63 protein-coding genes, 1 tRNA gene, 1 pseudogene and 1 riboswitch (2 of these 66 only partly in view) are annotated in these 57362 nt (G+C 40.8%); of the genes and pseudogenes, 13 read left to right on the top strand and 52 right to left on the bottom strand.

Going from position 1 to position 57362, the window contains the following annotated elements; genetic code table 11:
- Positions 1-298, bottom strand: the 5' portion of a protein-coding gene (locus ACOJQI_RS08895; RefSeq protein WP_421384869.1) for a chloramphenicol phosphotransferase CPT family protein. 269 nt of this gene lie to the left of the window's left edge; the window shows 298 of its 567 coding nt (coding positions 1-298); it begins with the start codon at positions 296-298; its stop codon lies off the left edge, out of view.
- Between the two features lie 134 nt (positions 299-432).
- Positions 433-747, bottom strand: a complete 315-nt coding sequence (locus ACOJQI_RS08890; RefSeq protein WP_421384868.1) for a hypothetical protein — start codon at positions 745-747, stop codon at positions 433-435.
- 124 nt (positions 748-871) lie between these two features.
- Here ACOJQI_RS08890 and ACOJQI_RS08885 point away from each other — a divergent pair, with 124 nt between their 5' ends.
- Positions 872-1099, top strand: a complete 228-nt coding sequence (locus ACOJQI_RS08885) for a hypothetical protein (protein WP_421384867.1) — start codon at positions 872-874, stop codon at positions 1097-1099.
- Between the two features lie 126 nt (positions 1100-1225).
- Here ACOJQI_RS08885 and ACOJQI_RS08880 read toward each other — a convergent pair whose 3' ends face one another.
- From ACOJQI_RS08880 to ACOJQI_RS08845, 8 genes are all read right to left on the bottom strand, one after another.
- On the bottom strand, positions 1226-2908 hold the full coding sequence (locus ACOJQI_RS08880; RefSeq protein WP_421384866.1) for a M3 family oligoendopeptidase: 1683 nt from the start codon (positions 2906-2908) through the stop codon (positions 1226-1228).
- 124 nt (positions 2909-3032) lie between these two features.
- A complete protein-coding gene (locus ACOJQI_RS08875) occupies positions 3033-5042 on the bottom strand; it encodes a putative bifunctional diguanylate cyclase/phosphodiesterase (RefSeq protein ID WP_421384865.1) in 2010 nt (669 codons plus the stop codon).
- A 47-nt stretch (positions 5043-5089) separates the two neighbouring features.
- Positions 5090-5851, bottom strand: coding sequence for a class I SAM-dependent methyltransferase (locus tag ACOJQI_RS08870; RefSeq protein WP_421384864.1), 762 nt, complete (start codon positions 5849-5851; stop codon positions 5090-5092).
- Between the two features lie 152 nt (positions 5852-6003).
- Positions 6004-7170: a DL-endopeptidase inhibitor IseA family protein gene (locus tag ACOJQI_RS08865; protein ID WP_421384863.1), complete on the bottom strand. Its 1167-nt coding sequence runs from the start codon at positions 7168-7170 to the stop codon at positions 6004-6006.
- Positions 7151-7687, bottom strand: a complete 537-nt coding sequence (locus ACOJQI_RS08860; protein WP_421384862.1) for an RNA polymerase sigma factor — start codon at positions 7685-7687, stop codon at positions 7151-7153. Before ACOJQI_RS08860 ends, ACOJQI_RS08865 begins: the two co-directional genes overlap by 20 nt.
- A 155-nt stretch (positions 7688-7842) precedes the next feature.
- Entirely contained in the window at positions 7843-8250 is a 408-nt protein-coding gene (locus ACOJQI_RS08855; protein ID WP_421384861.1) for an NUDIX hydrolase, read from the bottom strand.
- A gap of 101 nt (positions 8251-8351) precedes the next feature.
- The gene (locus ACOJQI_RS08850; RefSeq protein ID WP_421384860.1) at positions 8352-8654 is read right to left on the bottom strand and encodes an EthD family reductase; all 303 of its coding nucleotides are present in this window, start codon (positions 8652-8654) and stop codon (positions 8352-8354) included.
- Between the two features lie 74 nt (positions 8655-8728).
- On the bottom strand, positions 8729-9457 hold the full coding sequence (locus ACOJQI_RS08845) for a TIGR02206 family membrane protein (protein ID WP_421384859.1): 729 nt from the start codon (positions 9455-9457) through the stop codon (positions 8729-8731).
- A 378-nt stretch (positions 9458-9835) separates the two neighbouring features.
- Positions 9836-9936: riboswitch (purine riboswitch) on the top strand.
- Between the two features lie 98 nt (positions 9937-10034).
- Between ACOJQI_RS08845 and ACOJQI_RS08840 the strand changes: the two genes are divergently transcribed.
- On the top strand, positions 10035-11327 hold the full coding sequence (locus ACOJQI_RS08840) for an NCS2 family permease (protein WP_421384858.1): 1293 nt from the start codon (positions 10035-10037) through the stop codon (positions 11325-11327).
- A gap of 538 nt (positions 11328-11865) precedes the next feature.
- Here ACOJQI_RS08840 and ACOJQI_RS08835 read toward each other — a convergent pair.
- A complete protein-coding gene (locus ACOJQI_RS08835) occupies positions 11866-13347 on the bottom strand; it encodes a Na+/H+ antiporter NhaC family protein (RefSeq protein ID WP_421384857.1) in 1482 nt (493 codons plus the stop codon).
- 228 nt (positions 13348-13575) lie between these two features.
- Here ACOJQI_RS08835 and ACOJQI_RS08830 point away from each other — a divergent pair, with 228 nt between their 5' ends.
- A complete protein-coding gene (locus ACOJQI_RS08830; RefSeq protein WP_421384856.1) occupies positions 13576-14073 on the top strand; it encodes a L,D-transpeptidase family protein in 498 nt (165 codons plus the stop codon).
- Between the two features lie 70 nt (positions 14074-14143).
- Here ACOJQI_RS08830 and ACOJQI_RS08825 read toward each other — a convergent pair whose 3' ends face one another.
- The 11 genes and pseudogenes from ACOJQI_RS08825 to ACOJQI_RS08775 form a co-directional block, all read right to left on the bottom strand.
- A complete protein-coding gene (locus tag ACOJQI_RS08825) occupies positions 14144-14401 on the bottom strand; it encodes a GNAT family N-acetyltransferase (RefSeq protein ID WP_421384855.1) in 258 nt (85 codons plus the stop codon).
- A gap of 76 nt (positions 14402-14477) precedes the next feature.
- On the bottom strand, positions 14478-15311 hold the full coding sequence (locus tag ACOJQI_RS08820) for a DUF2785 domain-containing protein (protein ID WP_421384854.1): 834 nt from the start codon (positions 15309-15311) through the stop codon (positions 14478-14480).
- 16 nt (positions 15312-15327) lie between these two features.
- Positions 15328-15870 (bottom strand): GNAT family N-acetyltransferase, encoded by a 543-nt coding sequence (locus ACOJQI_RS08815; protein ID WP_421384853.1) that lies wholly within the window; start codon positions 15868-15870, stop codon positions 15328-15330.
- Between the two features lie 423 nt (positions 15871-16293).
- On the bottom strand, positions 16294-17199 hold the full coding sequence (locus tag ACOJQI_RS08810; protein ID WP_421384852.1) for an EamA family transporter: 906 nt from the start codon (positions 17197-17199) through the stop codon (positions 16294-16296).
- 12 nt (positions 17200-17211) lie between these two features.
- Positions 17212-17778: a GNAT family N-acetyltransferase gene (locus ACOJQI_RS08805; RefSeq protein WP_421385433.1), complete on the bottom strand. Its 567-nt coding sequence runs from the start codon at positions 17776-17778 to the stop codon at positions 17212-17214.
- A gap of 51 nt (positions 17779-17829) precedes the next feature.
- Positions 17830-18249, bottom strand: a pseudogene (locus ACOJQI_RS08800) (DinB family protein); the annotation flags it as partial.
- Positions 18250-18342: 93 nt separating this feature from the next.
- Positions 18343-18615: a YiaA/YiaB family inner membrane protein gene (locus tag ACOJQI_RS08795; protein WP_421384851.1), complete on the bottom strand. Its 273-nt coding sequence runs from the start codon at positions 18613-18615 to the stop codon at positions 18343-18345.
- Between the two features lie 168 nt (positions 18616-18783).
- Complete coding sequence (gene clpP / locus ACOJQI_RS08790; protein ID WP_421384850.1) at positions 18784-19356, bottom strand: ATP-dependent Clp endopeptidase proteolytic subunit ClpP; 573 nt, start codon at positions 19354-19356, stop codon at positions 18784-18786.
- 21 nt (positions 19357-19377) lie between these two features.
- The gene (locus ACOJQI_RS08785) at positions 19378-20055 is read right to left on the bottom strand and encodes a sigma-70 family RNA polymerase sigma factor (RefSeq protein ID WP_421384849.1); all 678 of its coding nucleotides are present in this window, start codon (positions 20053-20055) and stop codon (positions 19378-19380) included.
- Between the two features lie 397 nt (positions 20056-20452).
- Positions 20453-21064, bottom strand: a complete 612-nt coding sequence (locus tag ACOJQI_RS08780) for an alpha/beta hydrolase (RefSeq protein WP_421384848.1) — start codon at positions 21062-21064, stop codon at positions 20453-20455.
- 17 nt (positions 21065-21081) lie between these two features.
- The gene (locus ACOJQI_RS08775; protein WP_421384847.1) at positions 21082-22065 is read right to left on the bottom strand and encodes a ring-cleaving dioxygenase; all 984 of its coding nucleotides are present in this window, start codon (positions 22063-22065) and stop codon (positions 21082-21084) included.
- 250 nt (positions 22066-22315) lie between these two features.
- Between ACOJQI_RS08775 and ACOJQI_RS08770 the strand changes: the two genes are divergently transcribed.
- From ACOJQI_RS08770 to ACOJQI_RS08760, 3 genes are all read left to right on the top strand, one after another.
- Positions 22316-23140 carry a hypothetical protein gene (locus ACOJQI_RS08770; RefSeq protein WP_421384846.1) on the top strand — a complete coding sequence of 275 codons (825 nt, stop codon included), beginning with the start codon at positions 22316-22318 and terminating at the stop codon, positions 23138-23140.
- 19 nt (positions 23141-23159) lie between these two features.
- The gene (locus ACOJQI_RS08765; protein WP_421384845.1) at positions 23160-24068 is read left to right on the top strand and encodes a VanW family protein; all 909 of its coding nucleotides are present in this window, start codon (positions 23160-23162) and stop codon (positions 24066-24068) included.
- A gap of 115 nt (positions 24069-24183) precedes the next feature.
- Positions 24184-24693, top strand: coding sequence for a hypothetical protein (locus ACOJQI_RS08760; RefSeq protein ID WP_421384844.1), 510 nt, complete (start codon positions 24184-24186; stop codon positions 24691-24693).
- Between the two features lie 32 nt (positions 24694-24725).
- On the opposite strand, the gene ACOJQI_RS08755 is transcribed toward ACOJQI_RS08760, so the two are convergent.
- From ACOJQI_RS08755 to ACOJQI_RS08725, 7 genes are all read right to left on the bottom strand, one after another.
- Positions 24726-25250, bottom strand: coding sequence for a GNAT family N-acetyltransferase (locus ACOJQI_RS08755; protein WP_421384843.1), 525 nt, complete (start codon positions 25248-25250; stop codon positions 24726-24728).
- Positions 25251-25322: 72 nt separating this feature from the next.
- Positions 25323-25949: a YdcF family protein gene (locus ACOJQI_RS08750; protein WP_421384842.1), complete on the bottom strand. Its 627-nt coding sequence runs from the start codon at positions 25947-25949 to the stop codon at positions 25323-25325.
- Positions 25946-26275, bottom strand: a complete 330-nt coding sequence (locus ACOJQI_RS08745; RefSeq protein ID WP_421384841.1) for a hypothetical protein — start codon at positions 26273-26275, stop codon at positions 25946-25948. The genes ACOJQI_RS08750 and ACOJQI_RS08745 overlap by 4 nt, the downstream gene beginning before the upstream one ends.
- 161 nt (positions 26276-26436) lie before the next feature.
- Entirely contained in the window at positions 26437-27573 is a 1137-nt protein-coding gene (locus ACOJQI_RS08740; RefSeq protein ID WP_421384840.1) for a bifunctional cystathionine gamma-lyase/homocysteine desulfhydrase, read from the bottom strand.
- 4 nt (positions 27574-27577) lie between these two features.
- On the bottom strand, positions 27578-28495 hold the full coding sequence (locus tag ACOJQI_RS08735) for a PLP-dependent cysteine synthase family protein (protein ID WP_421384839.1): 918 nt from the start codon (positions 28493-28495) through the stop codon (positions 27578-27580).
- Positions 28496-28510: 15 nt separating this feature from the next.
- Positions 28511-28978, bottom strand: coding sequence for an S-ribosylhomocysteine lyase (locus ACOJQI_RS08730; RefSeq protein WP_421385432.1), 468 nt, complete (start codon positions 28976-28978; stop codon positions 28511-28513).
- Between the two features lie 74 nt (positions 28979-29052).
- Positions 29053-29697, bottom strand: a complete 645-nt coding sequence (locus ACOJQI_RS08725) for a class I SAM-dependent DNA methyltransferase (RefSeq protein WP_421384838.1) — start codon at positions 29695-29697, stop codon at positions 29053-29055.
- A gap of 223 nt (positions 29698-29920) precedes the next feature.
- Between ACOJQI_RS08725 and ACOJQI_RS08720 the strand changes: the two genes are divergently transcribed.
- Positions 29921-30766 carry a hypothetical protein gene (locus ACOJQI_RS08720; protein WP_421384837.1) on the top strand — a complete coding sequence of 282 codons (846 nt, stop codon included), beginning with the start codon at positions 29921-29923 and terminating at the stop codon, positions 30764-30766.
- A gap of 27 nt (positions 30767-30793) precedes the next feature.
- Here ACOJQI_RS08720 and ACOJQI_RS08715 read toward each other — a convergent pair whose 3' ends face one another.
- From ACOJQI_RS08715 to ACOJQI_RS08680, 8 genes are all read right to left on the bottom strand, one after another.
- Positions 30794-32092 carry a Glu/Leu/Phe/Val family dehydrogenase gene (locus ACOJQI_RS08715; protein WP_421385431.1) on the bottom strand — a complete coding sequence of 433 codons (1299 nt, stop codon included), beginning with the start codon at positions 32090-32092 and terminating at the stop codon, positions 30794-30796.
- A 271-nt stretch (positions 32093-32363) separates the two neighbouring features.
- Positions 32364-34070 carry a gamma-glutamyltransferase gene (ggt, locus tag ACOJQI_RS08710; RefSeq protein ID WP_421384836.1) on the bottom strand — a complete coding sequence of 569 codons (1707 nt, stop codon included), beginning with the start codon at positions 34068-34070 and terminating at the stop codon, positions 32364-32366.
- Positions 34071-34345: 275 nt separating this feature from the next.
- Positions 34346-34762 (bottom strand): glucose starvation-inducible protein GsiB, encoded by a 417-nt coding sequence (gene gsiB / locus ACOJQI_RS08705; protein WP_421384835.1) that lies wholly within the window; start codon positions 34760-34762, stop codon positions 34346-34348.
- Between the two features lie 388 nt (positions 34763-35150).
- Positions 35151-35333, bottom strand: a complete 183-nt coding sequence (locus tag ACOJQI_RS08700; RefSeq protein ID WP_421384834.1) for a small, acid-soluble spore protein, H family — start codon at positions 35331-35333, stop codon at positions 35151-35153.
- 87 nt (positions 35334-35420) lie between these two features.
- On the bottom strand, positions 35421-35555 hold the full coding sequence (locus ACOJQI_RS08695; protein WP_421384833.1) for a hypothetical protein: 135 nt from the start codon (positions 35553-35555) through the stop codon (positions 35421-35423).
- Positions 35556-35644: 89 nt separating this feature from the next.
- A complete protein-coding gene (locus ACOJQI_RS08690) occupies positions 35645-36232 on the bottom strand; it encodes a GNAT family N-acetyltransferase (RefSeq protein WP_421384832.1) in 588 nt (195 codons plus the stop codon).
- Between the two features lie 185 nt (positions 36233-36417).
- Positions 36418-36642, bottom strand: a complete 225-nt coding sequence (locus ACOJQI_RS08685) for a hypothetical protein (protein ID WP_421384831.1) — start codon at positions 36640-36642, stop codon at positions 36418-36420.
- 81 nt (positions 36643-36723) lie between these two features.
- Positions 36724-37275, bottom strand: a complete 552-nt coding sequence (locus ACOJQI_RS08680) for a VanZ family protein (RefSeq protein ID WP_421384830.1) — start codon at positions 37273-37275, stop codon at positions 36724-36726.
- Positions 37276-37490: 215 nt separating this feature from the next.
- Here ACOJQI_RS08680 and ACOJQI_RS08675 point away from each other — a divergent pair, with 215 nt between their 5' ends.
- Entirely contained in the window at positions 37491-37766 is a 276-nt protein-coding gene (locus ACOJQI_RS08675) for a YpbS family protein (RefSeq protein ID WP_421384829.1), read from the top strand.
- A 23-nt stretch (positions 37767-37789) separates the two neighbouring features.
- On the opposite strand, the gene ACOJQI_RS08670 is transcribed toward ACOJQI_RS08675, so the two are convergent.
- Entirely contained in the window at positions 37790-38227 is a 438-nt protein-coding gene (locus ACOJQI_RS08670; protein ID WP_421384828.1) for a Dps family protein, read from the bottom strand.
- A gap of 187 nt (positions 38228-38414) precedes the next feature.
- Here ACOJQI_RS08670 and ACOJQI_RS08665 point away from each other — a divergent pair, with 187 nt between their 5' ends.
- The gene (locus tag ACOJQI_RS08665; RefSeq protein ID WP_421384827.1) at positions 38415-39191 is read left to right on the top strand and encodes a SurA N-terminal domain-containing protein; all 777 of its coding nucleotides are present in this window, start codon (positions 38415-38417) and stop codon (positions 39189-39191) included.
- A gap of 55 nt (positions 39192-39246) precedes the next feature.
- Here ACOJQI_RS08665 and ACOJQI_RS08660 read toward each other — a convergent pair whose 3' ends face one another.
- From ACOJQI_RS08660 to ACOJQI_RS08650, 3 genes are all read right to left on the bottom strand, one after another.
- The gene (locus ACOJQI_RS08660; RefSeq protein WP_421384826.1) at positions 39247-39726 is read right to left on the bottom strand and encodes an NUDIX domain-containing protein; all 480 of its coding nucleotides are present in this window, start codon (positions 39724-39726) and stop codon (positions 39247-39249) included.
- Between the two features lie 64 nt (positions 39727-39790).
- Positions 39791-41683 (bottom strand): selenocysteine-specific translation elongation factor, encoded by a 1893-nt coding sequence (gene selB, locus ACOJQI_RS08655; RefSeq protein WP_421384825.1) that lies wholly within the window; start codon positions 41681-41683, stop codon positions 39791-39793.
- Positions 41684-41872: 189 nt separating this feature from the next.
- Positions 41873-42409: a GNAT family N-acetyltransferase gene (locus tag ACOJQI_RS08650; protein ID WP_421384824.1), complete on the bottom strand. Its 537-nt coding sequence runs from the start codon at positions 42407-42409 to the stop codon at positions 41873-41875.
- 270 nt (positions 42410-42679) lie between these two features.
- Here ACOJQI_RS08650 and ACOJQI_RS08645 point away from each other — a divergent pair, with 270 nt between their 5' ends.
- On the top strand, positions 42680-43501 hold the full coding sequence (locus ACOJQI_RS08645; protein ID WP_421384823.1) for a DUF2935 domain-containing protein: 822 nt from the start codon (positions 42680-42682) through the stop codon (positions 43499-43501).
- A gap of 308 nt (positions 43502-43809) precedes the next feature.
- On the opposite strand, the gene ACOJQI_RS08640 is transcribed toward ACOJQI_RS08645, so the two are convergent.
- From ACOJQI_RS08640 to ACOJQI_RS08615, 6 genes are all read right to left on the bottom strand, one after another.
- Complete coding sequence (locus ACOJQI_RS08640) at positions 43810-44406, bottom strand: SCO family protein (protein ID WP_421384822.1); 597 nt, start codon at positions 44404-44406, stop codon at positions 43810-43812.
- Between the two features lie 120 nt (positions 44407-44526).
- Positions 44527-45327: a type II pantothenate kinase gene (locus ACOJQI_RS08635; RefSeq protein WP_421384821.1), complete on the bottom strand. Its 801-nt coding sequence runs from the start codon at positions 45325-45327 to the stop codon at positions 44527-44529.
- Entirely contained in the window at positions 45324-45617 is a 294-nt protein-coding gene (locus tag ACOJQI_RS08630; protein WP_421384820.1) for a hypothetical protein, read from the bottom strand. Before ACOJQI_RS08630 ends, ACOJQI_RS08635 begins: the two co-directional genes overlap by 4 nt.
- A 111-nt stretch (positions 45618-45728) precedes the next feature.
- Positions 45729-48863, bottom strand: a complete 3135-nt coding sequence (locus ACOJQI_RS08625; RefSeq protein WP_421384819.1) for an AAA family ATPase — start codon at positions 48861-48863, stop codon at positions 45729-45731.
- The gene (locus tag ACOJQI_RS08620) at positions 48860-50005 is read right to left on the bottom strand and encodes an exonuclease SbcCD subunit D (protein ID WP_421384818.1); all 1146 of its coding nucleotides are present in this window, start codon (positions 50003-50005) and stop codon (positions 48860-48862) included. The genes ACOJQI_RS08625 and ACOJQI_RS08620 overlap by 4 nt, the downstream gene beginning before the upstream one ends.
- Before the next feature lie 196 nt (positions 50006-50201).
- Positions 50202-50732, bottom strand: coding sequence for a hypothetical protein (locus ACOJQI_RS08615; RefSeq protein WP_421384817.1), 531 nt, complete (start codon positions 50730-50732; stop codon positions 50202-50204).
- Between the two features lie 260 nt (positions 50733-50992).
- On the opposite strand from ACOJQI_RS08615, the gene ACOJQI_RS08610 reads away from it, so the two are divergent.
- Positions 50993-51089, top strand: a tRNA-Sec gene (locus ACOJQI_RS08610).
- Positions 51090-51420: 331 nt separating this feature from the next.
- Complete coding sequence (locus ACOJQI_RS08605) at positions 51421-51900, top strand: CBO0543 family protein (RefSeq protein ID WP_421384816.1); 480 nt, start codon at positions 51421-51423, stop codon at positions 51898-51900.
- Between the two features lie 40 nt (positions 51901-51940).
- On the opposite strand, the gene ACOJQI_RS08600 is transcribed toward ACOJQI_RS08605, so the two are convergent.
- Positions 51941-52507, bottom strand: coding sequence for a YtxH domain-containing protein (locus ACOJQI_RS08600; protein ID WP_421384815.1), 567 nt, complete (start codon positions 52505-52507; stop codon positions 51941-51943).
- Between the two features lie 551 nt (positions 52508-53058).
- Positions 53059-54387, bottom strand: coding sequence for an ATP-binding protein (locus ACOJQI_RS08595; protein WP_421384814.1), 1329 nt, complete (start codon positions 54385-54387; stop codon positions 53059-53061).
- A 280-nt stretch (positions 54388-54667) separates the two neighbouring features.
- Here ACOJQI_RS08595 and ACOJQI_RS08590 point away from each other — a divergent pair, with 280 nt between their 5' ends.
- The gene (locus ACOJQI_RS08590; protein WP_421384813.1) at positions 54668-55096 is read left to right on the top strand and encodes a DUF2621 domain-containing protein; all 429 of its coding nucleotides are present in this window, start codon (positions 54668-54670) and stop codon (positions 55094-55096) included.
- A 178-nt stretch (positions 55097-55274) separates the two neighbouring features.
- On the opposite strand, the gene bacA is transcribed toward ACOJQI_RS08590, so the two are convergent.
- The 3 genes from bacA to ACOJQI_RS08575 all read right to left on the bottom strand — a co-directional run.
- On the bottom strand, positions 55275-56057 hold the full coding sequence (gene bacA / locus ACOJQI_RS08585; RefSeq protein WP_421384812.1) for an undecaprenyl-diphosphate phosphatase: 783 nt from the start codon (positions 56055-56057) through the stop codon (positions 55275-55277).
- Between the two features lie 330 nt (positions 56058-56387).
- A complete protein-coding gene (locus ACOJQI_RS08580) occupies positions 56388-56867 on the bottom strand; it encodes a CcdC family protein (RefSeq protein ID WP_421385430.1) in 480 nt (159 codons plus the stop codon).
- A gap of 320 nt (positions 56868-57187) precedes the next feature.
- Positions 57188-57362, bottom strand: the end of a protein-coding gene (locus tag ACOJQI_RS08575) for a response regulator (RefSeq protein ID WP_421384811.1). 185 nt of this gene lie beyond the right edge of the window; the window shows 175 of its 360 coding nt (coding positions 186-360); its start codon lies off the right edge, out of view; the stop codon is at positions 57188-57190.

Raw genomic sequence — 57362 nt, 5'->3', positions numbered from 1 at the left:
GGTAGTCCTTTAATGTCTTATAACAATCCATGAGGGTATCTTCATCGTGCAAAATTTGGTCGACAACAAGATTAACTCCCTTATCCGAAAACATCGCAATGCTTCTGTGGAAGAAGTATTCTGTCGGTACAGGGATTAAATGTCCTTTGTCCCTGTCTTCCATCTTCTCTATAATTACGTCAAAATCATCCACGCTGAGGTGGAAATATTCAGGCATTTTCTCCACTAATTCTCTCGATAAAGTACTCTTCCCTGAGCTGGAAACACCATTCAATAAAATGATTTTACCTTTTGCCATCCCGTTCTCCCCGTTCTTCGACTATATAATATTAAAAAGCTATGTTTGTATTCATTATTAGAGGCGTTTTCCCCTTTAAAAAAGAGACACATAATTTAACCATTAAAAAACCGGCTAAACAGCATTTACCCGGTTCAATGGCCGCCTTCACTTAAGTTTCCTTCCCCGTGAACAAAAATTTGCGTAATATATGGAACTTTTTCGCCGTACCATTCGTATTGAATATCATAGGATGTATCCAGGTCCATGATATTCCAAAGACTCTCATCTTTCACCTGCAGCTTTTGATCGTTGACTTTAATGTAGTATTTGCCCTCGGTCTCTTCTTTGTGCTCGATTTGAACCGACATTACCTGATCCTTGTGAATCATTGTGTAGTTGCCAATATAATATATTACCCCTGATAACACTAAAATGGTGATGAGGCCTCTGCCCAGTATTTTCATCAAGATTCATTTCCTCCCTACGGTTCTGAAAGCTCGGTCCCCAGACCGAGACAATTATCTTTCAAGTTCGATAAAATATACTTATTAAACAAAACATACGAAAAAAATTTTAAAAAGGAGCGGTATCATGCTGATAGCCATTGTTACAGTTGTCATGATTTTCTCTATCCCGATTATAGCCATATTAACGGATCATTTCCAGAAAAGTGCTAAGTACAAGCAGTCCCTTCTGAAAGAGCAGCTGGAATTGGAAAAACTCAAACAAGAAAACTTTGTCATGGAAACAGAAAAGTTGAGATTAGAACTTGAACGCATGAAATTAGAGCGTCCAAAAGAGAAAACTGAAATCTTTTAAGCCCGGAGGAAAAAGCCCCTTTATTAACTGTAAGGAAAGAACATGACCAAAGGCTGCCAGATCTAAATTAGGCAGGCTTTGGTCAAAGTATTAAGGGAAACGAGAAGGCTCCCCTTTTTTAACATATTAGTATCTGCTTAGAGCTTCTTCCATCCATCCTCTTACTCTGATTAAGACTTCAGATAAAGAATCTTCCTCAAATGGAGACTTCAATCCAGCTGCCTCAATGTGCTCTTTTAATGACCGGCTTCCCCCCGCTTTGCACATTTCCAGATAGGTTTTCCAAGCTGATTCATGATCTCGAAGTGATTTTTCCCATAGCTGGACAGCGAGGATATGAGCTATATCGTAATCAATGAAATAGAACGGGCTAAAGTAAAGATGGGCTATTCCATGAAAGCCTCCTCCTGCTTCTAAATACTTATTTCCGTCATAATCAAGTTCAGGTTGATAGATTCCTTCAAGCTCTCTCCACTTTTGTTTCCTTTCGTTAATGCCGGCATCAGGGTTTTCATACAGAAAATGTTCAAATTCATCAATGGCACTTGCAAAGGGCATATACATGAAAGCTTCTATAAGATGTGTGAACTTATATTTGTTGGCATCTTCACCAAAAAATTCTTTCATCCAGGGCCATGCGAAACGTTCCATTGCAAAAGAGAAAATTTCAGCAGAATCAACCGGGATCATATATTCCGGACAATTCATTTCGCTGCTCATGAAAAATTGAAAAGCATGCCCTGCTTCGTGTGTGAACAGGCGTACATCATTGGACACTCCGGAAATGTTGGCAAAAATGAATGGCTCCTTCCCTTCTCCCAAATAAGTAGCATAACCTCCACCCCTTTTACCTGTACGCGGCAAAAGATCATGGTTTCCTTTCTTAATGAGACTGTCGTAAAACATTTCTGTTTCAGTGGATAGTCCAGCGAACAGGACTTTCATTTTATCCAAGAAGTCTCCTCGGTTAATCCGCAAAGGCGGAGGGCCATCAAGGAAAGTCATTTTATCGTCAAAATATTTTAAAGTATTAACACGCAAATTATCTTTTTGAATTTTTCTCAGTGACGATACAAACGGAACACCATCTCTCTTTACTTGTATCCGGTAGCTCTCCATATCACGAGGAGAGATATCTGTACGATTCATTCTCTCATAGCCGAGTTCAATGAAATTGCTTCGTCCGAGCTTACAGGCTATTCGTGTTCTGACTTTAATCAACTCATCCAGAATTTCATCAAATCTTTCTTCATTTTCAGCAAAATACCGTGCCCTTGCTTCATATGCTGCCTTCCGAATTTCCCTGTCTGCACTCATCATATACTGAGCCAAAAAGGACAACCCCATTTCCTCTCCCTGAAATACCACCTTTCCTGTACCGAGAAGCTTCCCATACTCCCCCATCAGCCGGTTTTCCAGTTTGATTTCCTCAAGGATTTCATCACTATAGGATTGGACTTTCAACTCAGCAATCCTAAACAACTGCCTTCCCCATCGCTTTTCCAGCTCCTTTTTATGTGGTGACAAAAGCAGGAGCTCATAATAGCGTTTAACCAGATGCTGGTATTTGGCTTCTTGAGAAATTAAACTATTGTACTCTTTTTCCGCTTCACTATCATGATAATTTTGCACATGCCGCAGCGTTAAACGATTTTTCTCCGCTTCAAAGGCAAAACGGAGACTGTTTATTTCGTTTAATAATTCATTTTGAAAATCCAGATTTTCTGTCAGGTGGAATCTTTCCAGCAATGCTTCAAAGTTCTTCCTAAAATAGTCGAAGTCAAATTTATTTTTAGTCTGTATTTCCATTATCATCCCTCCTTTTATCATTATACAGTAAAATAAATTACTTTTTAAAGAAATTTTTAAAAACAAAAATAGTCCGATTCAATCGGACTAAATAAGGTCTCAGGCGCAGTCTGTTAACCCTTCTTTAAATAGGAACAGGGTCAACAGGAGATGCTCCGCTGTTTTTCTCTAAATATTCAAGCAAGTCCCTGCTGTTCAAAGGTTTGCTGTAATGATATCCTTGTGCGTAATTGCAGTGCTGACTTAGCAGAAAATGTTCCTGCTGGGGCAGTTCGACTCCCTCTGCAACGACTTCCAGGCCAAGGTTGCCGGCGATGGAAAGGATTGCTTTGACAATAGCGTCATCTTTCCCGCTGTCAGTCACACTTTTAATGAATGAACGGTCAATCTTAATACTATGGATGGAAAAGTCTTTTAGATAACTGAGAGAGCTGTAACCCGTCCCAAAGTCATCAATGGAAATCCCGAATCCGCTTGCCTTGAATTTCTTCAAAACAGCAAGAGTATGATCTGTATTGGTCATGGCCATTGATTCCGTTATTTCAATCGTAACAAGGGAAGAGGGAAGCCCTGTTTCTTTTACAATCCCAGTCAGCACTTCGTATATGTCTTTTCTCGCAAATTGTTTAAGGGACAGATTGATGGAAATCGAATATACCTTGTTCAGCTGCTGATTCCACTCGTGAATCTGCCTGCATGCTTCATGGACGACCCACTCGCCTATAGGTACAATCAACCCTGTTTCTTCAGCAATATGAATGAATTCTCCAGGGTTGACCATTCCTCTCTCAGGATGATTCCACCTTAATAACGCTTCAAAGCCTATCACTTTTTTCTCTTTGAGGCTGACCATTGGCTGATAAAACACTTCAAACTCCCTATTCAGCAATGCTCTGCTCAAGTCTGCTTGAAGTGCGGTTTCCTGCCTGAATTGTTTCTCAAGATCATCATTGAAAATAGTAAAAGAATTTCGTCCGTCACCCTTGGTTTTATACATACTGATATCAGCCTTTACCAGTAATTCACCGGGTGTATGTGCGTTGTCAGGAAAGGCTGAAACCCCGATTGAAGCAGTAATCGTGACTTGTCGGCCATCAATGATGATGGGGCTGGAAAAATAATCAAGTATGGAAGAGCAGAACTTTTCTACCTCATCGTCACTTTGCTGCTCGTCAAAAAGGATTACAAACTCATCGCCGCCCAGCCTCCCTGCTAAGGCATTTCTCCCGAGCATGGTTTTAATAGATACAGCCACTTGCTTAAGGACTTCGTCTCCAAAAAAGTGGCCATGGGTATCGTTGATATGTTTGAAGTAGTCCAGGTCAAGAAGCAAAAGGCGGAACGGTTGAGTGCCGGAAGTCTTCTCTGCAAGGATATCCTGTATATATGAACGATTATATAAACCCGTAAGAGAATCATGGTACGCCATGTAATTGAGCTTTCCTCTTTCGTCAAGATACTGCCGCTCCCCTTTAGCCACAGTCATGACAAAAAGCAGAATGGCGCTGATATATTCGATATTGAATAAATCGCGATTCACTGTTAAATTGAATGCAGCTGTAACCGTCAGCAAGGCGCCTAATAGTGAATGCCCGCAAATCAGAGACACTGCAGCAAGGGAAACATTCCTGACTTTTTCAGGGGCATGGAGCTGATCGAAACGGACCTGCTGCAGTAACCTGGTCAGCAAAAATAATGTCAGAATCGTATGAAGCACTGCAAAAAGCAGTGTGTTGTTCAAGATATATGTATCGAAACCTGTTAGCTCCAAATAAAAGTTGCATTGGATAGCTACGAGGAAAACCCCCGAAATAATGCTGCAGATAAAATAACCCATCGAATTTCTTTCCTGCTCGATCGTTTTCAAGTTATAGAACACAAGACTGAAAGCCAGAATTGTAAAGACAAACAGGTTTAAAATTACATACCACGTCTCTAGCAGCAAGGAATAATCAAATAACCCAAGTTGAACCGTCAAAGAAATGATGATAAACCAAATGACTGCTGAAGCAGCAACGGAATTAACAACAACTGCCTTTATGTCTTGAAAGAGGATGCTGTACTTCAATAAAGCAAAAATGGAAGTACTGATCATCATTATGAAAATGATAATAAATAAACTCTCGATGTTCACTCATCCGTCCCCTTCCATATAAATCGTAAAAACTGCCAAAGAATTCATCATTTATTTACTGCTCTTATGAAGAATCTGTGCTGTTTTACTTCATAATAGCCTTTTTCCTCTATTTGTTTATGAATATAAAATAATTCATCAAGATACTTTTCTGCAGAAAAACCTTCTACCTGCCATGGGATGGCGGTTAAATAATAAACTAACGCCCCAATGTCATAGAATCTTTGTACTGGATATTGCTCACCGGAATTTATGATATGGAGCCCAGCTTCTTTCAGTTCCTTAACTGCGTAATCCAGAGTCCAATGGTCGTACTCTCCTTCGATATCCGCACCAAGCGCTTCATTGATTTCCAGGCAATCCTTGCCGCCCACCTGCTGGGTCAGGAAAACTCCACCTGGTTGGAGTATCCGCTGAATTTCACTTACTGAGTAGGCTTCATGTTTATTGATAATGGTATCGAACTGACCATTTTCAAAAGGAAGGTCATTATCCTCTTCAATTCCCATAACCTTCACTCCCATAGGTTCAAGCTTTGCTTTTGCAAGGGGGATATTCGGTTCATAAGCCTCGGTGGCGAATATTACCGGCGGAAAAGGTCTGAGCATTGATAGAAACTCACCGCCTCCGGTCCCCATATCCAACAAAGATTGAGCGTTTTGCATAAGCCTCAAAGCTTGTGTGCCATAAGACCAGTCAAGAGGACCAGACGCCATTCTGCCAGTTCCGGAAATAAACGAAAAATCCCACCCGGAAAAGGTGTGATTGGCATTTTCAATTAATCTTAAAAACTCTTTTCTTTCATTCACGTCTCCCACTCCATCATTCAGTATCGAATATTTCAGAATTCTTTATATAGTTTACCATATTTTTCTTTTGTTTAGAGTTTTATTTATGGAAGCACAACCACCCTTAATAACAATAAAAATAGACCGGTCTCCAGGTGGCCGGTCGAAAAAAATTATTGGATTGGCATATAGCTGACATTCCAGATGCCATCTTCGTCTTTTACTACTTGAAAACCCACCATGCCGTTAGCATTATAAAATTCGATGTATCCCCTGTTTTCTTCTTTTTCTATGAAATTCCCATCCTGCAGCCCATTAAAGACTTCAAGGGTTTTTTCTTTTGAGTGCTCTTCCGTACCAGACATTTCTAAATGTTCTTCCTTTGTCCACTGAACATACCCTTCCTTGTCCGTGTATAATGCATATACCACATCCTGGTTGTTTTCCAGTTCCGCAAAAACATAAAGTTTAGCGATGCTGATCGGCTCTAAGCCTCTAAGGTGCTCTTCATCAAAATCGGAAGCGAACTTTTCATAGACGGCTTCTTCAGTGTCCGTTAATGTAAATTCTTTTACAGGCGGGTCTGCCTTGGCAGTGGTTTCAGTGTTATCTCCATAAGAGAAAGGCAATTTCCCATCTAGTTTCCATCCGTTTTCATATTGCAGGATTAAATTAAATGATTGATATCGATCCATATTCTCTACCGGGACTTTATATTTTACAAGGCGGGTTTTCTTGCCGTCTTCCCTTAACTGCTGAATTTCTCCGTCAGCCCATTGCAAGTTCCCAGTGATGAACTTATTTGGCTGGGCCAGTTTTTCATCCTTTACGATAAAAGGAATTTCTTCAACTATTTTCGTTGCTGAATCTTCCGTATATTTCTCTTTTAGATAAGAAAGGACGGTCTCTTCTGTCAGGAAGTCCTCCCCCATGAACCTGTACTCCATACCGTCCTGTTTAAATGATTCTCCTATTTCAGGACCGCCTCCATTGACCACTATGGAATATTGAGCAAACGCTGTGCCAATCAATTCCCTGGCTTCCTCCTCACTGATATCCGTGATGTCGGTGTCTATAACGGCTGGCTGCAGATCCTCGCCTGGTGTAACTCTTTCAGTTGAATTATCAGATGTGATCAGCTCTGCTCCAACAACCACACCGACAATAAGCAATGCAGCAGCAACCAGGTTAGGCACCCAATGGGCCAGCTTCCTTTTGTTGTTCTCCACCTGCCGCCCAGAAAGTTTATTTCGCAGTTCCTGTTTATATTCTGTACGGGGATTCAGGTCAGGCCTGTTTTTTAAAGGCTCGAGAAATTGATCAACCTCTCTTTTGTTCATTGAAAATCACCACTCCTTCACTGGATTTAGTTAACTGCTTTTTCATCATTTTTATCGCACGGTGAAAATCCACTTTCACTTTCGATTCCTTCCAATTCAGGATTTCCGCCGTCTCTTTAACGGAAAACTCTTTCAGTCCTCTCAGGATCACAACATTGCGGTAGTCCGGCTTTAAAGTAGACAATGCCCTTTGCAGGGTTTCCCAGTCATCTGTATGGTCCATCTCAATATCAGGATTGCCCTCACTGCTTTTCCCCCATTGAGCGATGACGTCCGGCAAAATGGAGATTATCTTTCTTTTACGATAATGGTCTACAGCTGTTCGTCTGGCTATGGATAAAATCCACGTTTTGACCGATGACCTTTCCTCAAACCGTTCATAATTCTTAAAGACTTTAATGAAAGTATCCTGCGTCAGATCTTCGGCATCTGACTGGCTGTTGGTGAAATACAGCAGATAGTGATAGACGTCATGGAAATATGATTCATATATCTCATGTAAATTTGTTTCTTCCAAACCCTTTCCCCCCTTTAACTTACACATTAGTCGTATCAGTATTTAAATTGGTTTCAATTTCCTGAAGAAAATTTATATTGGTTTTTTGCCTGGCAGTTGAATAACATGAAGAGCATAAATAAAGGGAAGCCTGTCACATTGGCTTCCCGGAAGAATTATGTAATCTGAATTGGAGTGGTGATAATCTTTTTTATCAGGGGAAGATCCTCTGGATACATCTGTGTAAGGCCCTCATACTCCTGAATGGATTTCCAGCAGGCTTCTGCAATGTTCTGATCAGGATCGTTCACTGCTAATTCCCCGCCTGTTCTTTCTACCGCAAAATAGTGGGTGGTCACTTCGATTCCCTTAATCATGGTTTGTTTTATTTGCAGTTTCTCTTTAATTCTTACTTCACACCCGGTTTCTTCTTTCACTTCCCGAACGCAGCACTCTTCAGGTGATTCTCCCAGCTCAATACCGCCCGAGGGTACACTCCAAATATCCGAATCTATACCCCTGACGACTAGGATCTCCTGATTTTCATTTACACATATTGCCGCAGCACCCTGCCATTTTTTCATTTTCGAACCCCCATTTTCCTTTTCTTTCATTATACTAGTTTTATCTGACTTTTCACGAAATAAAAAATCTCATTTTTCAAAAAGAAAAATGAGATGAACCTTTATTCAACCACTGCAATAATAGGAGGTTTTTCCAGGAAAGGCATTAAGTTTGGTACATCATTGGTAACTTCCTGCCATTCAGGAGATTTGAAGGCGGCTTTCATTCCTTCCAAATCTTCGAAAACGATTTCTGTCACAATATATAATTGAAGATCGGTATTCTGAGTGTTAAGCACCTTTTGCACCTCTGCTGATTGAACATGAGGCACTTTATCAACCAGCTTCGTATGCTGATTATAATAATAATTTTCAAACCCTTCCTTGTCTTTCGGCTGTTCATACATCACAATAACTTTCGGCATGGTTTCCATTTCCCCTTTATCAGTAGTTAGGTTTTCAAGCGAATCCCTTATATACTATTTCGCTGAATAGTCTTTTAGTACTGCCTTGATACATTCTTTTTCCTTGAATAATAAAAAGGTAGATATAAGAGAGAAAATAATAGGAATGCCACTGCTTCCAATGAAAAGATATACCATGGGTAAGGGCCAAGGAAGTCAATTGGACTTGCGTTGACAGGCTTGTGAAGCAAAAACATGTAGTTTGCACCTAAAGCAATATTCACTAAAAAAACCAAAAAGGCAATAATGTTCAAGGCTGCCAGTGACTTAAGGACCGAAGTATATTCCGCCCTATATCCTTCAATCCATACCATGTACAAACAGGATAAAACAATTGCGATATGGGCAATAAAAAATTGGAAAAATCGAAAGTGAGGGAAGCCGAAAAATAGTTCAGGTGTAAGGATAGCTATAAATGCCCCCGTCATGCTGACAAAGAAACTTATTTCAAAAATCCTATAACTTCTGGTCAGCAGCATGATGGTACATAAATATAACGATAGCGAACACAACTGAAAAGGCAGATTGATAGTCAGATCCCACTTTTCATTAATATAGTACCAATACTGAAAGGAAACCTCACCGAATATCAGCAGTCCAATAAGGATGTACCTTACAAGGTTTTCCACCCTGTTTTTTATTTTGTTTCTTGCAAGATAGAAAATGATAATTAATAGGACCGAAGCTGCTATGGCCAGAAGGTGGGAAGGTGAATACATCACAAACGGATATCCTTCCCGGTTAAAATTTAGAACTTCCCTCACAAAAAGCCTCCCTTTCCCGCTTTAAAGCACTAAGAGGGACTGTCCCTTTTTACGCTTTAAAGTATTGAAGTCTTTGTATTCCTTTGATAACTTATGTTTGCTAAAAAGCTCACCAAGTAAAATGGTGAGCTTTATTCTCTATTTATTTCTACTGATAGTCTATTTAGGCTCTCTCAATATTATTCATGATAAAACTGCTTTTTGGCAAGAATAGCACTTTGTACTTCTTTAAAATTCCCCGATCTCTTTCGTTTAAACCCCACCAATTTCCACTACGGGAGAACAGGCTTTAAAGATATTGGAGGAATAATTCAAATAGCAAGACAATTCATTTCTCTATTGACGCTTCGTTTTTCTGCTGATAAGATGTCTACTATTATATTTAAATAATTAAAACCTTGTATAAGTTCAAGAATATGGCTTGAACGTTTCTACCAGCTACCATAAATAGCTTGTCTACAGGGATAGTGATGATTGTTCTTTGATTATTTCTATTCTTATAGATTAAGCTCTGGCGGCTGAACCGCCAGGGCTTTTTTTTTTTTTCTTATATCCAACCAACAGGAGGTAAATCATCATGAGGAAGTTTTTTCAATTTGAAGAACGTGATACAACTTATAAAAAAGAAACACTTGCCGGTATCACAACGTTCTTATCAATGGCCTATATCCTTGTCGTAAATCCAATTATCCTGAGTCAGTCAGGAATGGACAAGGGAGCTTTGTTCACTGCTACCGCACTTTCGGCTATCGTCGGAACACTTCTTATCGGCATCCTTGCAAATTATCCAATCGGAATAGCACCAAGTATGGGATTGAATTCATTCTTTACATTTTCTGTTTGTATCGGTATGGGGATTGATTGGGAAGTAGCATTGACCGGAGTTTTTGCAGCAGGGATCATTTTTATGATTTTAAGCTTGCTGAAGATCCGTGAAAAGATCATTAATGTCATACCACAGGACTTAAAGCATGCCATTGCTGCGGGAATTGGTTTTTTTATCGCGTTTATCGGTTTGAAAAACGCAGGAATCATCGTTTCCAACCCTGATACCTTCGTATCCATCGGAAAACTCGCTTCTCCATTGACCGGATTGGCGGTCATCGGTTTTGTCATTACAGTTCTGATGCTCGTCCGTGGAATTCATGGTGCGATCTTCATTGGGATGGTCATTACCACAATCATCGGCATGATCGTTGGATTGATCAGCATCCCGGAAACCATTGTCGGAAAAGTGCCGAGTCTTGAACCTACTTTCGGTGTTGTATTCCATCACTTGGGAGATATTTTTACTCCTCAAGTACTGACTGTTATTTTCACCTTCCTGTTCGTTGCTTTCTTCGATACAGCAGGTGCCTTGATTGCAGTGGCCAGCCAAGCTGGTTTAATGAAAGATAATAAAATTCCGAATGCCGGACGAGCTTTGCTTGCAGACTCTGCATCAGGTGTAGTGGGAGCCGTCTTGGGGACATCAACAACAGCGTCATTTGTTGAATCGTCAGCAGGGATTGCTGTAGGAGGACGGACAGGGTTTACTTCGATTGTCATTTCTGCATGTTTCTTTATTGCCTTATTCTTCTCACCGATTCTCGGAGTGATTACGCCTGAAGTAACAGCACCAGCCCTGATCATTGTCGGTTCATTGATGGCTACGGAAATGGGCAAAATCAACTGGAGCAGAATGGAGATTGTCATCCCTTCATTCATTACGATCCTGATGATGCCTTTGACATTCAGCATTGCAACAGGTATCGCTCTGGGATTTATCCTGTATCCATTAGCCCTTATCTCTCAGAAACGTTTTAAAGAAGTACATCCTATCATGTATGCACTCTGCATCCTGTTTACATCTTACTTTTTGTTTGTTTAGTACTTTACAAGAGAGTCAAAAAATCCTTTAGCATTAGAAGCTGAAGGATTTTTGTTTAACTTTAAATGAGCCGAGTCTCCTCGGGACACTTTTAAAGGACTTTAATTTCTTTGCTTCTTTTTTAAAGTCCTTTGAAATACTCTTATAGGACTTTAATTCTGGTTCTACTTCTTTAAAGTCCTCTAAAACACTTTTAAAGGACTTTAATTTCTTTACTCCTTTTTTAAAGTCCTTTGGAATACTTTTATAGGAATTTAATTCCGGCTCTCCTTCTTTAGAGTCCTCTAAAACACTTTTAAAGGACTCTAATTTCTTTACTCTTTTTTAAAAGTCCTTTGGAATACTTTTATAGGAATTTAATTCCGGCTCTCCTTCTTTAAAGTCCTCTTGATCACTTATAAAAGACTGTAGTTGCCCTTTTCAGTTTTACTGGTTCGTCCTCTTGCAGATACTGTCTTAGATAATTCTACTTTTCAATCTATGAAACTCCCCATGAATAAAAAGAGGTGCCGGCAATAACCGGCACCTCTTTTCATGTTTATTTGTAGTCCTTAGGTTTAACTTCTTCTCCATTTTTTCCACTGTAACGAAGTCCCCATCCGGTCAGTGCTGCGATCAGCATTACGATCAACAATCCCCAGCCTTGGAATACAAATGGGAAAACCTCGGTCGGACTGACAATCGGCAGAAAATCATACTCGTCTGCTGCCCCTTTAATCGTAGCCCAGGCGAGCAATACACCACCGCTCCAAGGAAAAATATATCCAAGTGAAGAGGAAACTGTATCAAGGAAGTTTGCTCTGCGGTACGGATGGATATTCATTTCCTTACCGATTTTTCGGACAAATGGTGCAGCAGCAATCTCCGCTGCCGTATTGATGGTAATAAAAATGTTTAAAAACGCGACAATCCCAAAGATGGAAAGTTCAGCCCTGCGTACCACATTGTTAATCAGTTTCAGGAAGAAGTTCTTGATGACTTCCATAGTGCCTGCAACTTCCATCAGATGGGCCGCCGCTAAAATAAATAGAATTAAAATGGCCATATTAAAGTAACCGCCGATCCCGCTCATCAAAGCACCTTCAACCACTGCAGTTCCAGAGTCATTCTTGTAAATATGGATAACTTCTGTAAAAGGTGTTCCCGATATAAAAATGAATGCGATGGAGGCAACAATCCCCCAAGTAAGGGATGTGAGCAGATGGTGCCCTGACAACGCCAAATATAAGACCAACGCAAATGGAATCAATAAAAGGAGCCCGTTTGGCGATACCTGCTCTTGCAGCTGAGCCATGGCTGCTGTGCTGCCCGTTTCTCCGCCTCCGCCTAACAGAACAAATAAAATTAATGCCGGAATGGCTGCTGTGATGGAATACTTAAACCTTGAACGTACAACTCCCGGTACGTCTGCGTCCTGTGTCGTTGCAGATACGATTGTCGTATCTGAAACAGGTGCAAGGTTGTCCCCGAATACAGCTCCACTTAATATCGCTGCAAGTAACACAACAGGATCAGCACCTAAGATAATCCCTGCTGGATACATTAGAATACCGAAAGTCGCAACCGTACCATAACCTGTTCCAACCGCGGTAGAAAATAAAGCGGCAAGTAAGAAAGTCAAGCCAACGAAAAGCCCGCCTTCCAGATTTGTTTGAAACCCAAACCAAATCAATCCGTCTACAAGCCCGCCTGCGGAAAGCAATTTAGCGAACATTCCTGCCCAAAACCAGGCAATAACAGCTATAACCCCTATAGGCTGTGCCATACCTGAAAATAAACTTTGAGCATAATCAGACCATTTTGATTTACAGAAGAATAATCCAATGGCAATTCCTATGACCATCCCGAGTACGAGCGCCTCCTCTGTAACCAGTTCGGCAACACTTAATGAAATGGCCCAGATGATAAAGAACACCAGAGGTATCGTAGCGGCAAAGACCCCGCCCCTGAATTCCAGCCGTTCGATGGACTTTTCTCCAATTGCTTCATCAATTACTTCTTCTCTTTGATTCTTATCCATAACGTCCCCCCTGAGTTGTAGTCTCTATCAGTCTATCATTTCCCGAAATATTTTGAAAACATTTACAAGGCCAGAATAACAATTTAGTACTTTAGCAATTAATAAAACCAGGATTTTTAGTCTAAAAAAATAATTTTTAAATAATATATTCTTCTTTTTCAAGGTAACAATGCCACAGTTTTTAATGTCCTGACATATTGTAGAATAAACACACCAAGGAGGTTTGCCATGTATCAGCATGCGGTAAAGCCGGGTGAAACATTGTGGTCGATTTCGGAAGACTACCGGGTTTCATTCCCAGCCCTAATAAAGAAAAACAACATTACAAATCCGAATATGATTTTTGTTGGTCAAAAAATCACCATACCAGGCCTTCCTGATCCAAACCAAATCCCCTACTCTATCCATGTTTCCAAAGGGCAGAGAAAGCTGACCCTGAGGAAGAATGGAACTATTGTAAAGATCTATCCAATTGCTGTAGGAAAAATGTTAACTGCGACACCAGCCGGGGAATTCGTTATCATTAATAAAGCTCCCAATCCTGGAGGGCCTTTTGGAACCATGTGGATGTCGCTTTCGAAAAAATCCTATGGCATCCATGGCACCAACAATCCATCTTCCATCGGAAAGGCGGTTTCAAAAGGATGTATCCGTATGTATAACCGGGACGTTGAAGAACTTGCCCGGACAATCCCCATCGGCACCAGGGTCTTGATTACTGCTTAAAAATGCTGTCTCATATAAAAAGAGAGAACCTTTCAGGAAGGGTTCTCTCCGTTTAGCTCAGGATAAGCTGTTAATTCTCTTTTTTCTCCAAAATGCTTTTAGCATAAGGGCATTGGGAATCTATCTTTAAGTTGTTTTCTTCTGCATATTGGACGGCTTGGTCTACTAACTTTTCACCTATCCCCTGGCCTCTCAATTTTTCTGACACAAAAGTATGCTCAATGACGATGGCGTCCCCGTCACTGGAATACACGATTTCAGCTTCCGGTTCATTTTCGCTCTGTCCCAAGTAAAACTTGTTTGAGCCTTTTTGGATCTCACTCATCATCTTTCTCCTCTCTTTGGAATACTTCATAGAATATTATTCCCTTTAACGGAACTCATTAAAACCTTAATTTAGCCTCTCACGGTGTATAGAGTGTATGATGCCACTTTTCCAATATAGAGCTGATTTCTTCTTGAACGTCCTTGTAACCGTCCAGGCAGCCAACCCTGAAAAACAGGGACTTCAAAAAATCAAGGAAGTTCTTCTTCCTTCTGAAAAACGGTACAGAAAAACCTGAATCTTCATAGGAAGTTTTCAGATTCCGGTTCATGTTTTCAAGCCACGTCATCAGCTCCTGTTTTGATAACCCATTCTTTAAAAGTGCCTCAACAGCAAAAATCAACCTTTCATCTTCGTCATCCATGTAGACCGCTTCTTTTTCATAACAGGCTTCAATCGCTTCAAGACAAGCAGGAATCAGATTTTTTTCGAAAGCAGGATGATTGATGGAGGCAGCCAAAAGGTCCGCCCCATGAGCAATACTATGTGCCCAGCCTTTTCCCTGGACATACCCCCGAGTGTCCCGCTCTTCAACGAGATACCTGATCGAGCTCTTGATCCCTTCTGATATCAGCTCCTTTGGCAGGCTTGGGGCTTCTGTATCTTTCCTGATCACAAGTGCTGCAGCAAGGGAGGAAAAACTCCTGGTAAAAACCGAGTCTGTAAATCTCTCACCTATTTTATAAAAAAGATGATTTTCGTCTATGGACGTTTTTAATAATGATTGCAGCTGATCTTTTGTTAAAATATCTTTTTCTATCCATCTGTAAAATGTGGTATATATTAATTGGTCTCGTAGTTCAGGGTCGGGGTGACCGATATTCTCCATCATCTTCACGAGAACCCCTTCGATATTGTCCTTATTTTCAAAGTTATTATTCTTGAATTCCTGTAATTTTTCTTTAAGATCCATTTTCTATTCCTCTATTCTATTTATTCCATTCTTCTGCCAACATACCGTAAATTACATGGTCGACAAAACGCTCATACAACTTTTCTGCATTCCTGATCCTGCCTTCATTTACAAAATTCAACCTTTCAGGAATGCTCCTGCTTTTCTGATTTTCCACAGCCGCTCTGATCTCCACCTTGTTCAACTTTAATTCTGTAAAAGCATATCCAGTGAGAGCCTCGACTACTTTGGTCATGATACCTTTCCCTTGAAAGCCATGCCCAAGCCAGTATCCGACATGTGCTATCTGATTCGTCCAATCAATGCTATTGAATCCAGCTGTTCCCGCTATCTCGTCCTTGTAAAGAATCAGGGTAGTCAAACTTTTCTGTTCTGCATAGTTTTTCAACGCAAACTTCAGGAACTCCCTGGTATCTTCAGGAGTCTTGGTGCCATCCAGCCACGGCAGCCACTCACGCAAGTAACCCCTTGAAGAGTCTGTCAGCTGGAAGAACTCTACTGCATCATACAATTCAGGTATCTTCAATGAAATGTTTTCGTCGACCTTATGTACAAACATTAACTCAACTCCCTTTTTCGTTTAAATTAAAGTAAATCCTTTTTGATATTAGCTAGGTGAAAGCTTATATTTAGTAAGTTTTCTCCTTTTTGTCGGGTGGATTCATTTTATAAAAAGATGTTTCTTCTCTAATCACCCTACTACATTAGCTGACTCTGTTTATAATCCAGTGTTTCTTCCCTATTCACCCTATTACACCAGCTGATTCCGTTTTTTAACCCTGTGTTTCTCCTTTAATCATCCTACTTCGCTCGCTGATTCCAGTTTTAACCCGGTGTTTACCGGCTAATCACCTTACTATACTGACTGGTTCCAGTTATAACCCGGTGTTTCTCCTCTAATCACCCTACTACACTGCCTGATTCCATTTAATAACCTTGTGCTTCTTCCCTAATCTAAGAATCTGCCGAAAAAACTATTTACTTAAGAACCTTTAAGGGGATTTCGATTCAGTTTCAGCTTAAAAGAGACATTTGAAGCTGTAATCGCCAGCAGTATCAATAGAATCCCAACCCATTGCAGCCATGTAACATATTCCCTGAGGACCAGCATCGATAAAATGATGGTTACCGGTAATTCAGCTGACCCCAGTATACTGCCAATGCTCGAGCCTATATGTGGCATCCCGTAAGCGAATAAAAATGGGGGAATGAACACACCGAAGAATCCAAGTATGGCCCCATACATCACCACATCAGACGGATTCCCTATGCCGTCTTTTACCAATCCGGGTATAAAAATAATGAAAACAATTAAGAAGCTTCCAGAAACCATATAAAAACTTCTTTGGACAGCCCCCAATTCAGGTACCACCCTGGCGTTCGCAAATATGAACAGAGCAAATGAAGCTGCTGCCAGCAGACCGAATATAAGTCCTTTCCAATCAACGGTATTCAGGGCATTAGTAAATGTTATTTTACTGCTCAGCAGTGTGCCAATCAGTAAAACGGCCACCGAAACGACTGTCTTTCTATCGGGCAGTCTCTTGCTGAAGATACTATCCAGGACAATCCCTATCCATACAAACTGAAATAAAAGAATGATAGCGAAGGAGGCTTCAACTGTCTGCAATGAGGTGTAATAGAATACACCGACCAGCCCCGAAGGAATGCCACCTGCAATTAGATAAATCTTCTTCCTGAGAGATAGTCTCGGTTTACCTCTCTTACCCAAGAATAACAAAACCAAAATCAGCCACCCTGCAAAGAACTGGGCGACTGTCACCTCGGCAGTTTTGAGACCATCCTGATAAGATAACTTAACGATGGTAGATAATACTCCGTAGGAACAGGCTCCTAAAAATACAGCCAGTAAATACTTCCACCTCAATAGATTCACACCTCATTCGTCTGCCGGATTGATGATTGCCAGAACCTGATGATCTTCCCATTTCCCGTTGATGTTTACATTCTTCCGTGCGATTCCTTCCTTATGAAAACCCGATTTCTCTAGCACTCTGATAGAAGCTGAATTATGCGGCATAACCCCTGCTTCAATTCTATGGAGTTTCAGTTCATCGAAACCATACCTGACAATCAGTTTGACAGCTTCTGTTGTAAAGCCCCGGCCGTTAAACTTGCGATCCAGAAAATATCCTATAAAAGCACTTTGCAAAGAACCTCGAAGAACTTGAAAAAGATTGATCGTCCCTAACAGATCATGGGTTTCATTATGAAATATTCCAAAATTATAGCCCTCGTCATTTTGTTTATCCAATGTAAATTTCCAGATCCTTTTCTCTTGAGCTTCCTCAGTATAAAAATCCGCTGGCCTGCTCATTGAATATTTTTCAAAGAATGGTCTGTTTTCTAATTGCAAACGAAGTAATTCAACTGCATCCTTCTCATGGAAGTCACGCAAGTAAATGCTCTTTCCTTCCAGGAGCTCCTTTTCATTCTCGAGGTTCACATGTAAGTCAACTTGAAGGTTGCTCCTGAGATGATCTTCTATCTGCTGCTGATGGTTTCTGTCATGTTCAATCAGACCTTGAAAATACTCATTCCATGTAAGGGTTTTCCCTTTGATGGTTTGTGAAAAAGCCTCATCCGGCATGGCGCCTATGTATCCGATTAGCTCGGTCCTTGCATTCATGAAAGTCTCAATTACATCTGCTTTCTCGGTTTTCCGGGCATATTTTGCTGCTTCATCATTTACCTTTTGAACATCAACACCGCCCGCAGGATACTCTTCATTCTCCAAATAGGGCTTTAAACGGTTATCGATGACAAAGTGATCCCAGAAAATAAAATGGGCAATAACTTCTGCAGTGCCCCATGCCCCTTCTTTAAAAGGCTTGAACCAGATATCATCAGGTATCTTTTTAAGGGATAAAGCCCAGTCGGCAATCTTGCTCTTTTCCAAGATTATTGAGTCTTTCATCATGATTCCCCCTAAAATAAAAATGCGCAGTGTGAGGAACTCCTGCGCGATTTTTTCTGTGACTTTTGCATTCCAAATTACTGATTATTCACCTTACCCATTCGTTCCTGTTCCGCTGCTGTTTGCGCGATTCTGCTGCTGTTCAGCCAAAATCTCATTGTCCTCTGCATTATCGCGTGTTACTTTTTGAGTGAGGATAGCGCCCACGGCTACAAGGATCATGACAGCAATGTAATAGCCTTTTTCATTCAACTCCAGGCTGGTTTCATTGTATAAACCAATTGAAAACAGCGCTACACCTGCAAACAAAGTAAAATAAGATAAAAACGTAAAAGCCGGAGTATTTCTTCTTCGATACTTATGCATGGTAACACCCCAATTAGAAATAATTTACTATAACAAACTGAATATACCATAATTTTCTTGTGAATGGATATAAAATTTTCATTCTTCGCACTCTTTTAAAAAAGGGGCTCCTTGGAAGGAACCCCTTTCATTAAATAATAATTAGTTTCTGCTGCTAAGATTACCAGGTTAGACGATTTTATCTATAATCCCATACTCCAGCGCCTCATTGGCTGACATGAAATAATCCCTGTCAGTATCTGCGGCCACCTTCTCAATACTCTGACCTGTCCGTTCGGAAATGATGTTATTGATATGCTCCCGCAGCTTCAGAATCCTCTTGGCTGAGATTTCGATGTCAGTCGCCTGTCCCCTTGCTCCGCCGAGCGGCTGGTGGATCATGACTTCACTGTTCGGGAGGGCAAACCGCTTCCCTTTCGTTCCGGCAAGAAGCAGCATGGCACCGAAAGACGCAGCCATCCCTGTGCATATTGTACAAATATCGGGTTTGATGTATTGCATTGTATCAAAAATAGCAAACCCTGCTGAAGTCGAACCTCCCGGGCTGTTTATATACAAAGAAATATCTTTCTCACTGTCTTCGGCAGCCAGAAATAATAATTGTGCAACTACGCTATTGGCAACATGGTCATTGATTTCTTCCCCAATCATGATGATTCTGTCTTTTAACAGCCTTGAATAAATGTCATAAGATCTTTCTCCACCCTTTGTCTGCTCTATAACGTAAGGGACTGTTCCCATATGTTCTCCTCCAATCTGTTATTAAGCAGCAAGGACAGGATTCTGCTGGTAAGAGCATCGTTTCCCATTTGAGAAATGAGAGAAATGTACAGAAGATACAGAAGAAGATCCCGTCTTACGGTTGTCTGTGAGTATCTGAATAATGTCAGCCGGGCTGTCATTTATTATTCCTTTTACGAATTTGTCAACCCATACAGAAGATACCGGTACTTCCCCATCAAGAATTCCGGTCTTCAACCGTGTTCTCATTCTGAACAAAGACGCCTTCACCGCTCCTTCTGTCAAAGATACAGCGTCCGAAATTTCTCTATTGCTGTAATGGAATACATCTTTCAGCAGGAAAATCACTGTCTGCTGCAATGTGAAATTTTTCAATAGTTTTTCAATCTGATGGCTAACTTCCAATGCTGAAGAATCCTTTTGACTACTTTCACTCGGGAAGCCGTCCACTATGGTTTCCCTGGACCGTTTTCTGACAATATCCACCCAGTGATTGCGGGCAATTGTATAAAATAACCCTGTGTCCAACTTCCGCTCAGATACTTTATAAGAATTAAGCACTTTTAGCATAGTCTCCTGAGCTAGGTCTTCACCATCCCATTTGTTTTTTGTCAGATTACAGCAGTAAGACTTTAATTTAGGATAAATCTCTAATAGTTGATTACCGGCATCACAGGTCCTGCTAAGCTTAGCTTTCAAAGATTATCACTCCTTTAGGTACCTCTATATAAGAAACGATTGAGCCGCTGGAAAAGTTACGGGTACTTGAAATTTTTCATGAAAGATTTATCCGTAAATACTGCATATTAATTAGAGAAAACTGATTTCCGCTCCAGGGGCGGGCGTTGAGCCTCCCTCGGCTTCGCCTTTGGGGTCTCATCTGTCCTGCTCTCACCGCTGCCATTCATAGCTGAATACAGAAGTCGGATTTGTTTTGTGTAGTTCTAATATAAATTTTATGAGAAATTGCATTCATCCTATCACATTCCCTCAATTCTAAAAAGGTTAGAACTTTCAGTTAAATTATACTGCATATCATTCAAGGGGTTTATTATATAAAAAAACAGGACAGCCGCTATGGTGTCCTGTTCGTTCATTAATTTTTATAATTCTTTTTGAACCATTCAGCAGCCTGATCAACTTCATCTCTTGTCAGCTGATGGCCGCCTTTTGTCCAAAACTCTGTTACCTTGGCGCCGGATTTTTCTAAATCAGCAGCTAGTTCTTTTGTTTCCTGGGCAGGGATTAATGGGTCGGTCTCACCTGCACCTATAAATATCGGTGTTCCATTTAAATCCGCCATTTCCACACTTCTGATTGGAACCATTGCATGAAACAATATGGCTCCATGTATGGCATCGCTATAATGATACAGCATGCTGGCAGCAATATTGGCACCATTGGAATAACCTATAGCCAGTACATTAGTGCGGTCGAACCCGTATTTATCTGCACACTCGTCAATAAATTCCTTCAATTCCTTTGTGCGGAACACAAGGTCTTCCTCGTCAAACACACCTTCAGCCAGCCTCCTGAAAAAACGAGGCATCCCATGTTCTGAGACATTTCCTCTCACGCCCAGTATCGAGTGATCCGGTGCAATCATTTCTGCAAGTGGAAGTAAATCACGCTCATTGCCCCCTGTACCATGCAATAACAGAAGGGTCGGTCCATTTTCTTCTTTACCTTGTTTAAAAATATGTTCCATCGATCAATTCCTCCTCATTATTCCTTTGTCTCCAGGGGCTTCAAACGCGCTTCGATTTGGTCCCGCTGGTCTTCGAAGTAAGGCGGCAGAGCAAGGCTCTCCCCAAGATGTTCAAAGTCTTCATCCCCTTCAAATCCCGGTCCATCAGTGGCAAGTTCAAAAAGGATTCCATTTGCTTCACGGAAATACAATGAACGGAAATAATATCGTTCTACAAATCCGGAACTTGGGATTCGCAGTTCTTTCAGCAGGTTCACCCATTTCTTCAATTCTTCTTCATTTTCGACGCGATAAGCGACATGGTGTACGCTTCCACGTCCTGGCCTTTCGATAGGAAGGTCGGGACGTTCAATGATATGAACTTCTGCACCTGTTCCTCCTTCGCCGGTTTCTAGAACGTTCACCTCAAATTGCTTCTCGTCAACAGTCGTGGAGTAACTCCCTTTTTTTCGGTAACCCATTAAGTCTGTCAGTATTTTTTCTGTATTTTCTCTTTTGGCTACTGTTAAATGTATCGGACCCAGCCCACGGATCGCATACTCTTCAGCTACCGGGCTATTTTCCCAAGGCTTTCCGCCTTCCACTCCCTGGTTATTTTCATCCGATACCAGCATTAAACGCTGACCTTCAAAGTCCCTGAAGGCAAGGGTCGCTCTTCCGCTTTCAGTGGAGATACCATCGTGGTCGACTCCTTCGGCTTCCAGTCGCTTTACCCAGTAGTTAAGGGCTTCATCAGAAGGAACACGCAAAGAAGTCGTGGAGATGCTGTTCGTGCCAGGGTATGTCCGCCCTGCATTCGGAATCTCAAAGAACGTTAAATCTGTTCCAGGATTTCCTCTTTCATCTGCATAAAACAAGTGATAAACCGAGGTATCATCCTGGTTAACGGTTTTCTTTACCAATCTCATGCCTAATACCTTTGTGTAAAATCTATAATTTTCTTTCGCATTCGCTGTAATGGCAGAAACATGGTGCTGCCCTTTCAAAGGTTTCAATTCCATTGATTCTCCTCCTCAAAATATAAAAAATCTGAATTATAAAGTCCTAATACAATATTAACGTGAATTATCTCAAATTAAAAATATTTGAGATTGAAACACACTTCTTTACTTTATCCCTTTAAAGCACTAAGAGGGACTGTCCCCCTTAGTGCTTTAAAGCGTGAAAGTTATTCCAGTTATTTGAAGTTATGCTTAGTAATGATTAGTACAAAATAAGGTTAATTCTTTTAATATGGAGTTGAGATTCATTGTGAAAAAATTAGCCATCATCCTTTTTATAGTGTCTTTATCTTCAGCACTGCATACCCATAAGATCCTGGGTAAGACACCACCTGTACTTGATTACCATATTGAAATGGTTCCATGGGATGAAGTCGAAGAACGGCTGCCTCGGAAATCAACGTTTATGGTAATTGATGTTGAGTCGGGGAAACGCTTTGCTGTTCAGAGACGAGCTGGCAGCAGTCATGCCGATGTGCAGCCTTTGACTCACAAAGACACGAAAATCATGAAAGAGATTTACGGGGGAAGCTGGAGTTGGAAACGAAGAGCAGTTTTGGTGTATTCCGATACCTTTCTTATAGCCGGTTCCATGCATGGAATGCCCCATGGTGCAGGGGCTTTGCAAAATGGTTTTCCCGGACATTTCTGTATCCACTTTAAGGGAAGCACCACTCATAAGACCCATTCCCCAGATCTTTCCCACCATCTAATGGTTTTGAAAGCCGGCGGAGAACTAGATTCCTTTTTAAATGAACTTCAGCCAAAGCCCAAAGTGGATGCATTTCTTGCAGGAATAAAAAATTCAGATTTAAGCCTGGTCAGAAAAACCATTACGACCCAAAAAGCAAGCTTGAAAAATCTAGAGAAGATTGAAGCTATCCGGTGGCAGTCAAAAACAAACACCTGCAAGGAAACTCAATCCTTTGCCACAGAAGTCAATGCAGATCTTCAGCTTTTTCTTAAAGACAGCGGGCCATTGAATACCCAGATAACCTTCACGGTTGTCAAGACCTCTCCCACAGCCCCTTGGAGGGTTGATGGGACCCCATTGCTGAAATTGTTGAATCAATAAACAGGAGGTGCCATATATCATGAAGTTGCTGCTTTCTTTATTAGTGGCTGCCCAAATCCAAACTACTTCTCCCATACAGCTGCAACTGGAGGATGAAGGGAAAACAGTTATCAATGTAAACCGTTCAGAATTTGAAACCACCCCTTATCCTGAATTTATTATCAATGAAGAAAAGCTTAACGAGTTATTCGTGAAATTGAATGAGAAATTATCACTAAAACCCATCAACGCAACACTTAATGAACACGGCAGCATCGTCAGCGAACAAAATGGGAAAATGGTGGATCAGGGAAAGTTTAAGAAGGAATTCTATGAAGCATTTTATAAAAATAAACCGGCCTCCATGGAAATCCCATTTAGGCTTGTATATCCGAAAGTAGACAGTGAACTGCTTGAAAAAATCAAGCGGAAAAGAATAAGCCATTATGTCACCTATTTTAACAGCAGAAATAAAGAAAGGGTCCATAACATCAAACTTGCTTCGGAAGCACTTAATAATCATGTTGTATTCCCTGGAGAAACGTTTTCCTTTAACAGGGTCGTAGGGAAAAGAACTGCTGCAAAAGGATACATGCCCGCGCCGGTCATTGTAAAAGGGGAATTGACGGAAGGTGTGGGAGGAGGGATATGCCAGGTTTCATCTACCCTTTTTAATGCAGTGGACCGGGCAGGTGTGAAAATACTCGAACGTTATTCTCACAGCCGAAGAGTACCTTATGTGCCTCCAAAAAGAGATGCAACCGTCAGTTGGTACGGGCCGGATTTCACTTTTAAAAACCAGCATAACCAGCCCCTTCTTATCCGGTCGAGAGTAGTGGGCGGCCAGATGATTATTATGATCTTTTCTTCTGAAGATCTTGATTTCAACCGAAAAAATGTCCCCAGCGCCCCAGATAATATACCAAAGGAAACTACACGATTCGAGTGATGGGATCCTTAAGAAATGCAGTGTAAATGATTGCCTCCCTTACCAATTTCTATTCATCAATTATGTTATACTGTTCATAACATAAATTAGAATAGTCAGAATATAAGGAGGAACAATGCTACTATATATTGGATTTGCCGTACTTCTGATAAACCTGGTCTTCTTACTAGCCAAGTGGTTTACTCCCGAATCAGAGCTTTTGAACAGTTTTAAAAAGACATCTCATTTCTGGTGGACACAAATTGCGTTATTGCTGCTTTCATTAACTATTATCTCTGGACATTATTACGGCCTGTCAAAAGCTCAATGGTATACCAGCCCCATTTTCACCATCGATTCACAGCTCTATGTCGGTGAGAAAAACGGAGCAGCCATTCTTCATGAAACCTTTCCATTTGCAGAAGCGCCTTTTGAAACAGAAATCTACATTCCCGGCAGCCGGGATGGCACTGAAGCACTTCTCTCGCCCGTTTCTGAAAAAGGGGAAAGCTTGGAGCCGATCGTGGTTACTATGAATGATCAACGTTCTCCCCTGACCATCACTTTCCCTCAAGAAGGACAATGGAGAATTGATGTTGAATATGACGGCAATGATGGTGGTTCCATTGTATTAGAAGTGAAATAACTCAAAAAAGGCGGCTTTCAGCTGCCTTTTTTTCAAGTATTGTATATCCAAAATCTATTTATGACATTTCCATCATCTTCTATGAAATCCTTATCAGGCAATCCGCCGTTTTTAATAATCGTCTTTGCAGAGCCTATATTTCCTTTATCACAAACCACCAATACCTTTTCAATACCAAGTTCTTTCGTTTTTTCTAAAGATAATGCCAATATCTGTGTAGCATATCCTTTTTTTCTCGCCGATGGACGGATTCCATATCCGATATGTCCGCCTGCATTAAGGAGGTTCTTTGTCAGGGAGTGTCTTATATTTACGGCCCCGACCACATTCTTTTCAGAATCAACAAGCCAATATGTGGAATCAGGGACCCAGCCTTCGGGGAGATTGACGCCTTTAGAATTATTCTCAATGAATGCCAGCATTGCCTCAAAATCGGATGGATCTTTCTCGATCACCCAGGGAATCATAACCTCTCCGCTTTCTTTCCATTCCGTATAAAATTCAAGATACTGTTTCTTTAGTTCAATTGTGGGTTTAACTAATGCAACGTTGTCCATACCATTTCCTCCTGCTTGGTAAATTGAAACTATATTACCACAGAATGGGACACCATTAAATAAGAATTTTATTTAGAGTGGCTCGATATCTCCTTTTTCCCCATAGTTTAAAATTCTTAGAAACTCTCCCCACACTCTATTTCGTCCTATTTCCTCCTGGCTCCAAGTATGCCTGTTCACTCTCACCCCTTGATACTCGGCATCGAATGAAAACGGAATATACTCCAACCGGACACCAAGATGTTTTCTGAGTGTTCTTTCCTGCCTGCCGGCAACATGACTTTTACAGACGTACATGAGACTCTGAATGTTGGTGAAGTCAAAAACCTTCTTAGCATATAAAACATTCTCCAAAGAATTAGTCGATTCATTCTCAAAGACTATTTTATCGGACGGGATCCCCGCCTTTATAAGATGTGAAATAATGACATCCGCTTCCTTTACTGGATAATCAGGCCATTCCGGGTGCGGAACACCCGTGAGACTCCTCCCTCCCGTAACGACAATTTCCCTGCAAAGTCTTTTCTCAAAGGCTTCAATTGCTTTTTCCCAGTGACCAGGGTGAGTTCCACTGAAGATAAACAATGCATCACACTCTTTTACACTCTTCTCTTCCCCAAATACGATTCTTGTTAAGTCCTTTATCTTTTTTTCAGAATAACTTGGTGCTTCAGGCTCTTTAGATATAATCGGCTTCATTCTGGATTCTCCTTCATGGAATATTCTCCTGTCATTTCCCAAAATTCCTGTGTAGAGGTAAAAAATAATGGCTCAATTTTCTTCTTGCGTTTTTTTGCGCGAATATGCAATTCTGTCATGCGAATCTCCATTTCAATCTGTCCATATTGTTCAATGGTTTCATATTCCCAGATAGCGGTAATCTTGGTTTTTGAAAGATCTACCCACCTGCCTACAAGCTTTGAACCATGTTGAACTTGATTAGGATAAAGGTATTCATGAAAAAACTCGTTGAACAACTCAAATTTTTCCGGAATGATTTCATACATTTTCACTCTGTAGATCATTTATCTCCCTCCCTACAATTCATTATTTTACACGTTTATTCTTGTTTTTCAATAAATTTCTCCCGTAAACATGAATAAAACAGAATTAAATAATAAGAATTACCGGTTTTGGCCACATAAAAAAGCAAGTGCATGAAAGCACTCGCTTTTTTAGGGAATCTTTATTTATCCAGGGCACGTTCAACATCTTCAATAAGATCCTCAACATCTTCCAATCCAATCGAAACACGCACAAGGCCGTCAGTAATGCCTAATTCCGCTCTTCTTTCCGCCGGGATAGAAGCATGTGTCATTTTAGCGGGAACAGAGATCAAGCTTTCAACCGCCCCAAGACTTTCCGCCAGAGTAAAGTAGCGGACATTGGTCAATAGTTTATCGGCATTTTCCTCACTGCCAACATCAAATGAAATCATTCCGCCTGCTCCACGCGCCTGTTTACTGTGTACTTCACTCCCTTTATGGGAATCCAGTCCAGGATAATAGATGGAGCTGACCTTTGGATGATTTTGCAGGAACTCAACAAAACGTTTGGTGTTTGATTCAATCTCTTCCATTCTGATTCCGAGTGTTTTGATTCCTCTCATCAGCAGCCATGAATCTTGAGGTCCAAGTATGGCGCCTGCAGAATTTTGGACAAAATGCAGATCTTCTGCAAGTTGGGCTGAATCGACGACAACTAAGCCCGCTACAACATCACTGTGTCCACCTAGGTATTTAGTGGCACTATGCAGGACAATGTTTGCGCCCTGTTCAATCGGATTCTGCCAATATGGTGTACTGAATGTATTATCAACGATGAATAATAAGTCATTTTCTTTTGCGATTTGAGATACTGCTTGTAAATCCGTAATTTTCAAAAGAGGGTTTGTCGGTGTCTCAACGTAAATCGCTTTTGTGTTCGGCTGAATCGCTTCTTTGACCTTGTCAATATCTGATGTATCAACGAATGAAACGGAAAGATCAAAACGATTCATAACTTTTGAAATCAGACGGTATGTCCCGCCATAAACGTCATCCGTAAATATGATGTGATCACCTGATTTAAAAAGCATCAGCAAGGAAGTAATCGCACCCATTCCAGATCCGAATGCAAATCCCGCATGCCCTCCTTCAATATCGGCAATGAGCGTTTCAAGCGCATGCCGTGTCGGGTTACCCGTCCGGGAATATTCAAAGCCGCGGTGCTGCCCGACTCCGTCTTGTTTGTAAGTGCTTACTTGATATATCGGAACGGAAACGGCACCTGTTTGTTCGTCTCCTGTAATTCCTCCATGAATTAATCGTGTTTTTCTTCTCATGATTTCACTCCTCATAAATTCCTTGACTTAAATAACGCTCACTGCTGTCCGGAAAAATAGTTACAATATTCGTTCCCTTTTCCGCTTTTTTTGCTTCTTCTAATGCTGCGACAAATGCTGCACCTGAGGAGCTTGCAACAAGCAGCCCTTCTCTTTGCGCCAATTCTTTTAATGCCTTAAAGGCATCAGCATCAGTTATTGTGTGAATACAGTCAAAATAGGTGGTATCCATATAAGAAGGGATAAACTCCATTCCAATCCCTTCAGTCTTATGAGGACCGGATTTGCCGCCATTAAGTATCGATCCTTCAGGCTCTACGATGACCGTCTTCACCATGGGATTCTTCTCTTTGAGATATCTGGCCGTTCCCATGAAAGTACCGCCTGTTCCTCCCCCAGCAACAAAAACATCCACTTTCCCATCCAAAGCTTTATATATTTCCGGACCTAATGTTTCATAGTAGGTCTCTGGATTGGAAGGATTATCAAACTGCTGCGGACAGAAAGATCCTTCAATTTCACTGGTTAACTCCTTCGCTTTTTGAATGGCACCCTTCATTCCCAAATCAGTGGGGGTATTGACTATCTCGGCGCCTAATGCACGCATCAGTGTTTGTTTTTCAATACTGAATTTTTCAGGCACCACAAACATGACTTTATAACCCTTCCCAATAGCTGCAAGGGCGATGCCTATCCCGGTATTACCGGCTGTAGGCTCTATAATGGTCCCGCCGTCTTTTAAAACACCGGATTGTTCAGCACTTTCTATTAATTTCATGCCCAAACGGTCTTTGATGCTGCCACCGGGATTGAAGTACTCCAGCTTCGCAAACAAACGGACACCTTCCGGCAGCCCCATTTTAGTCAGCTCCACTAAAGGGGTATTACCGATTAGTTCTTGTACACTTGTGACATATTTCAAGATTAGCTCTCCTTATTATGCGAATACTTCTGTCCATTCATCTCTTTTTTCGAGCATATCTTTTGCCAGTTCCTTAGCCCCTTCAAGGCTGTGGCTTGCGGCAAATCCACATTGAACTTCATTGCATGCAGGGACTTCGGTCGCTTCAAGTACATCTTTTAAGGTTTTTTCGATTACCTCGAGAACTGTATCATAACTGTCATCATTCAAGATTGTGATATAGAAGCCGGTTTGGCATCCCATTGGTCCAATGTCAACGATTCTATCGTGATGATTTCTGCTGAATTCTGCCATCATATGTTCAAGGGAGTGAAGAGCAGGCATATTCATATATTCTTTATTTGGCTGCTTAATACGGAAATCGTATTTGTAGATTTTGTCACCGCTCTGTCCTTCTGTAATGCCCACCAATCTGACATATGGTGCTTTTACTTTTGTATGATCCAAATTAAAACTTTCTACATTCATTTTAGGCATATCCATCTCTCGCTTTCTAGTAATATTTTGGAATGGCAGAACACCCATCTCGTATATAAGTTCTGCCATTCATTTTCTTTTTACTTTTTCGTTGCTGTCATAACCCAAACATACTTATTTTTCTGAATAAATTCAACAGTAAAGCCATGCTTTTCACACATGGATTTCAAGTTCTCCAAGTAGGTGTAATGTTCACTGTTCAAATCATCCACCAGATTATTGAAATAGGAAGCAATCGCCTGTTCCATGATTGCTCTTCTTGCTTCTTTGTTTTTAAAAACAGTGTCAGCAAAAACAATGACCCCGCCTTGCGGAAGGATATGACTGTATTTTTCAATCGCCTTTTCTTTTTCAATGTCTGTCAAATGATGAAAAGCGTATGAACTGACAATTGAAGTAATTTGTTCTTCTGGAATAGGAAAGTCCAAGAAATCACCATCTTTGATTTTCGCTTCCGGTACCTTCAACTGCCCGATTTTCAACATTTCTTCTGAAGGCTCTATACCGAATACAGTATGTCCGTGGTTCACCAGCTTCCTTGTAAGATTCCCTGTTCCCACACCAAATTCCAATACATTTGGACCTATGGTATTTCTTACGACGGATTGGAGGATATCTTCATAATGCTCAAATACCTCTCTATATTCTATATCTCCCTCTTCGGAAACCGTTTGATCATAAGTGCGGGCCCAATCATTGAATAAATCAACAAATTCACGACTCATTTACATCACCCTTGTTTTTTCTAACAAACCCGATAAGAATAGTCAGGTTTATTTGCTGAATCTAATGATACCATATCATTTCTAAAAAATAAATCAGCAAAAGCCCATTAGTTCATAAAAAGATACCTTCAAAGCGGTATAACATTCCATAAAGAGTCAAAGTATAGATAAGAAACACTTCTAATGGCTCACGGTTCCATTCAAAAGGGGGTATCCAAAAGTCATGAAACGAATTAATAAAAATTCCTTGCCCTTTATTATTTTAACTATAATCCATATAGGCCTTTTGCTTTTCACTCTTTTAAAAAGGCGTGAACGGAGGACCATTACTCTACTGTTATCTAATATAAGCTTTGCCTATATCTTTGAATACTTCGTTTTCAATCTGTTCCGGTCATATCAATACAATCCAAAAATTCTAAAGAAGCGGCAGCTCGATAATGCCTTAGGAGCCCTTTTATCCCAAGCGATCTATGTTCCAATTGCAGCAACCTTCCTGACTGTATTCGAACTGGGGTGGTTCTGGAAGCTTCTTTTCACACTTTATTTCCATATTATTGAAAAATTTTTCCTGAAAATTGATAATTACAGGCTTCATTGGTGGAAGACAATTTATACGGTTTTGCTGCTCCCGGTTTATTTTAGAATCAGTGATTTTTGGGAGGAGAATTTGAGGCTTAAGAAAAAACCATTCCTATGGCTTTCCACTTATTTGTCTGTAGGGGTTGTGACAAAAACGCTTGCTTTTGTTTTAGATATTTTCAAGAAACAAAAAATTGGAGTAGGCCGTTTTCACAGTTGGCATGAACACTTTCTGATTTCTCCTTTGTATATGTTAATTTTTTCAGGAGCTGCACTTTTACCTGCTATAAAGAACAATACATTTGTAAAAGCTTCAGTCTTTCTATTAATGATGTTCATAAGTATACTACTTTCACGCATCCATATCATCAATAACAGGCTGAATTTTGTTCAGGTCACATTGCAGAATATCTTTATGATTTATCTGTCTCCGCTAATGAAATCATTTATTTTTGAAAAAAAGAAGGCTGAATCACCCTATAGATGATTCAACCTTCTTTCACAAGATTTCTAATTAGCACTCTATTGGCATCGACCAGTTTTTAATCCATCCCCTTGCTTTCATGGCTTCTGCCAGACGTCCTACTCCAACAAGATATGCCGATTCCCGCATCGATGCGTTCTTCTCCACTTTCATCCGGTATACACTATCGAATGCATTCTCCATTTTTTCCTTCAATTTTTGATTAACTTCCTCTTCTTTCCAGAAATAATGCATCGCATTCTGTACCCATTCAAAGTAAGAAACAGTTACACCGCCGGAATTACAGAGTATATCCGGTATAACGAAGATCCCTTTCTCCTCCATTATTTCATTTCCTTGAGGGGTAGTGGGTCCATTTGCGGCCTCTGCTACAATCTTGGCCTTGATGGTAGGGGCGGTTTCTTCGGTAATTTGGTTCTCTAAAGCAGCGGGAACCAATATATCACAGTCTGCAGCAAATAATTCTTCATTCGAGATGTCTTGACTTCCTTCAAACCCTTTTACTGAGCCATGTTCGTTGACATAGTCAATAAGGCTGACAATATCAAGGCCGTTTGGCTGATAAGCTCCGCCACCCGCATCAGTGACCGCCACAACCTTCACTCCTTGTTCATGCAGAAGTTTGGCTGTTATGGAACCTACATTTCCGAAGCCTTGCACAACAGCTGTAAGTTTGTCCAATTCAAGGTTTAAACGCTTTGCCGCTTCCATGATATTTATGACGACTCCCCTGCCTGTCGCTTCAATCCGTCCTTCAGATCCTCCTATTATGACAGGTTTTCCTGTTATAAATCCTGAAACATCCTTGCCTCGCAAACGATCGAATTCATCAAGCATCCAGCCCATTATTTGTCCGTTCGTATTCACATCAGGTGCCGGAACATCTTTCTCAGGCCCTATAACGGGTTCAAGTTCCCTGATATACCCTCTGCTTAATTCTTCAAGTTCCCTTTCAGAAAGTTCTTTTGGATTCACGATGACTCCGCCTTTACCTCCTCCAAACGGAAGTCCGACGAGAGCTGACTTCAATGACATCCACATGGAAAGGGCCACTACTTCATCTTCATTGACGTCCGGATGAAAACGGATACCCCCTTTAGTAGGTCCGAGGATATCTATATGCTGTGAGCGCATTCCGGTAAAATTGACGTATTCTCCGTTATCTCTTCGTACAGGAATGGACACTTTCATTAGCCGCTTCGGCTTTTTGAGAATATTATACACACCTTCGGGCAGATCAAGTGAATCGGCTGCCCTTTTGATTAATTGCTGGGCAATCTTATAAGGATTTGTGATCTCTTTCCCATTGTTCTGTTCTTTAACCGGCATTTCCGTCTTTACTTCGGCAGCCAGCTCTTCTTGTTCCAAATTTTGCGGCTCCTTATTTGTCACTTTCGGCTTCTCATTCATATTAATATCTTTTGCAGGATCCGGTTTTCTCATCCTAATCCCTCCATATAAAAAATTTGTGTTAAGAATTCACATACACTCATTTTTCAAATACCCTTTGAAGGTTCGTGTAAACGTTTCAAATTTCAAGGATTACCCAAATGTCGATCGACTGGTTACTCCATAAAAAAAGGCTGCATTCAGCAGCCTTTTACAACCTTTCGCTATCTTCTTTCCATACCGCAGATGCCTTGCCGGGTCGTGTCGAATCAGCCGCACCATAAAATGTGTTATTTTCCTTATCGATCAAAATCGCCTGAACATTGCCTAATGGCATGGAATCATCCAGGATCTCTATTCCCAGGCTCTTTAATTTTTCTTTGACTCCTGAGTCAAAATCGTCTTCTACCCAGACTTCAGGTGCCGTACTGTTATAGATGCGCGGGTGTTCAATAGCTTCTTTCAAGTCCATCTTAAAGTCCAGTACATTCAATATGACATGGGCGACTGAGGACACGATTGTCGGTCCGCCGGGTGATCCGAGTGTCATGAAAGGTTCTCCATCCTTCAGGATGATGGTTGGGGACTTTGCGCTGACCGGATATTTACCTCCACGCATTTCATTAATATGGTTTTTCTCGGCTTTAAAATCGGTCAAGTCATTGTTTAGAAGAAAGCCATATTCTTCAATCATGATACCTGCCCCGAAGTAATGTTCTAAGGAAGAAGTACATGCAGCCACATTTCCCCATTGATCCACTGCAGTGAAGTGAGTGGTTTCGCCGCCTTCCGTTCTCTTCTGGGATACAGTTCCCGGTTTCATACCACTTTTTTCGAACTTCCATGGGTTTCCGAAGTCTATATCAGGATTTCTTCCGTTGAAATCGATGAACTTGGCTCTTTCAGCAATATATTCTGGATCCAGCAGTCCATTCACAGGGACATTATGAAAGTCCGGATCACTCATGTAAGCAAGCTTGTCAGAGAAAACGAGACGCATCGCTTCAGAGAGGATGAAATACTTCTCCCAGGAGGATGCATTATAACCGCTTAAATCAAACTGCTCGATAATCTTCAATATTTGGAGCACGTTTGTTCCGCCGCCATTCGGTGGAGCGGGGACCGCGACATCGAACCCTCGATAGTTCCTTATGACAGGTTCTTGTATTTCACACTCATAATTTTCCAGGTCACTCATTTCCATATGTCCGTTATGGGATTGCAGCCTTTCAATGATTGCTTCGCCGATTCTTCCTTTATATAAGGCATCTATACCTTCTTCCTTAAAGATCCGAAAGGTTTTTGCCAGCGCTTCATTCCGCACGATGTCTCCTTCTACAAGGGGCACACCCTTTGGAAAGAAGAAGTCCTTTGCAGAATCGCCGACTCTGTCGCCATAAAGTTTCAGCGCCATATCCCACAGGAAATTCACCCTGATACCATTCTCAGCAAGGTCTATGGATGGATCTATGAGCTCTCCAAGTTCTTTCACTCCATAGGTTTTATTTATCGTATCCATGGCTTTCATGATACCTGGAATTCCCACGAAACTTTCATTCATTGTTCTCTCTACAAACGGGATCAATTCCCCTTCATCATCATAGCAAAGTTCCGGATGTGCGCTTTCAGGCGCCTTGGAGTGTCCATTGAAAACCTTTGTTTCACCTGAAGAATTATCATGATAGATAATAAATCCGCTGGACCCTACCCCGGTGTTAAAGGGCTCTGAAACAGCCAATGCGAACTGCATGGCAACTATTGCATCTGCAGCTGTCCCTCCCTTCCGAAGGACCTCGGCACCAATATCACTTGCTTCTTGAGTCGCACTCGCCGCCATACCGTAATCACCGACCGCTTTATATTGATCATCATTTCGTTCAAAATTCTGCTTACTAAAAATCTCTCTTACGTCCATCATGCACCCTCCTGTAACTAACTCTTTTTCTTGCTGGTTTATATTTCGATCACCTTTGCTTAGCTTTGAGAAGCAAGGCATGAATCAAATGTGCCTTTTCTTCCTGCTCTCTCTTATAAGCGCTCCATCGTAAAGGGAGAGCATCTTATCTTTTCATTCTGAATATGTAGGTTCGTTACCCTTTTCCTTTCAGGATTTAAACCATTTTGAATTAAAAGAAATAGAATAAACCAAAGGGCCTGCACATTTCTGCACAGACCCTTTGGGTATCGGTGAAATTACTTGTTATTGCGGCGGTTGTTATCATCGTTCTCATTCCAGCGTGCATTACCGCCTTTTTCGCCAATATCTTGATAGAAATCTTTATCATGATTATTAGACGTCGCTTCTCCGCCTTTTTCACCTATCTCCTGATAGAATTCCTTATCATGGTTTTCGGATGTTGTTTCTCCACCCTTTTTACCTATCTCCTGATAGAATTCCTTGTCATGGCTGTCAGACGTTGCTTCTCCGCCTTTTTCACCAATTTCCTGATAGAATTCCTTATCATGGTTTTCGGATGTTGCTTCTCCACCCTTTTTACCGATTTCTTGATAGAATTCTTTATCATGATTTTGTGCAGTTGTCTTGCCGCCCTTGCGACCCGCTTCTTCTAAACTCATTTTTCCATTGTTTTGGTTGTTATTTCTAGCCATTATAAATTCCTCCTTAAAAAATGAAATGATTTTCTTAATTTAAGTTGGCTTACTCTAGCTGTCTTCTAAGATGTAGAATGTTTTTGTTTTATGCTTTTTATCTTAACCTTTGTTCTTACTCTTCCACCTTTCAAAACTATTAAACAGTAATACAAGTTTTTAATCATTTTGTAATAATCCTGTAATTCTATTTATACTAATTTTATGGTATAGACCCTGCTGCTTCTAGTACTTCTCCGGTTCTTCTCATTTTTAGAAAAAGAAGTTGTAACATTAATTTTTACAATGATAATCTTGAATTCACTAAACTAATACCTGCCTTACAAAGTCTGCTCATTAGATTGAATTGATTTTCATCAAAAAAAACACCCAAACTGGGTGCTTTTCATTATGATTCTTCTTGTAAATCTTCAATTGCCACTTGGGAGCGTTCTTCAAGCGGACCCCTTAAATGAACTGTTGCCAAATTCTCATTTTCAAGCAGTTCATCAATCCAGACCGATACTCCTTGATAAGTTACGTTAATATCTGCAGAAGAAGCAAGTATTTGCTTTACTCTGTTAGCGTCCATGATGCCTACCTCCATTAATAATGATGGAGATAGTTTGTGTGAAATCCCCTTATTTATTCATTCTCTGATAAACAGTATGGGAACTGGTTATTCATGATCATTGTGGATGATCATCGTTTCCCCCAGCTCCAGCTCAGGTGACAGGTGTTTTTCAGAATGACCGCCAAGCAGGATCGCAATCGATAAAAATATTGAAAGGATTTTGAAATGCTTTTTATTCATTCTCTCTCCTCCTATTCCTTATACTATTTAACCAGAAAACCGCGGTATTTCCTATCGATTGTGTAAATTATGCCTAAAAGAATGCCTGCCTAAACTCTGGCTTTCTTATCTCCGTCCGATGGATTCTTTTCCTGAAGAGTTTCCCACTCCGGCCTAAGTAAAGAGAAAATATTGGCATCATTTGAAACTCCATTTTGATAAATATATCCTCGTAAAACTCCTTCTTTAGTAAATCCAGCCTTTTCCAAAAGGCCAATAGAGGATTTATTTTCAAGGAAAGTAACAGCTCCCATTCTATAGAGCTTCAATTCTTCAAAAGCAAATTCAATAACCGCTGCCGCTGCTTCCGAAGTATAGCCATTACTCCAATAGTCCGGATGAATCTCAAAGCCAATTTCGGCTTTTTTGTTACCGATTTGCAGATTGTTGAGTCCGGCAGTCCCAATAAAAGCACCGGTGTCTTTAAGGGTAATTCCCCACCTCAGTGATCTTTTACTTTCAAAGCCATCTTTAAATGACTTAATAATATCCTCAGCCTGTTCTATCCTTTGCAGACTTTCCATACCATAATATTTTGTTACGGAATCAAGAGACATTATCTCGAAGTAACGCTCTGCATGCTGCTTGGTGATTTCAATTAATTTTAACCGCGGTGTATCCAGTTCCGGAAATGCCATATGTACCCCCTCTTCCCAGCAATATAAACACTATCATACAAAACAGTCATGTTTGAGTGTGTTGGAATTTGTCGAGGAAATCATTTTAATTGAAGCTTGAGGCGGCATCCACCTTACAAATAAACACTTATCAATGCCTTTTTTACGAGCAATCAAAAAAGAGCATGAGGAATTTCATGCTCTTTCTACTTCTTCTTTTCCCCTCTTGTAACGAGAGAATTTTCATTATTGGCCAGATAGTGATCAGGATTAACCCCTTTAGAGGGTTCTCCACTCTCTAAACGCTCCCTAATCTTTTTGTTGGCGCTCTCTGTACCGCTTTCTTCTGTCCGTGTATTCTCTTCTTCATAAAGTTCCTGATTTATCTTTTCGTTTGCTCTTTGTGAATCAGATTTTTCATGAGGATTCAAAATAACACCACCTCCTATTCCAAAAAGGGCTTCCTCATCCTGTTCCCTTTTGACCATGGAAGTAATCGCGTTTCCGGATGCTTAATTCTTCCTGAGCGAGTATTTCTTACACACTTTGATGAAAAGGAGGAAAAGCAGTCCGCCGAGGAAAGAACCAAGTGTGTTCATCATCCAGTCATCTATATCGGTAGACCTGCCCAGGGGAAGCAGGTATTGAATCAGTTCGACTATGATGGAAAGGAAACTGCCGGCAAGTGTTGTCTTAATCAGGACCCTCTTCCGTTTTCTGATCCACCACGCGTAGAAAAAGGCAAACGGAATAAACAGCACCACGTTGGCCAATAGATTTCGGATTGGAATATCCAAATGGGTCCGATAAATTAAATTCAACCTAAGATTATCAAAGGGTTGAAAATTGGTGTTCCCCTCAAGGGCAACTCCGGGGACAAGGGGTGATAATGTGATAAGAAAAACGCCGCCGGTGGAAATCAAGGTGAACAATACAGGGATAAGATCCGCCCACCTGGCTTCTCCTTTTTGTTTCTTCCATATATAAACGGCTGTCACAAGGGTGGCTGTCACTAATGCCAAGATCGGGATTACCCAACTGAACTGTCTCCAAAGCTGTATCATCTTCAGCCTACTTTCTACTTTATTACTGTTTCATTCTATTAAAATATATACTTTCATCTTTAACTGTCGATTACTATTTTCATTGAAAATATGTTTTGATTCAAGCTGAACTTAGAGGAAAATACTTTTTTTATGAATTAGTTGCGATTATATGAATAAATGAGCATAATAATAAGGGACTATCAAGTACTTCTGACAGGAGTGAAAAAATAGAAATGAGTGTACATAAAGCGATAACTGAACATTCAAAGAAGCAAAATGCAATAGCAAAAGAGTTTCTTAAGCTGGAGCAGCAAAGAGAATACTATATCGAGGAAGCGGTCAATCTCTGTATGAAAGGCGACCCCTTTACAACTGAAAAAATAAATCACGTTACAAAAAGAATCAACGATGAAGCAAAATTGGGAATTGTACCCGAACGGAAGTACGTTACAGTGGAAATGGTCAAAGAATATTGTAGTTCATTGAAGGCAGGAAATAAAGACCAATAACAAAACCCCCGGATCCGGGGGTTTTATGCATTATAGGCGTTAAGCATCCATACATGCTGTTCAAGTGATGACTTAATGCCGATGAACATATCTGCTGTAGGCTGATCATGAAGATCTTCAGCTGTTTCAATGAGCTTTTTTGATTCTTTGATGATCTGCTCAAAATCCTTCACCAGAACAGACACCATTTCCTTAGCATCTTCCTGACATGAAGCCTCTTCTATTGTTGCGGTTTCAAGGTATTTTTTTAGTGTAGCAACTGGCTTCCCCTTCAGTGTCAGGATTCTTTCTGCTATATCATCTATGTATTGTCCTGCCTCATCATAATATTCCTCAAACTTTTCATGAAGAGTAAAAAAATCGGTCCCTGTCACATACCAGTGGTAATTATGTAATTTCGTGTACAGGATATTCCAGTTTGAAAGTTGATTATTCAGCATAACGGTAAGTCCGTTTGACATAGAAGCATTTCCCCTTCCTAAAATATGTTTCAATCTTGTTAAATTGGCTGTTATAGCTTTCCTTTTATCCGTAAATGTTATACACTTGCCACTAGGTTGTTTTTTACATGCCTCTACCCTTGCATTAAAGAATAGTACAGAGGCCAGCTGGAAAAATGACTCACTTTTGCAGAAAGAGGGTAATCAAATGAAATCAAAATGGAAATTAGCCATGCTTGCGGGCATGATTTCAATAGGTTTGGCTGCTTGCGGAGATAATGGAGAAAACAGCAAGGATGCCGACACTGAAAATACGAATCAGGAACAGACAGAACAAACAGAACAAACAGCTGAAATGGAAGAAATGCAAAAGAAATTGGAAAAGCAGCATGTTGATGAAGAAACAACTGTTGCTGTTGTGAATGAAGAAGATATCAAAGGGGAAGCATACAATACGCTTCTTTCACAAACACAGATGCAATATCAGCAAATGGGACAAGACCCTACTTCAGAAGAACTGGCACCCAAGCTGAAAGAAAGCACAATTGACAGCCTGATCGGACAGACTTTGCTTCTTCAAGAAGCTGAAAAACATGGTTACAAGGCTTCAGATGAGGAAATTCAAAAGGAAATCGATACGTTGAAAGCGAATTACGAAGATGAAGAGCAATTTGAGGAAATCCTGAAAAGCAACGGCCTTACAATGGACGAACTGAAAAGCGAAGTTGCTAACAACATCAAATACACTGCATACATCGACAATGAATTAGAAGTCGAAGAAGTGAAGGATGAAGATGTAAAAGCATATTATGATCAATATGCTGAACAAAGCAGCGGCTCAGAAGATACAGAAGCACAAATGCCTGAATTCGATGAAGTAAAAGATCAAATCAGACAGCAGCTTGAGAGACAAAAAACACAAGAAGTCTTAGCTGCTGAAGTAGAGAAATTGAAAGAGAATGCATCGATTGAAATTAAGATCTAACGCATTTTATAAAAGCCTGCTTGCCTCCCTTAATCGGGAAGCAAACAGGCTTTTTTTATAGTTCTCTAATTGTAACTTGGGCGTCATTCCGGTCGTTCCCATCCCAGCTCGAATGGATTTCGAATACCCCGTCTTTAAAAAAGTAAGGAAGCCTCCTTTTGAACCATGGCTGCATCGGCAGTTCCATCGCTTCTTCCCTGCTTACCCATATCAGCTTCCCTTCCGGCGGGTCATCCAACAGCTCTCCACTTGTCTCGACAGCCAGATAGTTATAAACAACATAGCGGTATTTTTTATCAGGGATAACAAATTCGTCAATCCCTTTAAATTTCAACCTCTCAACAACCAACCCTGTTTCTTCCCTGACTTCCCTTTCGGCTCCATGTGCCGGACTTTCGGGAAAATCCACTTTTCCACCTGGAGCAATATAACCTGGGAAGCCTTTTTCAGACGGTCTTTCAACCATCAGCAACTTTTCTTCTTTTTCTATCATGACCATTGTATAAAGTTGAGTCTCATACTCTTTCCAATTCATTTCATCACCGTCAATCAGTTAATATCCGTATCCAAGGCTTCAGGACCTTGTTTCAGTACCTACCTTATTGCGCACCGGTTCTCCATTTCCTTTTATTTTCTATCCTTACTGTATATCCAAGGTTGTCCAATGTCTCAAGGAAAGGGATTAAATATTTTCGTGATAATCCCAGGATCTCTTTCGCTTCCGGTAATGCAAATTCTTCAGCAGTTTGTCCCTGCAGGTGTTGAACTGCCTGATTGAATATATCCATATGAAAAGCAAGATTATCATCCAGAAAGATTGCTTTCCCCTGCTCCCTATAGAACTGTGTTAGACCAGTCTGCAAACCGGAGGGAATTCCGGCCTGATTTAAATAGGTGGTAAAATCCTCTGCTTTCATTCCGTCCTTTTTTAACAATTCCAGGGCCTGCTCTGATCTTTTTTTCCACTGTTCAGGAACATGTGGTGTGAATTCGGCCAGAGAAAGGTAATGGCCACTTTGGCTCCACCTGCCGCTATTCAAGTTTTGTTTAAGTACATATTCCAGCAAGGAATCAGTATAGGAGCTTTTATATAACTGAGTGATCCTTGCCTTATCATATCCAGTTTTCAACGGATATTGCTGGTGAAAACCATCAAGCTCTGCATTGATTAATTGCTCCAACTCGGTCATGACTTGACCGGAAGTGATTTCTCCGCTTGGAAGTTCATTCAGGGCCGGGTCTTCAAGTAACTCTTCAAGAACTGAAGATGATAAGGAAGTTTCTTGCAGAAGTCTGCTTTTGCTTAATGCTTTGTGTTCTGAAAGAGTGTCTTCTACCCGCTGAATAGGAGTTCCATTTTTCTTTTGCTGAAGTACTTGAATTGTCCTTTGTCCAAATTTATATTTACCGCCGTTAGGGTCAATGATAGACCCTCCCCCAATCGTTTCAGCTGGTGTAGGCCGTCTTAGAATGAAACGGTCATTGCGTTTTACAACTATACTTTCGTCCAGTCTTATTTGACAGAGTATTTCTTCATGTCCTTTTTCCACTTGATTACGGTCAAAGAAGATGATTTTTCCCATCGTTTCTGATGTGCCTGTGTGTAACTTAACTGGCATACGCTGTTTGACGGGATGTTCCAGATCCTCGACCATGCGTAAACTTACATCGATGGTATCAGTAACCGTAAAAAAATCTGATTTCACGAGGACATCTCCCCGTATTGCTTCTTCTCTCGATAATCCTGACAGGTTAATCGCTGTCCGCTGGCCGCCGAATGCTTCCGGAGCCGGTTTATGATGCACCTGGATCTGCCTTGCCCTTGTTTCTTTTCCTGAAGGGAGCAGTTTAAGAGTATCACCTTCTTTGACACTTCCCTCATAAACCGTTCCCCTGACGACTGTTCCCTGTCCTTTTACGGTAAACACCTGGTCAATCGGCATCCGAAAGTCTCCGGTTACACTCCTTGATGGGACTTCTTCCAAAAATCGGAGGATGGTTTGTTTCACTTCAGGGATTCCCTTCCCAGATAGACTATCTGCCAGGATGACAGGTGCGCCTTCAAATACAGTTCCGGTCAACTCTTCCTTTATCTCCTCACTTGCAAGGCTATGTAAGTCCCTATCCACCTTATCCATTTTACTTAAGACGACGATGCCCTGATTGACACCGAGAAAAGAAAGGATCTCCAGATGTTCTCTCGTTTGAGGCATAACCCCTTCATCTGCAGCAACCACAAGTATAACCAAATCGATTCCTGCCACGCCCGCAATCATCTGCCTGATGAACTTTTCATGACCAGGGACATCAATGACGGATACTTCCATGTCTCCTGTTTCAAGAAGGGGGGCAAATCCCAGCTCAATGGATATTCCCCTTTCTTTTTCTTCCTTCAAACGGTCCGTTTCCTTATTAGTCAAAGCTTTTACCAAAGCTGTTTTTCCATGATCGATATGGCCTGCCATCCCGACAGTAAAGTATCTTTTCGTCATATCCGCACCTTCTTTCTATCCTGCTGTAAAAATCAGCTTCTTCTCCTATTAAAGTACAGAACGCCGGCCATAATCAAAAGCATAGCAGAAAAAATAATCCCCTTGGAGAAATCTCCTTCTATAAATGTTTTGACGACCCAAATTAAAATAAATACGGTAAATACAATATCAAAAAGAAACAATCTTTTTTTAGTCTTTTCTTTCACTTTCAGCTTTCATCCTTTCTGCAATCATCCCGCCAGGCCGGAACCTGGCCATTCTATATTCACTGGCATGCCTTCCATTTTGGATGATTGTGCCTCTTGAGAAACCTTCATCTATAAAGCCCAGTCTCTCATAAAGTTTCTTCGCTCTGTCATTGTTATCCAAAACGGTCAATTCCACTCTCTCCTGCATAAGCCAGTTATCAGCCAAATCAAGTAACTTACCAATCAGTGCGGTTCCTGCTCCTTTTCCATGATAATCTTCATGGATCATGATGAACAGGACAGCGGCATGGGCCCTCCTCCCTTTCCCCTGATGCAGACCTGCAAAGCCAACCACTTTTCCATTACTGACCGCAACGAATTCATGCTGTTCAGGAGAAGCACCCTTAAGAATATTTTCAAAACGTTCCACCCTGACACTTGGTAATGATACCACATTAGGCATCACTTTTTCCTGAATCATAATTTCTGTCACTTCTGCAGCATCACTGATACGAATCGGCCTAATTTCCACTTTCATCTTCGTCCACCCTTCCCCTATTATAAATCACAAACAGACTCTGAAACCTTTTCAGAGGCCATTTTCATTTACTTTCAATCTCATATTGGATTCGACATTTCAGGCTTTTTTCCTTTTTGGTTACTCCGGGGCTGATTCTTTGATACTGCATCTTCCCATGCTGCTCCTGAGTCTTACAACTCATCCATTCCTATAAATCTAATAAAATAAAGAATATCACCAGTATTATCATAATAACTTTTAATAAACGATTAAGAGCGGAGGATGAATATGCCGGAACAATATATTTCCACTTGGGAAGAACATCAATTTTGGCTCAATATGCTTCAGGACCATGCCTATTTTGTCAGGGATTATTTGTCTCCTGCAGAGACAAAGTATGTTGCTGAAGCAGATATGTATATCAGAAGCTTTGAAGCTGTGCTGCAGCATTTACAGACCGTTCCTCAAAATGCTGATTATTCTTCCCCTGAAATGATTGAATTATCTCAGTTTGCCTACCAGACTGCCGGTAAATATTATTTATTTGAAGGGAATATTTTAAACTTAAGGCTTAAAAATGAGATTAATATAAACCTGACTCCGACATACTTCAACGGGACCCTGAACGAAAACGCAGAATATCTGAGAATTCTGCAATATAATATGCGGGGCCAGGCTGCACCCCCTCTTTCCCTTGTTGATCTCCTGTCTTTATGGCTCGAGGATCAACTGGGGCATGCGGTCCTTCTTATCAGGCTTGTCGATGGTATTGAGTTTGATATAGTCAGGCAGGCAGAGGGGTTGAAGGTGAAATTCTCTCAATTCATAGTAAAAAATAATGCCATCAAAGGCTATTTGCGATTCCACAATCCCGGGTCACCCATTCAAATCCGATTCGCGCATGAAGTCGCAGAGGCAGTAGTGGCTTTTAATGAGCTTGTCGGCTATACCTTGAAACAATATGATGAAAAGTCACTGGTCAATCAATCCACCAGAAGATTCCTCTTTCATCACTTTCCTGAGGCCTGTTATTTCATGAAAAAGATGTCTATCCATGCCCCTGACCTGCAATATCCACCATGTCAGGTCACTTACCCGCCAGGGAGATGAGGGAGAAACTAGCTTGGGGGATGGAATAAAGCGGGGATTCCTTCTAATAATGACCAGACTCGTGCTTTTGAGGTGGAATAGGGGCGGGATTCCTTCTAAAAATTGCCAACCACGAGCATTTGTGATGGAATAAGCGATGTATTCCATCTGAGAATGGCCAATCTCGAGCACTTGTGATGGAATCAGGGATGTATTCCATCTAAGAATGGCCAACCTCGAGCACTCGTGATGGAAAAAGGAGCTATTCCTTCAAAGAACGGCATTTATAACATGTAAAAAGGACCGCCTCTTCGGCAGTCCTTTTTCGATTAGTCTTTTCCTTCTTCGATCAACGCTTCCATATCCAAAGCGATTTGATCGAATGGAACATCTTCATATCCAGTGTAGCTTTTCACCGTCACACCCTCCTGGTTTACCAGATAGAAGCTTGTCTGATGGACAACCTGATCTGTGTTCGGATCATCAGCAACAAGGGACTTGAATGATTTCTCAGCAAAAGTAGATATGTGGTCTTGCGTATAGCCGGTCAATAAATCCCACTTGCTTGTATCAGCATCATACTTGCTGATATATTCGGACAAAGCCTCAGGAGTATCGACTTCCGGATCAACACTGAAAGAAACGATCCGGTAATCTTCAATGCCTTTTTCTTTAAGCTTTTCCTGAAGAAGAGTCATATTGTAGGTCATTGGGGGACAGACCGTTTCACAATTGGTGAAAATGAAATCCGCCAGCCACACCTTACCCTTTAAATCATCCAGACTAACTGTTTCATTATTTTGATTGGTATAACTGAAATCCTGGACTTCCCAATTATGGTCTGCTTTGAAACCGCCATTTCCACAAGCGGCCAGAATTGCAGCAGAGACCAGTATAAAGACCAGTACTTTGTATTTTTTCAGCAAAGAAATCCCTCCACACACTTTTGTACCTTAACATCTATGCTTTCTATGTTAGTTTAATCAATTGCTGAAAACAATCAGTATAGAAAATTATACTTGAATATTTTGTGAAGGGATATGAGCCTAACTGTTTATGATGCATCCAACCGCGCCAGAAAATGCTCCATTTGCTAAGAATACTGGTTCATATTGGAGTATATCTTGAAATTGAGAAAGATCTGTTTTCAATAAATGGTTTCCGGCCAGGGCACCTCCGGTAAACAAGATTGTTTTCGTTCCTTCCATTTCTGCCAAACGGGCAGCAAGAAGAACTGTATTTTCTGCAATCATGTTAATAAGCGATCTAAGAGAATCATTTGGATTCCCTTTCCCCTTATAGTCCCCGGCAAAGTTTGCGGCTGTAAGGCGCCCCGGGATAGGTGTATCCCCATCTTCATAAAGGTCCTTGACCAGCAAATCGACATTTTCTCTTTTCCCAGACGCAGCCAAAGATATGATATCCCTAAAGGAATCCAGGCCTGATAAAATTTTTCCAAGTCCCAAAAGGGTACCTCCTCCTAAGCCCGTTCCTATAAGCCGTCTATATTCCTGTTTCTCCTGATCTACCAAAAACATAGACGTCCCAGTTCCGATATTAACTAAAATAAATGGGCCGCCAATCTGGTGTTCTTCAGATAGCAGGACTGCCGATCCTTTACAAACGGCCTCAAATTCTGGAATCTGTACAGCCGTTTTCAATAAATTTTTAACCTTGCCTGCTTTCCCGCCTGTAACATAATACTCGGAGGATGGTGACAACCATTGAATCCATTGACTTAACGAGCCTATGTCATTGGAAGGAAATATTTTAAAATGCCGCAGTCCCCTTTCATGATAAACCACCTTCGTTAATGTGCCCCCTGCATCGATTCCGACTTTGTTCATGAGGAAGTTTCCTTTCTTTTAGAGAATAAGTAGGCCTGAATAAATCCATTCAACACCATTATTACAAGAAAGGAGACCAGAAAATAGAAAACCCCTGTAAGTTGGTCTTCATAATTGTTTTCTGTAAAAAACCACCATAGTGAACCCAGGAGCATGATGATGAAATTAAATACAGTCCCCTCAATGAATGGCTTCTTATAACTATTGAAGTCAAGCAGACGCTTCCAGCTCCAAACGAAGGAAGCAGCCGCAGCCAGGAGGATAATCAATACAAAAAAGAATAATTTCATTACATAAATCACCTGCCATTTTTATATGATAGTTCTATCTTATTAGAAACTTATTCCAAATTAAAGTGAAAATAAAAGAGGACCTGATATCCTACCAGGCCCTCTGAAAAATTATGCTAAAAAATGAAATTCTGTAGTGCTTCCATTTTGGGAAGCGATGACTTCAAGACGGGCGTCGATTCTCTCTTTCAGCTCAGGTACGTGCGATATAAGCCCGACAAGGCGGCCGCTGCTCTGGATATCCATCAATGCTTCTATTGCATGGTCAAGTGATTCGGGATCGAGAGTACCGAACCCTTCATCAATAAACATTGTCTCCAGGGAAACGCCTCCAGCATACTGCTGAACGACATCGGCAAGTCCCAAGGCCAATGATAAAGCCGCTTTAAAGCTCTCACCGCCGGAAAGGGTTTTAACATGCCGGTCCTGACCAGTGTACTGATCGAAGACTAGAAGTTCCAAACCGCTTTGTACATTTCCTTTACTTCGGTCTTTTTTTCTGATCAGCCTGTATCTTCCTGATGTCATCTTCATCAATCTGTCGTTTGCCACCAGCAGAATGTCTTCAAGGAATGAAGCCAATACATAACGTTCAAAAGTCAAGCGATGACCATTTTGGCCCCTTGCCATTTCTGAAAGGTGACCTGCGATGCTATACCTTTCTTCCAGGGATTTCATCTGTTCGTTAAGATGATGGACATACTCCAGGATGGAGCCATTTTCCGATATTTTCATCTTCATTGAATTGTATTCTTCATTCAATTTCTTAAGTTCCTCATTCATTTCAGCGAATGATTGCTGAAGTTTTTCCAACTGAGGTTCCTCTGTATCCTGAAGGGATTTTTCCAACTCCTCCAGCCTGTCATGGACAGAGCGAACTTCTTCTCCGTAACTGGTTACCTTCTTTTCGAGCGAATTAATTTCTGATTCAGTTCTTTTGGCTTCCTGAAAAGCTTTATAGTTTTCAAACCCTTGTTCATCAAGGATTTTAAGAAATTTATTCCGCTCTTCCTCCATTTCGGCCTTTAACTTAGAGGCAGATTTTTGTTTATCCTTTACCTGAACCTCATTGATTGAGACTTCTTTCGTCAAGCGGTTATATATCTCCTGAGCTTTTTCATAAGATGATCTCAACGTTTTCAGCTCATACTGTGCCGCTTTCAATGCTGCATTAAATTTTTCCCTTGTCCGGATTTCAGCAGGAATGGCTGCTCGTCTGCTGTCCAACACTCCGTTTTTTGCATGAAAGGCCTCTGAGAAACCGAGTTCATCCCCTTTCAGCTTTTCCAGCTGATTTTCTTTCTTGGCAATAGCCGTTTTAATCTCTTCTATACGCTGCAGCAAGCCATTGTACCCATCCAAATTCAGGGTGTATTCTTTCAACTGCCTGTTCTGTTCTGTCAATTTGCTATGCAATGTTTGAACTTCCAGGTCAGTATCTTTTTCTTTGAAGCCTTCGCGTATCTTCAAGGTTTCTTCTAAAGCTTCTTGTTTCTGTGAAATGGCAGCGGCATGTTTTGCTTCGATTTCATAGAATGCCCTGTTTGCCTCATTCACCTTTTTTTCCTTTTCCATGACCATGGATTTGGCTGCCTTAAGATCTTTATCATCCGGAAGGTCTTCCTGAAGATGGGCAAGATTTGGATGATGGTCAGATCCGCATACAGGACAGGGCTCGTCCTTTCCAAGCTGAGACGCTAGGATGCCGGCCTGTGCTCTATTCCATTTGTCTTCAAGCCAGGTTAAAGTCGAGCGGGCATCATCAAGTTCTTTGGATGCCGATTGCTGTTGTTCCTGTCGTTTTGAAAGAACATTTTCTAAGCTTTTGACTTCATCGGTTAATTTTTTCAATTGAAGCAGCAACTTCTCCTCTGCCTGCAGTCTGGAGATAAACTTTTCTGTTTCAAATGCTTTCAAGCGGATATTTTCCAGGTCGGTTTTTCTTTTCTCCAGTTCATTATGGAGAGTCCTTTTTTCGTTAAGTTCTGCCATCAACCGGCCGACTTCATTTTTTAAATGATTTCTTTTCTCGTCCAACTCTTTTACTTCATCCTCAAGCTGCCCCAGTGAATAGACATCTTCTGTCATGCTTTCAAGTGTATTTACCTTCTTCGCAGCTCTCTCCCGTTCTTCTTCCTTTTGCTGCTCGTTTTCCCAATTTTCACGGGCATCGTCCATGTGACGGGATAATTCCTGTTGTTCTGCAACATACTTTTCCAGTTCGTGTTTGACAGCCTTTAATTCGCGGTTCAGCCTGTGGCAATACTCATCCTGCTGTACCAGTTTATCAGCTTGATAGGCCTTCTTTACTTCTACTTTTATCTCCTCAATTTCTCCTTGCTTCTTTTCAAGAGCGAGCTTTTGTTCACGAAGAATCTTTCTTTTTTCAAATTGCTCCACTAACTTTTGAGCTTGGACGATTTGTTTTTGGAGCTGGTCCCTATCTTTCTGTTTACTTTCATAGGATTGGTTTAATTGGTTCAAATCTTCTTTCATCTTTTCTATATGCTTTTTGAGTTTTTCCAAAATCAATTGATCATTTAAAGGCTCTTCCAGCATAAGATCCCTTAGTTCTTGATTGTCTTCCGGTTGTATACCCAAGAGGCGTCTCGTCCTATCCTCAACAGCTTTCTCAACGTCGCGTTTTAAAAGGTCGCTTTCTTCCTTCAACTTATCCTGGATCGTCTTATAAAATTCAGTATGAAAAAGTCGTTGCAGTATCGCTTCTTTATCTTTGCTGTCAGAGGTCAGCAGCTTCCTGAATTCTCCTTGGGGAATCATGAGGATCTGTCTGAATTGATTCGCATCAAGTTGAATGATCTCTTTGATTTTCTCATCAACATCCCGCACGTTTGCTGCCAAAAGCTGCATCTCCCCATTTTTATCAACAGCGTAAAATTCCGCTTTGGCTGTTACCGTCGTAAATCCTTCACCCCTGGCTTTTTTCTTTTCCTGTTGAGGGGAACGAATAATGTGATAGTTCTTTCCGCGCAATGAAAATGTCAGTGACACTTCCGTTAAATCATTATCATTGGCAAACTGACTGCGGAGATCGCTGCCGTTCCTGTCTTCTCCTGATGCCTTTCCGTAGATAGCAAAAGAAATACCATCAAAGATGGTGGTCTTTCCTGACCCCGTTTTCCCTGATATAACAAACATGGTTCTATTTCCAAGGAGCTGAAAATCAATCGTCTCTGCAGCAGGGTAAGGGCCGAACGCCTGCATCGTTAATTTTAAAGGTTTCATTTCTTTTCAGCCTCCTTCTTTGCCTTCTCAATAACACTGATCATGATCTGCTTTTTTTCTTCTGTGAATTCAGAAGTTGTCATTTCATCATAAAACTGTTCAAAGAGTTCCAGCTCTGTTTTCTTTTCATCCCTAACCGTTGAATAATCGTCTTTCACTCTCAAATCATACTGTTCCACTTTTCTTTCCAAATGAAGGACATTCGGGTAGACCTGACGTAATTTATTGATTGGATCAATCAATGCACCCTCATCATGAAGGATGACTTTCAGGAAATCATCTGTTTTCTGTTGCTGAAAGTATTGAGGGTCCAACAGTTCTTCCAAGCGGCCTGCAATCTCCCTCATATCCTGTTTTGGAGTAAGAGTCTTTTCCTCCATCGAGATATTTCCTTTGTGATCGATCTCGACAATCGAGACAGCCTTTCTTTGTTTAGCTTCAGAAAAAGAGTATTTTAATAGAGATCCGGAATACTTTACCTTTTCATGCTTAATGGCATCCGGGCTGTGCAAATGGCCAAGAGCAGTATAATGGAACGGTTCAAACAGCTCCGCTCCCACACATCCTGATCCTCCTACAGACAAAGTTCTTTCAGAATCAGATGTCTTTCCTCCCAATACAAAGGCATGTCCAACAAATACATGCGGTTCTGAAGGATCCATATTCTTCTCTATTTCACCAATAAGAGCTTTCATAGCATCATGGTGGGAATGAATCGAATCATCCTGTAAAAGCTGTTTGACGATACCCGGTTCAGCATAAGGGATCAAATGGAAGTTTACTCCCTCTATTTGTACCGGTGAGAAATCATTTGTAAGTTTCCCTTTGAGATACAATCTGCTTTGCCTGTACCATGAAGTACCGAATGATAGTCTCTCTGCACTGTCATGGTTACCGGAAATAGCAATAACAGGTGTTTTAAGTTCCACATTAATTTTGTAGAGGATTTCGTCCAGCAATTCGACCGCTTCCGTAGGCGGTACAGAGCGATCATATAAATCTCCCGCAATGACTACTGCATCCGGCTTCTCTTCTTCTACTAAATTCACAAATTGATACAGGACTTCCCGCTGTTGTTCCGTCATATAAATCCCGTGAACCAGCTTGCCCAAATGCCAGTCGGCTGTATGTATAAACTTCATTCCCTTCACCTCTCGAACAGATATTCTATTTGTATTATATCAGAGATTCCTTCCGGGTTGTTACAGTACTGGGAGATGGCATGAATTAACGGGTTCCCTGAAAATTTGAGATTAGGGATATGCCGGTCCCAGCCTGCCTTTATTAACAAAAAAAAGGACTGCCCCCTGATTGGGACAATCCTTTTACTGTCATGCATTAACCATTAATGTCATTGCTAAGGCTTGATTTTACAAGTCCAGCTTCTTCAAGAAGGCTTCCGATTTGCTCTTCAGCTTCTGCGAATTTTTCATTTGCAGCATCGAAGTTCACTTCTTCTTTTTCAAGCTCAGCCGCTTTCATATCATAAGACTCAGCAAGTGTTGTTTTGAATGTTTCAAGTTCTTCCTCATATTGTGAAAGATCCCCTGATACTTCAAAGCCTTTTACTGCTTCACTTGAAGCTTTTGCAGATTCAGCAGCTGCCGTTTTCATTTCTGCAGTCGGTGCTTCTTCTCCACCCATCGCAGCTTCGTAATCGTTCAACTCATTATCGATCCCGTTAAGCGTGCTTGTCATGTTCAAGTAGAAGTCCATCATTGCGCCTGAAGCATCAGCTGTTTCTTCTGTTGCCTCTGTATCTTCTGCATTATCTGCTGTATTATTGCCAGCTGCATCGTTTTCACTGTTGTTTGCACAACCTGCAACCGCTAACAAAATAGCCAATCCTAACCACCATAATTTTTTCATTTCCTTCATCCTTTCTCGAATGTTCTTGTTGAGTAGAATTTCGGCAAAATTTATGTAAGTGCGCTTATTACAAGGCAGCTTTCCATGTTTCAGCCGATATGTATCTTATCATGCTCTTCGGGGAGAGGTAAAGGAATATTCCTCCATTTCGCTAAAGTTTAAATCTTGAAAATATTACCTCATTTCTGAATATAACTGACCAGAACTTGTTACTTGAAAAAGTCATGATTCTGCTCCATAATAGAGCATGTTCATTACATGGGGCTGATTGTGTTGCTGGTGCATGCCTCGGTCTTCAAAACCGCTTGGGAGGCGCGTGCCGTCTCCGCTGGGTTCGATTCCCAGGCAGTCCCGCCAAATTTAAATTAATACCTGTATACATAGAAAAAGTCCTTAAGGCCATGAGCTTTAAGGACTTTCTTGTATTTATTGTTCTTTCCCCTTCTTGTACATCCGGTATGCAGCAACAATAAGCACTATGCCGATAATGACGCCGCTAAGATCTACTAATAAACCCATTTTCGCAACCCGCCTGACTTCAATTTAACTTCCATAATGATTCTGCTGCCATGTATATATTTTGGGCGGCAGTAAAAATTAATAGCTATGATAACGACTTAACTTCCATCAAGATTTTCGCATAAATACTATTTTTTTTCTACTAAATACGCCTCGGGGAGGAAGTCAGATGAGGAAGCGGAATGAACAGAGCCTTTTAATATTTTTGCTGCTATTCGGATTGATTTCATTGGTTAATCTGGTTCGGAAACCACCAGTAAAAGATTGGATCATCATTTTTCTTTTAAAGGGATTTTTATCATCCATTCTGGACAATGTCATGGTCAAAAAGGGATACGTGAGGTATCCTGTAAAACTTTTTAAAATATTCGATACCAGCTTCATCTTTGACTATCTTTTATTCCCGATCACTTGTGTATATTATAACCAGCTCACATACCAGAATGGGTTGAATTCCATCATAAAAAGAGTCTTCTACTTCAGTATTCCAATGACTATCGTAGAACAGTGGCTGGAAAATAAAACGAATCTTATTAAATATAAAAATGGATGGAATTGGTTATATACCCTCTTATCTTTAAGTGGAACGTTTTTATTTGTCAGAGCCATGATCGGGCTCATACGGATGAAAACAGAAAAAGAAGGATAATTAGGTGAACAAAAATAAAAAACCGGTAAAAACCGGTTTTTTATCCCAGCTGACCTGGAATTTTGCTGTCAGAATTGTTATTTGAAGAGCTGCTGTTGTTGTAGTTTGTAGTGTTGTTGCTTGAGCCGCTATTCGAATTGGTTTGTGATTGGTTGTGATTTTCATCCATCACTTCTTCGCCGGCTTCTTTCACCTTGCCGCCAATGTCTTTCAGGTCTGATGTTGCTTCTTTAGCTGTTGAAAGGATTTCAGTTGATTCATCTTTCACCTGGTTTACTTGGCCGACAATATCGCCGTTTACTTTTTCATATAAATTTTGAGCATCATGAATTGCTTCTTTTAATACAGATGATGCAGATTTCAGGCGGTCCTGAAGATCATTTTTGACGCCTGATGGATCATTTTTGACCTGGCTCGCCATATCCATTGTGGAATCTTTCATGTTCTTTGTGTTGGAAACCACTTTATTTCTTGTTGTTGAATCCAGCATGGCGATGGCTCCACCAACCACAGCGCCAAGCACCATTCCTTTTACGAGTTTACCGTTCTTTTCCTCTTCATTTGTTGATGAAACATTCGTATTGTTATAAGAAACAGTTTGTGTCATAGATTAACATCCTCCTAAACTATTTTTATTTATTAGCTTATTTTTTACTTTCCCGTTTTTGTTTCGTTTAAACTTTGATGTTTCCAAAGCTGATAACTGCAATTTTTTCCATAAAAGGAGTATGGTGATAGTTTTATGTACTTTAGAATCGTAAATACAAATATGGTTTAATCGGGCTTATAAGATTGAAATAATTGATTTCCGCTCCAGGCGCACGACTCCGCGGGGCGGGCGGTGAGCCTCCTCGGCTTCGCCTGCGGGGTCACACCTGTCCCGCTAGTCCGCAGGAGGTCGTGCACCTTCCGCTCCAATCAATACATTGTTATCTAAAGCTAATTGAACAAAAGACTTTGAAAAATATCGAGAGAAAACAATATTGTTGGCTTGCGCACACAGAAGAATAGTTTGTAAAGGAAACCTTTACGAAATCAGATGATGCTTACTTACACACCGTGGTCCATAACAGAATTAATAATCAACGATCATAACATAAATATAGCCCCCACCCATAAGTTGGGAGTGGGGGCTACGGTCTGTATCTTTACAGCTTTTTATACCATTTCATTGGCTGCTTGTTTTCCTCTCCTCGATTTCTTTGGAAGGGCTGCAGGTAATGAAATGTCAAAGGTAGTGCCTTTTCCTTTTTCACTTTGGACATGGATGGATCCATGGTGATCTTTCAAGATTCTTAGACAAACCATAAATCCAAGGCCAGTCCCTTTTTCTTTCGTTGTATAGAATGGCTCGCCAAGCTTATTAAGGGTGTTTTCGTCCATTCCTTCTCCTTCATCTTGAAAAGTGAGTAATACCTGACCATTCAGTTCACTTGCAGATATGTAGATATTCCCTCCAGCGGGCTGGGCTTCAATGGCATTTTTTATTAAATTGATAAAGACCTGCTTGATCTGATTTTCATCACATCTGATATATAAATCATTTTTTGTGAATTGTGAATGTATCGAAACATCGAATAAGGTGGCATTCGTCTGAAGCAGAGCTGTCACTTGCTGGATTATTTGGACGACGTTTTTCTCCTTGAAATGGACAGCCTGCGGCTTTGCCAGCATCAACAGCTCACTTAAAACCAGTTCAATCCGTTTGATTTCGGTAAAGATGATGTCTAAGTAATACTGATTGGTATTGGAGTCAGCTTTCATTAATTGGAGAAAGCCGTTGATAGCCGTTAGGGGGTTTCTGACTTCGTGGGCGATACCTGCAGCCAGCTGCCCCGCAATCGAGAGTTTTTGTGATTGGACTGCAAGGTTTTCATTTATTTCGATTAACTCCTCTTCCGCATAAACTCTGTGGGTTATATCTGAAATGGTACCAATGGTTCCCTGGAAATTCCCTTTTTCATCATAATTGAATTTAAGGTGAAGTTCCGCCCAAAAGTTCCCTCCATCTTTCATTCGGTAGAGGATTTCCACTTTCGTCCGATCCGTCTTTTCTTTAATACATCCCCTGATGATAGGCTGGACTTCATGACGCTGTTGAAGAGGCAAAAAATGAAGTGCATTCGCGTTCAGGCTTTCTTTTACCGTGTACCCTGAAAAAGTTTCCCAGGCCGGGTTCAGGAATTGAAAATGGCCAAGATCATCAGTCCTGAATACAACTTCATCTATTTTTTCCAATACCAACCCCATTTCATCTGACAATGTACGGTACTTCTCTTCACTCTTCTTCAATTTTTCCAGATACCTTTGATGCCGATCATAATATCCACCCAGCCAGATGCCGGCACCGAGTATTATAATCGTATAAACAATATCCACCACTAAATTGAGATTATTATCAAGTACAAGGTAAAAGATATAATCCCATGCTATTACAAATATTGTTACCATAAAGAATGCTGTAAGACGGCCCCGGTATCGACTCATTTCGTCACCCTTCGATCCTAATTCGTATTTTATCCCAATTTTCGCACAATTATCTTAAAATCAGTATACCATCTCTTTTAAAAAATGGAATAATATCCTTATGAAATATTTAAAATTCTTGCTTTACCGCTCTAAAGTACTAAGGGGGACTGTCCCTTTCACCACTTTAACGCACTAAAGTGTTTGCAGGGATTTATGCGCTGATACTTGTCACATTCCCTTACCTTGTCTATAATGAAAGACGATAATTGGCTTTTATAAATATATGAGGTGAAAAAGCGTGCAATTAGAAGGCTGGTTTTTAATCTTCATCCTCTTCTGGGTAGTCGTCCTTATTTCTTTATTTGCTATCGGCGGTTTCTTCATGTTCAGGAAGTTCCTGAAAAGAATGCCGAAAGAGGATGGCCGATCTGATTTGGATTGGGAAGAATATTATGTGAATCAAACCTATCAGTTATGGGGACCTAATGAAAAAGATATACTGAATGAACTCGTGTCACCTGTTCCCGAATTATTCAGAGATGTTGCAAAACAGAAAATCGCAGGTAAAATCGGTGAACTGGCTCTCAAAGAGAAAGCGTCTTCGATTTCACAGGAACTGATCATCCGCGGATATATCATCGCCACTCCTAAAAGGGATCATAAATTTCTCAGACAGAAATTGGATGAGATGAACATCGATGTATCCCCATATGAGCATCTGTTTTAGAGCAGAAGAAAGGATCTTGTGCATATGAGCGCGATTTTGATTATCCCTATTATTCTATATATCATTTTTTTCGGGGCGGGACTTGTTATTTATAAAAAATACAAAAAGAAAAAAGGTTGAGAACAGAAATTTCTGTTCTCAACCTTTTTTTATTAGCAGCCTAGAATATCCAATGTTATTAAAACATAAATACAGCAACAACTGCTGCCAGGATAAAACGATAATAAGCGAAAGGTGTCAATTTCACTTTCGATAAAATCTTCAAGAAAGACATGATGGCAATCAATGCTACAATGAACGCTGAAAAGAAACCGGCTATGAATAAATCGATGTCAGCTGCCGAGATGACCTCATAGCTTTTGAATAAATCCAAACCGCTTGCTGCAACCATCATCGGTACAGCCACTAAAAAAGAAAACTCTGCAGCCGTTTTATGATTCGCTCCGCTCAACACACCGCCAGCAATTGTCGCTCCTGCTCTTGAAAAACCCGGGAACAGTGCCAGGCACTGAAATAAACCAATACGGAAAGCTTGCTTATACGTTAATTCGTCAAGGTCCTCTGTGGAAACCTTATGATTCTTCTTCTCGGCATAGATGAGCAGCAGTGCGCCTGCCGCAAGGGCAATCACCACTGTGCGCGGAGAGAACAAATACTCTTTGATCAAGTCATGCAGAAGAAGACCGACAACCACCGCAGGCAGCATCGCGCAAATAATATGAATGATGTTCAGTCCTTCTTTAAAATTGAATCTCATGATGGTCAAGAAGCGTCTCCAATAAAAAACCACTACTGCCAATATTGCACCAAGCTGAATAAAGATACTGAATGTCTTTTCTTTCTCTCCGGTAAAATCAAGCAAGTGCCCAGCCAAAATCAAATGGCCGGTAGAAGAAACAGGCAAAAATTCTGTAAGTCCTTCAATTATCCCCAAAATGACAGCTATAAGGATATCGTTCAAATACTCCATCTCCCAAAATCAATATACAAACTCTTTGCTGCAGCCCGATAAGTAATGAATTGATTTTAAATCTACTTAAATGGAAAATATCTTTGTTTATCTATCGTTCTTTTAAGGATCCTCCTCAAAATTGTTCTTCCCAGTCATTATTTAATTCTATTAACATTTATTTCACTCATCGGTTTTCAGGATAGAACCTTTTTCCACAATTCTATCTAGGTAATCTTACTTTGAAGGAGTCTTACTGTAAAGTAAATTTTTTGTTACAGCATGCAGATCTGCTGACATTAAAAAACCGGCTGCCTGTCCAGAAACAGGTTACCGGTTCTCTTAAATCGTATTCGTCGTCAGGTCATCTTTATCATTTAACAACTTTTTGTACTGCAGATACATGGCCACCCGCCAAGGCACAATCATCCCAAAGGCAAGAATCCAAAACATTCCGCTCAGTTGTCCATAATCTATACTGCTGCTCAGTACCAGCTTTGCTGCAATTCGAACCAATAATAATCCGATTAGTATAAAGGCAAAAGCTTTCGATCGTTTCAGATAAATATCATTATCACGAATTTCAAAACGAGATGTTTTGATGAGGAATATAGAAAAAATCATACCTACAATCAAAGCCTCTACAACTTCTGCCAAAGTAACCCTGAACATGGGAATAAAAAACATCATAGCACCCGTACTCATAAAAAGCGGAGGCAGAATGATCTTCTTGGCAGTGACAGGCTTCTTCTGTGCTTTCATTCGAATAAAAATCACAAAAAATCCCATACAAATCGCAATAATGGATGAAGCAATCGTCATTGACATATCTATCATCCTTTATAAATAAATTACATGTGTCGACACTAATTATAGACTATTACCACAAAAGCGCAAGTGGCCGTTTAGCGACGTACGGATTGGAGGGCCACTGCATGAGATAAAGGAAACACGAAGAACGAAGTGATTCGATGTTGACTTATCGGAAGGAAGGGGACCGAAATCCGCTAGTCGCTGTCCACTGGAGCTGGACGAACCAAAAGCGCAAGTACCCCGTTAAGCGGCGTACAAACTGGAAGGCAACTTCCTTCCACTAATGCAAAAATAATACCCGCAGAACCAGCTGCGGGTATCGGGCTTGTTTAATTTAATACTCTATTTATTGCTTCGACAACGCGGCTCTCATCAAAAGGTTTTACGATAAAGTCTTTTGCCCCTGCTTCGATTGCTTCGACTACAAGTTTCTGCTGGCCCATTGCAGAACACATGATAATTTTGGCTTCAGGGTATTTCTTGACTATTTGCCTTACAGCTTCG

The organism is Bacillus salacetis (assembly GCF_049177075.1).
GTDB classification, from domain to species: Bacteria; Bacillota; Bacilli; order Bacillales; family Bacillaceae_B; genus Rossellomorea; species Rossellomorea salacetis_A.
Note: the sequence above shows the minus strand (reverse complement) of the source record. Positions and strands in the feature narration are given on the sequence as shown.

Bases quoted from the DNA above. Each gene is read 5' to 3' on its own strand.
- ACOJQI_RS08775 (WP_421384847.1), bottom strand. From the start codon at position 22,065: ATGGAATTGAAACCTTTGAAAGGGCAGCACCATGTTTCTGCCATTACA.
- ACOJQI_RS08695 (WP_421384833.1), bottom strand. From the start codon at position 35,555: ATGAATAAAAAGCATTTCAAAATCCTTTCAATATTTTTATCGATTGCG.
- ACOJQI_RS08635 (WP_421384821.1), bottom strand. From the start codon at position 45,327: ATGAACAAAGTCGGAATCGATGCAGGGGGCACATTAACGAAGGTGGTT.
- ACOJQI_RS08850 (WP_421384860.1), bottom strand. From the start codon at position 8,654: ATGCCGAAAGTTATTGTGATGTATGAACAGCCGAAAGACAAGGAAGGG.
- ACOJQI_RS08600 (WP_421384815.1), bottom strand. From the start codon at position 52,507: ATGACACAAACTGTTTCTTATAACAATACGAATGTTTCATCAACAAAT.
- ACOJQI_RS08725 (WP_421384838.1), bottom strand. From the start codon at position 29,697: ATGAGTCGTGAATTTGTTGATTTATTCAATGATTGGGCCCGCACTTAT.
- ACOJQI_RS08855 (WP_421384861.1), bottom strand. From the start codon at position 8,250: ATGAAAAAATGGCAGGGTGCTGCGGCAATATGTGTAAATGAAAATCAG.
- ACOJQI_RS08670 (WP_421384828.1), bottom strand. From the start codon at position 38,227: ATGTCAAACGGACTTACCGTTATGCTGAATAATCAACTTTCAAACTGG.
- ACOJQI_RS08605 (WP_421384816.1), top strand. From the start codon at position 51,421: ATGAGGAAGCGGAATGAACAGAGCCTTTTAATATTTTTGCTGCTATTC.
- ACOJQI_RS08830 (WP_421384856.1), top strand. From the start codon at position 13,576: ATGTATCAGCATGCGGTAAAGCCGGGTGAAACATTGTGGTCGATTTCG.
- gsiB (WP_421384835.1), bottom strand. From the start codon at position 34,762: ATGGCTAGAAATAACAACCAAAACAATGGAAAAATGAGTTTAGAAGAA.
- ACOJQI_RS08760 (WP_421384844.1), top strand. From the start codon at position 24,184: ATGCTACTATATATTGGATTTGCCGTACTTCTGATAAACCTGGTCTTC.
- ACOJQI_RS08820 (WP_421384854.1), bottom strand. From the start codon at position 15,311: ATGGATCTTAAAGAAAAATTACAGGAATTCAAGAATAATAACTTTGAA.
- ACOJQI_RS08730 (WP_421385432.1), bottom strand. From the start codon at position 28,978: ATGGATATGCCTAAAATGAATGTAGAAAGTTTTAATTTGGATCATACA.
- ACOJQI_RS08880 (WP_421384866.1), bottom strand. From the start codon at position 2,908: ATGGAAATACAGACTAAAAATAAATTTGACTTCGACTATTTTAGGAAG.
- ACOJQI_RS08795 (WP_421384851.1), bottom strand. From the start codon at position 18,615: ATGCATAAGTATCGAAGAAGAAATACTCCGGCTTTTACGTTTTTATCT.
- ACOJQI_RS08675 (WP_421384829.1), top strand. From the start codon at position 37,491: ATGAGTGTACATAAAGCGATAACTGAACATTCAAAGAAGCAAAATGCA.
- ACOJQI_RS08825 (WP_421384855.1), bottom strand. From the start codon at position 14,401: ATGATGAGTGAGATCCAAAAAGGCTCAAACAAGTTTTACTTGGGACAG.
- ACOJQI_RS08780 (WP_421384848.1), bottom strand. From the start codon at position 21,064: ATGGAACATATTTTTAAACAAGGTAAAGAAGAAAATGGACCGACCCTT.
- ACOJQI_RS08680 (WP_421384830.1), bottom strand. From the start codon at position 37,275: ATGATACAGCTTTGGAGACAGTTCAGTTGGGTAATCCCGATCTTGGCA.
- ACOJQI_RS08865 (WP_421384863.1), bottom strand. From the start codon at position 7,170: ATGAACAAAAGAGAGGTTGATCAATTTCTCGAGCCTTTAAAAAACAGG.
- ACOJQI_RS08755 (WP_421384843.1), bottom strand. From the start codon at position 25,250: ATGGACAACGTTGCATTAGTTAAACCCACAATTGAACTAAAGAAACAG.
- ACOJQI_RS08765 (WP_421384845.1), top strand. From the start codon at position 23,160: ATGAAGTTGCTGCTTTCTTTATTAGTGGCTGCCCAAATCCAAACTACT.
- clpP (WP_421384850.1), bottom strand. From the start codon at position 19,356: ATGGGAACAGTCCCTTACGTTATAGAGCAGACAAAGGGTGGAGAAAGA.
- ACOJQI_RS08620 (WP_421384818.1), bottom strand. From the start codon at position 50,005: ATGAAGTTTATACATACAGCCGACTGGCATTTGGGCAAGCTGGTTCAC.
- ACOJQI_RS08615 (WP_421384817.1), bottom strand. From the start codon at position 50,732: ATGAAAAAATTATGGTGGTTAGGATTGGCTATTTTGTTAGCGGTTGCA.
- ACOJQI_RS08650 (WP_421384824.1), bottom strand. From the start codon at position 42,409: ATGAAAGTGGAAATTAGGCCGATTCGTATCAGTGATGCTGCAGAAGTG.
- ACOJQI_RS08740 (WP_421384840.1), bottom strand. From the start codon at position 27,573: ATGAGAAGAAAAACACGATTAATTCATGGAGGAATTACAGGAGACGAA.
- ACOJQI_RS08630 (WP_421384820.1), bottom strand. From the start codon at position 45,617: ATGAAATTATTCTTTTTTGTATTGATTATCCTCCTGGCTGCGGCTGCT.
- ACOJQI_RS08750 (WP_421384842.1), bottom strand. From the start codon at position 25,949: ATGAAGCCGATTATATCTAAAGAGCCTGAAGCACCAAGTTATTCTGAA.
- ACOJQI_RS08660 (WP_421384826.1), bottom strand. From the start codon at position 39,726: ATGAATTGGAAAGAGTATGAGACTCAACTTTATACAATGGTCATGATA.
- ACOJQI_RS08625 (WP_421384819.1), bottom strand. From the start codon at position 48,863: ATGAAACCTTTAAAATTAACGATGCAGGCGTTCGGCCCTTACCCTGCT.
- ggt (WP_421384836.1), bottom strand. From the start codon at position 34,070: ATGATGGACGTAAGAGAGATTTTTAGTAAGCAGAATTTTGAACGAAAT.
- ACOJQI_RS08815 (WP_421384853.1), bottom strand. From the start codon at position 15,870: ATGTTTGTACATAAGGTCGACGAAAACATTTCATTGAAGATACCTGAA.
- ACOJQI_RS08745 (WP_421384841.1), bottom strand. From the start codon at position 26,275: ATGATCTACAGAGTGAAAATGTATGAAATCATTCCGGAAAAATTTGAG.
- ACOJQI_RS08580 (WP_421385430.1), bottom strand. From the start codon at position 56,867: ATGACGATTGCTTCATCCATTATTGCGATTTGTATGGGATTTTTTGTG.
- ACOJQI_RS08840 (WP_421384858.1), top strand. From the start codon at position 10,035: ATGAGGAAGTTTTTTCAATTTGAAGAACGTGATACAACTTATAAAAAA.
- ACOJQI_RS08885 (WP_421384867.1), top strand. From the start codon at position 872: ATGCTGATAGCCATTGTTACAGTTGTCATGATTTTCTCTATCCCGATT.
- ACOJQI_RS08835 (WP_421384857.1), bottom strand. From the start codon at position 13,347: ATGGATAAGAATCAAAGAGAAGAAGTAATTGATGAAGCAATTGGAGAA.
- ACOJQI_RS08595 (WP_421384814.1), bottom strand. From the start codon at position 54,387: ATGAGTCGATACCGGGGCCGTCTTACAGCATTCTTTATGGTAACAATA.
- ACOJQI_RS08715 (WP_421385431.1), bottom strand. From the start codon at position 32,092: ATGCCGGTTAAAGAACAGAACAATGGGAAAGAGATCACAAATCCTTAT.
- ACOJQI_RS08690 (WP_421384832.1), bottom strand. From the start codon at position 36,232: ATGGCATTTCCGGAACTGGATACACCGCGGTTAAAATTAATTGAAATC.
- selB (WP_421384825.1), bottom strand. From the start codon at position 41,683: ATGACGAAAAGATACTTTACTGTCGGGATGGCAGGCCATATCGATCAT.
- ACOJQI_RS08720 (WP_421384837.1), top strand. From the start codon at position 29,921: ATGAAACGAATTAATAAAAATTCCTTGCCCTTTATTATTTTAACTATA.
- ACOJQI_RS08645 (WP_421384823.1), top strand. From the start codon at position 42,680: ATGCCGGAACAATATATTTCCACTTGGGAAGAACATCAATTTTGGCTC.
- ACOJQI_RS08665 (WP_421384827.1), top strand. From the start codon at position 38,415: ATGAAATCAAAATGGAAATTAGCCATGCTTGCGGGCATGATTTCAATA.
- ACOJQI_RS08700 (WP_421384834.1), bottom strand. From the start codon at position 35,333: ATGGACGCTAACAGAGTAAAGCAAATACTTGCTTCTTCTGCAGATATT.